Consider the following 56,394-nt stretch of genomic DNA (forward strand, 5'->3'; position numbering starts at 1 on the left):
TTGTGCGAGTGGGGAGCGAGCAGTGCGTACGACAGCACCCAGCGCCGCAGTTCCGTCTCGCCGGCAGCAGGGCCCTTCCATGCCGTGAGCGCGCCGGCGGGCAGCGCCTCGGAACAACCGCCGGCCGCGGCCAGCACCACACCGCCGCCGGCGATGCGAAGGAAGTTGCGTCGATCCATGCCGTTCTCCTTGCGTGAGGGAATGGCGCCATTGTGGCCAGCGGCCTGGTCTCGCACAATTGCATGGACTTCTACACCAGCTATGCAGCAATGAATACCCGCTTCGACTGGAACCTGGTCCGTTCCTTCCTCGCGGCCCTGGACCACGGCAGCCTGCTCGCGGCGGCACGCGCCCTGGGCGCCGCGCAGCCCACGATCGGTCGCCACATCTCGGAGCTGGAGCGCCAATGGGGCACGGTGCTGTTCGAGCGCACCGGCCGGGGGCTTGTACCCACCGAGGCCGCGCTGCGGGTCGCGCAGGCGGCGCGTGCCATGGAGGGCGGGGCCGAGGCCGTGTCTCGCCAGCTGGCCGCGCGCGACGCGACGGAGGCGGGCAGCGTGCGCATCAGCGCCAGCCAGCCGATCGCGTGCTTCGTCATGCCGCCGCTGCTTGCGCGCATGCGGCTCGCACTTCCGCAGGTCCAGGTGGAACTGGTCGTGAGCAATGCGGTGAGCAACCTGCTTCGGCGCGAAGCCGACATCGCGCTGCGCATGGTGCAGCCGCAGCAGCAAAGCCTCGTGGCGCGCCGCATTGGCCGCGTCGCGTTGTCGGCCTGCGCGCATCGCGACTACCTGGCACGGCGAGGCACGCCAAGCCAGCCGGCGGAGTTGGTGCAGCACGCGCTGGTTGCGGGCGACCGCGACGAGACCGTGCAGGAAGGATTCCGGGCGGCGGGCTTGCCCGTCGCGCAGGAGCAACTCGTGCTGCGGACCGACGACCTGATCGCGCAGTGGCAGGCGGTGCGTGCGGGAATCGGCATCGGCTTCGTCGCCGACTACCTGTCGCGGGCGGACCCGCAGGTCACGAGGCTGCTTCCGGGGCTGAAGATCCCCAGCCTGCCGCTCTGGCTGGTCGTGCACCGGGAAATCCGCTCGAACCGGCGCATCCGCTCGGTGTACGAGTTCCTGGTTCGCGAGCTGCCGGGGGCGCTGTAGGAGGCTTCAGTCCTGCTGCGCGGGCGACAGGGGCGTCCCAGTCGTAGTTCCTGAATTGACCAGATATGTCGAGGCCTGAAACCTCCGCACGTCTGCTTGGGGTCGGAAGCAGCCGTCAGGAGCGGCGATGGCGAGGAAATCTACTTCTGCGTGTGTGCAAGCGCGCGCGCGAAGAATTCGAAGATGCGTTTGGCGGAGTCCTCGGTCGTATCAGCGCTGTATCGGTAGACAACGGAGTTGCCTTGAAAGTCTGTTTTCCTGAAGTTGTCCATGCTCGAACAATCCCAGCAATGCGTTGTGTTCGGATAAACGTGCCATTCCACGGGAGCTGACTTAGCCTTCAGGGCTTCCAGCTGGGGCGTGCAGAATTTCACAGGAGCTTCCGTGTCGTCCTCTCCTAAAAGCAGGAGCAATGGCGTGTCGACGTCGTGTCTCAGGAAATCGAAGTCGTTGGGGAACGTCTTTGACGCCGGGAGATGGCAAATGGGATAGGCAGACGCAACAGCCGCGAACCGGGGTCCAGCCGAGAGAATCGATGCAACTTCGGCGCTGGATGCGAGTTCTCCAACCATGGCGCCCCACGAAAAACCGAGATGTACGACCCGCTTCGGGTCGACCGCCGGGAGCTTCTGCAAGTGCTCCAGTGCCTGGAACGCATCCTTCACCCCGCGCTGTATTGAAACTGCTGTCGGCGGCGTGCAGTTGAGCTTGACGCCGCGCGGGCCGAGGCTATCGAGCACCATCACGACGTACCCCTCTCTTACCGCGCGGCTCGCCCAGTCCCATATCTCGGCGCGGATGCCGCCGCAGCTGTGATGAATGACAACCGCGGGGAAGGGCCCGCTGCCAGCGGGCCTCCAGATAACATTGCTGGTTCGAGCAAAGAGCGACGGCTCACGCGGCTCGGATGGAAACGTGAGGTCTTTGTTCCGGTCCGCCATAGCGCGGGTCGCGTCGGGGTCGAGAGTCTGCGCCCCAGTCGACGCAGCCCAGAGCGTCAGCAGCAATAGGACGGCGAGAAGAACGCGGCGGGTCCGCATCGGGGAGTTCATGACGGGCTCCTCAAATTCCGTTTTTCGGTTTCGCGCCAGGTGGTGACGAGGGTACCCCCGCCGGGGAGGGTAGAGGATCGTCCAAGCGGCGGAAGCGTTTCGACAGCTGCTTCGACGACCATCACACACTTTCCTAATCGACTGCGCTGCGGCCCGCCGTGAGTCCCTTTGAGTTGCCCGTGACCGGCCGCGATCGGTGGGAGTGGTGGCGGCGCCCCATGCGAGAGATGGCCGTCATCTACCTCCTGCTCGCTCGAGGTCGGGCGCGAGTTGCAGCCAGAATCTCCTTCATACCGCCGCAGGCGCGCTGCGCCGTCTCGGAACAGGACTGAAGGCTACAGCGAGGGAAACAGCGCGCGCGGTTCGCGAGGCACCAACCTGCTGCGCAGTGCTCAGGGGCTGGTCGCGTGGCGGCGAGAGCTGGAACGCAGTCCAGGCCCGGCCACGTGGCTCGATGCGATTGCCCGAACCCCCTGATGCGGCGCACAGTGCCCGCTCGGCGCCAGGCCCACGCGCTTGGCGAGGTGAACGCTACGCATTCGGATGTCCGGAACCGGCGAGCGGCCCCCGCTGCGCGCGGGGCATGATCCCGGGCATGAAGAACCACGCGTTCAGGCTGCTCGCGGCAGCCAACCTCTGCGCGCAGTCGGCGGAGCAATTGAGCCTGGCGGCGGTGCCGCTGGTGGCCGTGCTCGCGCTCGGATCCGGAGCCGGCGAGATCGGGCTGCTGGGGGCCATGCAGACGCTGCCTTTTCTACTCCTGTCCATTCCGGTGGGCCTGCTCACCGACCGCGTGCCGCGCCGCCACGTGATGCTGGCGTCCGAAACCTTGCGCGCCATCTCGCTGTTCCTGCTGCTCCTGATGGTCGCCACGTCCAGCATCAGCTTCATCCCGCTCGCGGGGCTCGGGTTCATCGGCGCGCTGGGGACCGTTGGCTTCACCGTCGCCGCCCCGGCCATCGTGCCTGCGCTGGTCCCGCCGTCGCAGCATGCGCACGCCAATGGCCGGCTGGAACTCGCGCGCAGTGCCGCATACGCGGGCGGACCCGCGCTGGCGGGGGCGTTGGTGGCCTGGGCGGGTGCGTCGTGGGCCTTCGTGTTGGCCGTCATGCTCTCGGTCGCGGCAGTGCTCCTCCTGTGGCGCCTCGCGGAGCCGCCGCGCGCGCGGCCGCCTGCGCGGCACGCGCTGCTCGAGATCCGCGAGGGCGCGCAGTTCGTGTGGAGCGATACCTTGCTGCGGCCCATCCTCCTGACCGGGATGGCATGGAACATTGCGTGGTTCGTGCTGCAGGCCGCTTACGTGCCTTATGCGGTGCGCTTCCTCGGCCTCTCTGCGCAGGCAGTCGGCGTGACCCTCGGCTGCTATGGGGCCGGCATGGTGCTGGGCGCGCTGCTGGCGCGGCGCGTGATCGCGGTCATGCCTTTTGGCCGCGCCATCCAGCTCGGGCCGGCCGTCTCGGTGCTGGCCATCGCAGCGATGCTGGGCACGCTGGTCGTACCGAGCGGCGTGCTCGCGGCTCTTTCGTTCTTCCTGTTCGGCGCCGGCCCCATCGTGTGGACGATCAGCACCACGACGCTGCGCCAGGCGATCACGCCGGGCGCCATGCTCGGACGGGTGGGTTCGGTGTTCCTGACGGTGAATGCCGGCGCCCGCCCGGTGGGTGCGGGGATCGGGGCGGTCATCGGCAGCCTGTGGGGCGAGCCGGCGTGCCTGTGGATGGCTGCGGCCGGCTTCGTGCTGCAGGCGGCCATCATCCTGGTTTCGAGCATGAACGGATTGCAGCGCCTGCCGGCGCTCCGGGCGGGGTGAACGGCGGCAGTCGCGCGCGCCGCGGCAGCGCGATCGGATCGCTCACCGCCTTGCCGCCGGCGGCCACCGTGATCTTGCTCGCGCCCTGGAAGGTGGCAAAGCCTGCCTTGCCGCCTTGCACGCCGACATGGGCGCGACCGATCTTCAGCGGGCGGTCGCTGTATGCGTTGCTGATCACGAGCCGGATCTGGTCGCCGCCCAGGCTGACGCGCAGGTTCTGGCGCAGCGTGACGTTCTCCAGCTGCAGGGGCATGCCCACCGGTAGCGCGAAATCCGGTCCCCACGTGGGCTCCGGGGCCGCGATCCACGTGGGCGTCCAGGTACCAGCGCCGGGTGTGGGCATGGCAGGCGCGGCATGTGCGCAGGAGAGGGCCGCCGCGGCGGCAATCAGGGAGGCGCTGGCGAATCGCGCCGCGTGGTGATGCATGGAAAGCAGTCGTTGGTAGTTCATGGCCTTCACTTTGGGTCATTCAGGAGGCGACGAGAACCCGCCAGAATCGAAGAAGTCCTCTTCAAGAATGGAATGAGTCGTGGATCGCCTGAAGCCATGAATGCGTTCGTACGTGCCGCCGAACTGGGCAGTCTTTCTGCTGCCGCGCGCGAGCTGCACACCACACAGCCGACGGTGAGCAAGCTGGTGGCTGCGCTGGAGCATTCCTTGGGCGTGCGCCTGCTGGAGCGAAGCACCTCGCGCGTGGTGCCCACGGAGGAGGGGAGCCGCTTCCTGGTGAGCGCCAGGGAACTGCTGGCAGGCTATGAGGAGGCGGTGGCCGACCTCGCCTCGCGATCGCATCAGCCCAAGGGCCTGGTGCGGATTTCCGCGCCGGTGGCGATCGGCATGCTGCGCCTCAACGCGCTGATGCTGCGGGCGCTGGACACCTTTCCCCTGCTCGAGATCGACCTCATGCTGGAGGACCGCTTCGTCGACCCGGTCGAAGAGCGCATCGACCTCGCCTTGCGCATAGGCGGATCACTGCCTCCCGACATGGTCGCCCGCCCGCTGGCCGTGTGGCCTCGCTACGTGGTCGCCGCGCCGGAGTACGTGGCGCGCAGCGGCCGGCCGCAGGAGCCGAAGGACCTGCAGTCACACAACTACCTGCGCTATGCGGGAGGCGACGATGTGGTGGTCCTCAGCGGACCTGCCGGCAACGTGAATGTGGGGTTGCCCGCGCGCTACCGCGTGAACAGCGCCGTCGCCATGCTCGAAGCCGTGCGTGCCGGGGCGGGAATCGCCTTGCAGCCGTCGTGGATGGTGGATGAGCTCCTGCAGCAGCGCAAGCTGGTGCGCCTGCTGCCGCAATGGGTAGGGCCGTCCCAGGTCGCGCACCTGCTCCATGCACCCATGCGCAGGCAGCCCATGCGGGTCAAGGCGGCGGCGGATTTCCTGGTGGCGCAGGTGGCGAAATCGTGAGGGCGACGTTCTCGATTCTGGCGAGGCAAGCGGGATTCGCACGACCGTGCTAATATAATTCTCATGGATGCGAAGACGCAGAAGAGTGAGCTCACGCGGGCGGCGATCGTCGGCGCGGCGCTGGACTTCGCTGCCGACGAGGGGCTGGAAGCGATCACGCTGCAGGCGGTGGCAGACCGTATCGGCTTGTCCAAGAGCGGCGTCTTCTCCCGCGTCGGATCGCGCGAGGCCCTGCAAAAGGCGGTGCTCGAGGAATTCGGCCGCCGCTTCATCGCGGACGTGTTCGCTCCCGCCATGCAGCAGCCCAAGGGCCTGCCGCGCCTCGACGCCACCGTTCGCCGGTGGATCGCGCGCACCCGCGACGTCGACGCCCACAAGGGCTGCATCTTCATGGCCGGCGCGTTCGAACTGGATGACCGTGACGGTGCGTTGCGCGACCACTTGCTGGCCGAGGTCACCCGGTGGCGGGCGGCATTGCGCCGCACGGTGCAGCAGGCGGTCGACGCCGGCCAGCTGAAACCAGAGACCGATCCGGAACAGGTCGTGTCGGAGATCTACGGCTTGATTGTGGGTCTCCTTCACGACACCCGGTTCCTGCGAGACCCCCGGGCTGCCGATCGCGCGCTTCGAACCTGGGACCGCCTCCTGTTGACTTACCGCAGCTGAGGGCCGGCTGGCGCCGAGCGGATTGTTCTTTCGCCCATGTTTCGCACAATCGTGCGATAAAAGGAGAGTTCTGTGATCTGCGTCTTGCTGCTTGTGCTTCTCGGCATCCTGGCCGCATCGGCCATCGCCTCGGTCGTTCGCGCGCTTCCGCGCACGAACGAAGACTTCGTCCTGTTCTGACAAGTCACGCCAGGGCTGCTGCGAGGCCAGCAACCTCGCCGTCCCGGCGCCCGCGACGCGCGCCCAGTCCGCCTTGTTGCCACGCCAAAAGTACTTCAACCCCCAGGAGAAAAAGAATGGACGCCTATCTCGTCGACTTCGCCCGCAGCCCGTACCACTTCGCGCGCAAGGGCAGACTCGCTTCGCTGCGCCCCGACGACCTCGCCGCCCAGGTGGTGCGGGACCTCGTTCGGCGCCAACCCTTCGATCCGGCCCTGATCGACGACGTGATGCTCGGGTGCGCCTACCCGGAAGGAGAGCAGGGCGACAACCTCGCCCGCATCGTCAGCTTGCTCGCGGGGCTGCCCGAAAGCGTCAGCGGCATCACGATGAACCGCTTCTGCGGCTCCTCCATGTCGGCGATCCACACGGCCGCGGGCGCCATCGCCCTGGGCGCGGGAGACGTCTTCCTCTGCGTAGGCGTCGAGTCGATGTCGCGTGTGCCGCAAGGCGGCCTGAGCCCTGCGCCCAATCCGTGGCTGAAGGAGCACTACCCGACGGCCTACGTGTCGATGGGGATCACCGCGGAGAACCTCGCGCGTCGGTACGAGATCTCGCGCGAAGAGCAGGACGCGTTCGCGGCGCGAAGCCAGCGCAAGGCCGGCGCCGCACTCGTGCGGGGCGCTTTCGAGCCGGAGGTCGTCGCCGTACGCACGGCCGAGGGCACGGTCGATACCGACGGCTGCCTGCGGCCTGCAACGACCGTCGAAGTCCTCGCGGGCCTCAAGCCCGCCTTTCTCCCGGATGGCAGCGTCACCGCCGGGACTTCGTCTCCGCTCACCGACGGGGCGACGGCGGTGCTGGTCGCAAGCGAGGCGTTCGTGCGGACGCATGCGCTTGTACCGATGGCCCGCATTGTCTCCGTCGCCACCGCTGGATGCCCGCCGGAACTCATGGGCATCGGCCCGGTTCCCGCCACCCGGAAGGCGCTCGCTCGCGCCGGCTTGCGGCTGGAGCAGATCGACGTCGTGGAGCTCAACGAAGCATTCGCGGCGCAGGCGCTCGCCTGCCTGCGCGAGCTGGACCTGGACGAGGGGCGCGTGAACCTGGACGGCGGCGCCATTGCCATCGGTCATCCGCTGGGCGCGACGGGGGCCAGGATCACCGCGAAAGCGGCCCAGCTGCTGCAGCGCGGGCACGGCTGCTATGCAATTGCGACCCAGTGCATAGGCGGAGGTCAGGGAATCGCCACCGTGCTGGAACGTGCCTGAGCGTGCGCGGCACGCAGGGAGGGTCAGCATCCGAGGAGTACGTGGCGGAGGCGTTCGCGCGAACGCGCGACGGCGTGCTCCCGCATATGTTGCGACGGACCTCAGGCACCACACGGCGCACCGTGATTCAGCCGGCGCCCCGCGCCTCGGAGAGATGATGGTCGTCCGAACTGGGCAGCAGCTGCGCCACGCTAGTCACTCTCCGCGCACCGCCGTCGTCAGATCCGGGTACTCCCATGACTCTGGGCTCGCCGCGGCGGAGTTTCAGAAGGATGGCTGCTTCGGGTCGATTCTGTGAAAACTCGGTCGCCGGCGAGCGCGGGGGCTCAGAAGCGTCAGCCCTCGCCGAACGCCTTCGCCGATGCAATAACTCTTGCATATCGCGCCAGCAGTCGTCGGCATGAGAACACCGCGATCGACCCGCAGCACCAGCCCGCCGTCCGCAGGCGCCGAGATCGTTGCCTACGCAGCCAGCGTCCACCGCAACGCGCTGTAGCCTGAAAAGGCTAAGTGAAGCGCCTCACGTGGCGGCAGGCAATTGACTTGTCACAAAGCGAAACAGGCAGACTCTAATCGCGGTCGAGGACATCGCGATGAATCTGTTGCACAAGCTTTTCCGCCCGCAAAGGACTGGCCGTCGAGCGCCGGAAGCGCGCCGATCCGTGAACGAGCGGCGCCGGCAGGTGCTCTCGACGGCGGTGGCCGACACCCTGAAGTCGCATGGAATTCCTGAGTACTGGATCGGCGCGGAAACGCTGCCGTCCCAGGGCATGGAAGGGCGCGGTTTGCACCTGCGCCTGATCGTCAGGAACACGAGTCCCAAGCTTCTCGCCAATCTGTTCGCCCTCCAAAGAGCGATCCAGCATCGCTTGTCGCAGGTGGATGCGCTCTCGGCAGCCTGGTTGGCCGGAACTTCCTGGCGCATCGAGGTCCCGTTCGGAATCGACCAGACCGAGCTGCCGGGTCCGGAGTTCTGGCGATCAGCCGCGCAGCACGTCGGCGTGCACCGACGGTCGACAGCCAGAAGCGACAGGCCGACGCTCAAGGCGGCGGTGAACGAGCGCGGATCCACAAGAGCAGCATTGGACATGCACGAATTCAGTCCTACGCAACCGATGCTTCGCCACGGCTGATGCACCCCTGCGTCGGATGCGACGCAATTCCTTCTGCGCGGCAGACGTCGCAACGCAATGCCGGCCCAGCGCGCACAAACGAGAGTGCGGTCGTGTCTGGTCATGGGTCATGCACGATAGTCAGGGTCAGCAGGCGGGAGTGGCGGTGAGAAGCCGGGCGATCCTGCGCCACCAGAAGGGTCACGACGCGTGGCCCAGCGCAATTGCACCCGGCTCCCGCAAGCCGCTGGGTCGGCTACAGCTTGACCAGGCCCTTGCGCACGGCGTACATCGTGAGGCTTGGCAAATCGCGAACATTCAGGCGGTCCATGATCCGGGCGCGGTGAACGTCCACCGTCTTCGGGCTGAGCCCGAGCTCGAACGCGATTTCCTTGGACGATCGTCCCTGGGCCAAAAGCTTGAGGATCTGGATTTGCCTCTCCGTGAGCTCATCTTCGGCTTTCGGCTCTCCCGGCTCCATCAGGGTCTTGGCGATGTCCGCACTGATGTAGCTGCCAATCATCATCACGCTGCGGATCGCCGAGCCAAGCTCGAAGTCACCAGCGTCCTTGCGAAGGTAGGCAACTGCACCCGCGCCAATCGCCCGTCGCACGACTTCCGGTGAATCGTGCATCGACAGTACGATCACGCGCACCTCGGGATGGTCCGATCGGATGCGGGCGAGGGCCTCCAGGCCGTCGACGCCCGGCATGGAAATGTCCGTGATGACGATGTCGGGGCGCAGGGAGTCGAGAACCCGCAGCAACTCGGCGCCGTCGCCAAGTTCGGCGACGATGCGCACCTCCGGGATCGTGTTCAACAGCGAGCGGATCCCGGAGCGCACCAGGGGGTGATCGTCGGCAATGACAACGGTGACGGTTTCGGGGAGGCGTTGCATCTCGTTGTTGCGTCAGGCCTGAGGGTTCTGCGTGCCGGATGCCGGAGGTGATGGACTGCTTCCGGGCCTCCGCAAGGCCGCTCGCAGGGGGCCTTCCGATGCATCACATGCGGCAGCAGAAGCGCGCGATTATGTGCGTCCAACGCACATCGGTCGCGGGCAAAGTGCACGGATTGGTAAGTTACGAATCAGCGGGAGTTCGCGTCGCGCGTCCGCGTTCTTTCTGGTTACGTGCTGCACCGTACTCGCCCGTACTCGCGCCACGTCAGCAGGGCGCGCCTGCTAGCGTCTTGTCTTGCGCCGGGCTGGCAGGCTTGCGCGTTCGGGAGTCCGTGCAGCGGTTCGGCTGCGTTCTGCCTGCAGCCGTACGGCAGCCTCGAAAGCCGACACGCTCTCTTTCTGCAGCGTCGCGCACTCCTGCACCAGAAGTGCGGCACCTTCGGTGCCTCCTGCCTTCACCGCGGCCTGAAGCTGGAGCAGCCGCTTCATCAGCATCTCCGCCCCCACGACCCCGCACATTCCGGCGTACTCGTGCACGATGGAGCGGATCTTCGCGACGTCATCCGCTTCCGCCGCTGCGCTCAGGCGGGATTGCAATTCGGCCGAGACGCTGGCGAAATCCCGGCTCAATTCCTTCAGGAAGGCACCCGACGGATCGCCGTCGATGTGGCAGCGCAAATGGTCCGCCGACAGCGTGTTCGAGGCGGGAGGCAGCCCCACCGGATCAGTGTCCACCGGGCGTCTGACGGAGACATCGAGGGCGGCCCGCAGCTCCGACGGGGCGAAGGGCTTCGCTATGTACTGGTCGGCGCCCGCGGCCAGCGCCGCATCGACATGCTCGCGCATCACGTTCGCACTCATCGCCACGATGCGTGGGCGCCGCGGCGCAGGAATGTTCCTGACGATGTATTTGGTCGCCTCCAGGCCGTCCACCTCAGGCATCTCGATGTCCATCAGCACCAGGTCGTAGCTGCGCTCCTGCACGGCGGCGATGACCTGGGCGCCGTTGTGGGCCACATCGGCCTCGTACCCGAAACCCGCGAGCATTCTCAAGGCCACCTTGCGATTGATCTCGTTGTCCTCGGCCACCAGGATGCGAAGCGGGGCGACCTGGCCGAGCGTGCTGTCGAATTGCGGTTTCGGCTGGAGCGGCGCGAAACGGTCCTCGCTGTTCGACTGGATGGCGTCGACGAGCGTGTCATAGAGAGCGGCCTCCGTCGAGGAGCGGGCCAGCATCCAGGCACCCAGGCCCGGATCCCCCGAAACGGCAGCCTTGGTCCGGGACAGCAAGACCGCTGGAACCGCCACGCCCCGGCCTCGCTGGTCGCGAACGAAGCCCAGCCACTTCGATTCCGTCATGTGCATGGCGGCGAGCAGGAGGTCGAAGTATTCCCCGCCGGCCAGACGCTCGTTCGCGTCCGCCATGTGGGCACAGAGCTGGACGTCCATTCCCCAGCGGCGCAGCTGCATCATCAACACTCCGACGTCTGCCCGGCGTTCCGTCACCAGCAGCACACGCTTGTTCCACAGCGGAGGCTCGTCGCTGGTCACCGCCCGTCCGCTGGGAACTGCCGCTTCCGCCAGGAAGCTGAAGCACACCATCGTGCCCTTTCCCAGCTCGCTCTCCACCGAAATCTGCCCACCCATCGCCTGCACGAGTCGTTTGGCGATGGCAAGGCCCAGCCCGGTCCCGCCGAATCGGCGCGCGGTGCTGGAGTCCGCCTGCACGAAGGGGTCGAAGATCGCCTGGAGTTTGTCCGAGGGGATGCCGATCCCGTTGTCGCGGATGCAAGCCCTGATCTCACAGACGTCTCCCGTGTCACCCGACGGTCGTGCGCCCGAAGCGCCGGAGGCATTGGTGAGCGTGACCCTCACTTGCCCGCCCTCGGTGAACTTCACGGCGTTCGAGACGAGATTCATGAGGACCTGCTGCAGCCGGATGCGGTCCCCCAGGATCAGGGACGGGATCGTCGGATCCACCTCGACCGACATTTCCACGCCTCTCTCGCCTGCCTTCTGGCTCATGAGACGCAGGCAGTTGTCTACGAGTTCTCGCAGTCGCAGCGGCAACCACTCCAACTGCATCTGCCCTGATTCGATCTTGGAGTAGTCCAGGATGTCGTTCAGCACCACGAGAAGCGACTCGCCGCTTTGCCGGATCACGTCGACGATCTCGCGTTGATCGCGAGAAAGCTCGGTATCCAGCAGGATGTTGATCATCCCGATGACCCCATTCATCGGGGTCCTGATCTCGTGGCTCATTGCCGCCAGGAACGCGGTCTTGGCCGCGTTCGCCTGCTCGGCGGCCGCCTTCGCCTGCTGCAGCTTTTCAATGCTCTGCTTGTGCTCGGTAATGTCCGTGTAGGTGGTCACAAGACCACCCGTGGGCATCGGCACGTCCCGCACCTCGAGCGCGCGCCCGTCCGGCTGGATCTCCTGGCGCACACGCGGTGGCGACGCCTCTCCGGTCTCTGGTGCCCATCCCCATCCTGTCTCGACGTGGGGCGTCCGCTGCAGCCCTGGATCGAGTGCAAGGGTGCCGAAGTCGGTAATGGCGCCAGAGTCCGGAGTTTCCGGGAGCCTCAGAAGACTTCTCGCCTTCTCGTTGTCCAGGATCAGGCGGCCATCCGCATCGAACACCGTGATCCCGCTTGGAATGTTCTCGAGCACTGCACAAAGCAGCTCGTTGTTCCTGCGCAGCCGGCGCTCAGCGAGGACCTGCTCGGTGTTGTCGACGATGAGTCCGAGATAGCCACTGGATTCCGAGCGCTCCGAAAGGGGCCGCCCGCGGATCCGGATGAAGCGCTGGGACCCATCGGGTCGGAGGACCCTGCAGGGCACGTCCAGCTTGAGCACCGCACGGGTGGCCTTGCGCCACTCCGTCAGCACCCTGCGCCGGTCGGCGGAATGAATGGCTTCCAGCCACCCCAGCCCATGCAGTTGCTCCGGAGCGACTCCCGTGATCTCCCCGCAGGCGGAGTTCGCATACCTTGCGTGCCCGTCGCAATCCGCACAAAGAACTCCGAAAGGAGAGTCGTCGTAGTACTTCTCGAATTCGGACACTTGTCGCTGTATCACTCGTGTTGCTCGTGCTGCAGCCGTCGGCGGCCAACGAGAAAGCGGACACCTTACCGAGCAAAGCTTGTGGTGCGGTAAGAGGCTTCTTCTGCGCATCCTAGGGGAATGGCGCAACGACCATCGGTCAGCAGGGTGGCTTGAGTGACAGAACGCCGCTGTCCCGCGGCGTGGACTTGGTGCTGGTGCTCGGGTGGCCGGACCGTACCGGCGACCTGGTGCATCGCACGATCGGGGCGGCTGCGTTCGTGGTGTGCGCGGCGCCCTCCTATTGGGCCGCGCGGGGCACGCCGCGGCACCCGCTGGAACTCGCGCAGCAGGAGTGCCTCACGATCCGCCCCGCGCGGAATATCACCTTCCCATTGGAGCGGGCGCTGTGGCCGGCGCTCGAGTGAATTCGATCTGGATCGAGGCGCGGACCAGCGACTGCTCCAGCGCGCTGAGATGCTGGCGGCGGCCTCGTCACCTGTCCAAGCCCTGCGCGGATCGTCCGAGCGTCCGATCAGAGTTGCGGTGGCAACAGTTCGTCATAACCTCGGTCCTTGAACTCCAGCAGGTCGAGTCCATGTCCGAACGGGTCCGCCATGCTTGCCATCCGGCCCCAAGCACGATCCGAGATGGGCCGTTCGAGCCGGGCGCCCAAAGTGACCAGTTGCTGCACAACGTCATCGATTCTTTCCACCACGAAGTCCAGGTGGACTGGGGTCCAGTGGCGCGCGTAGTCCCGCCGCTGCGGCTGCCCCTCTCCAAGAGGTGCCGTGCCCGCAGCATTTGCAAGCAGGTCGATGGGGCTGGAGCCGCCGACGAGCTCCGCCCAGTCGTTACCGAGCCGACGCCCCACGCGCAGGCCAAGCCCCAGCGTGTAGAACGCGATGCCGCGTTCCAAGCTATCAACGTCTATGCAGATTCGGATGTCCACCGGTGCAGTCTAGTGGAACGGGATTCGCTGAGATGTCGGCAGGCGCGAGTTCGGAGGGCAGGCGCAACGGGCTGCAACCGCCGCACGATCGCGGGCTCCTCAATGCACCGGGACCAACTGTGTGCGCACCACTTCGTCCGCCACCTTGCGCCCCAGCGCCGCGCCGGCCTCGCCGGAGCTGCGGTAGTGCACGCCTTCGTAGATGCGGCCGTCGATCACTTCAGCCACGTAGTCCGACAGACGCTCGTAGGAGCGGGTGATGCCAGGGGCCGCGGTGCTCGTGAGAGTGACCTTGGGGACCGCGTCGCCATAGAGCACCTGCAGCACGCCCGCCGCGGCACCCTGGAATGTGCAATGCGCGCAAGGGTACTCGGGATGCATGGGCGTGTTGATCAGCGGTTCCCATGTGGCGTCGCGCTCCGTGGCGTCGTTGCCGTCGATGTCGCCGTTGCGGATGGCGGTGATCGGGCGCCAGAAGTTGTACGCGTACTTCGCATCGAAGATGGCGATGGCGGCGTCCGCCGTGGCCATGGAAGAGAGCGCGAACAGCCGCGCGCTATCCAGCAGGTCGAGCTTGTGCACGACCGCTTCGTGCCGCGTCAGCGGGTTGTACGTCGCCACGCCCGTGAGCTGCCAAAAGTTCGCGATGTCGTTCTGGTCCGCGCTGCGTGCCGAGCCGATCTTCGCACCCATGTGCTTGACCTCGTTGTAGTCCGCGGCCCACCGGGCACTCGAGAGCGCAATGGGCGGGGGCGGCCGGAACTGGTCGCTCGACTTGAGAGCGAAGGGCTTGACCCCCATCCACGTCGAGGACTGCGGCAGCGTCGTCGGCACGTAGCGTCCGGGCTGCGTGAAAGGCCGGTAGGTGATGGGCGCGGTCGCTCCATCGTGCTCACGCTCTGCGAGCATTGCCGCGGCGGCGCGTTGGCCGAGACGGGTGCCTGCCTCCTTCTCGGGCCCGTCCGGCACCTTCGCGAGATCCGCCTGCAGGCCGGCATCGATATCCTTCGCCTGCTCGGGGCACACGAGCACGAGCACGTCGTGGGCCGCAACAGCCGTGGCCGCGGAGGGATCTGCGCGCTCCTCCACCTGCAGCACGGCGCGATAGGGCGCATAGCGAGGCTGCAGCGAATTCAGCGCCTCGAACATCGCAATGTGCATCATCGCCATGGTGCGGGCCTGCATGTCGGGCGTCATGCGCGCCGCGTAGACGGCGCTGACGGCCCGCTCGTTCCAGTCGGCGACGACGTCGGCACGCGCGGCGGACAGCGGCAGCAGGGCCGCGGCGCACAGCAGGCCGGACAACCAGGGTGATGGGCGGATCTGCTTCATGGCACCTCCTTCAAGGGATGGCAGGCACTCTAGACAGGGCTGTGGGGCAAGGCGATCACGGCCAGCCCGCACGCCGCGAGGGACAGCAGCACGCAGAGGATCGCCAGCCGCCAGGGCAGCCGGGACGGCAGCAGTTCGTCGAGCAGCGTGTACGCGGGCAGCAGGCACGAGGCCAGAACCGCGAGCTCAGCGGAGTGCTCGGCCCAAGCCAGCGCCAGCTCGGTGGGCGAGAAGAATCCCAGAAGGCCGGGGCTGGCCAGCGTGCCGACGGAGAGCAGGAACGCGGTGAGAACCGCGGCAGCCACGCGCGGCCACTCCAGTGCGCGCAGCATGCGCGCCGCGAAGCGGTCGGGCTGATGCGTCCAACGCGAGTGGCTGAGCACGCTACCTCCGCACGGGGCCGGAGGGTCATTGTCGGCCGGGGAGGCGGAGCACGCTAGTGCGCTGGGGATGAATCCCGGTTGGGAAGGGATGAAACGGGCTCTTGGATGATGGCCAAGGTGGGCGCGCGATCTGGACGTACCCGGGACGACGCGGGCGCGTCCTGGTGTCGGGTGGCCAGCACATCTTTTTTCCCCCGGCGGTTTCCGGGGCGCCGGTTGTATCTCCCGACGCGCTGCATGTCGGCAGGATGGGGATGCGGGCGCGTCGGATGTGGATGCCACGTACTGGCGGCACGTCTCGGTTGGCTTACGCTCAGCAGCGTCATGTCAGCTTCAGATCAGAAATCGCTCCCGACGTCCGAAGGGTTCTCATTGACGCTGCATCACGGGGCGTATCTCCTCGTCGTAGCCAGAGGCGCGGCCACCTTGGGCGATCTGCGTCACCTCCTCGCGCTCACCGGGGCGGTCACAAAGGGTCGGCAGTATCAGCGAGCGCTCGTGGACATGATGAGCGTCGAGTTCGTCCACAGCGACGAGGAGGACCGTCAACTCGGGTGCGAGGCAGCGAAGCATCTTGCGCACCTGAGGCGCGTGAGCTTCGCTGTGTGCGGCACCTTCCGGCAGCACTCAGGCGCAGAACTTGCGCGCCAGAGTGGGCTCGATCTCCGGATTTTCGACAATCTCCCCGAAGCATCGGAGTGGATTTCATTCGGCTGGTAGCCACCGGACCCCTGCCTCAAGACGGCGGTGTGAGAAACCCCCGGCGATTGGTGCTCCGACGGGTTGCGGGCTGGGGGTTGCGGGCTGCGGCCTAGAGCCCGCGCAACTCGCGATCGATCGCCACTGCCGTCCGAACGAGCGGCGGCACGAGCTTGCTCAACACTTCCTCCAGCTTCCAGCGCGGAGTAGGCACGGCGATGTTCACCGCAGCGACGGGGCGGCCATGCAGATCACGCAGCGGCGCAGCCACCGACAGGTCACCCAGGAAGGCTTCCTGGTCGTTTACCGCAAAGCCCTGCGCGTGGACGACCTCGAGCTCACGCCGCAACCCGGCCAGGTCTGTCACCGTGAAGCGCGTCATGGCTGTGCGCCGCGCCGCCTTCAGGCGCGCCAGCGCCTCGGCTGAGTCCATGTGAGCAAGGATGGCACGGCCGGCTGCGGTGCAGTACGCCGGCAGCCGCGAGCCAACGTGCAGGTCCACGCTCACCGCATGCAGGCTCGGATAGCGCAGCACGTAGACGATCTCCTCGCCCTCGAGCTCCATCAGGTTCACGGTCTCGCCGGTGCGGCGGTTCAACGCCTCGAGGTGCGGCTGCGCGCGTTCGCGCACGCGGTCGGTCGCGAGCACCGTGTGGCCGAACTCCAGCATGCGGCCCGACAGCCGGAACGCCTTTGTCGCAGGGTCCTGCCGCAGATACCCGAGCACACGCAGTGTGTGCGTGATGCGCTGGACCCCGCTGCGGTCCAGTCCGGAGAGCTGGGCCAGCTCGGTCAAGCCGACGGGGCGCGCGGCCGTGTTCAGCGCCTCCAGCACCTGGAAGCACTTGGCCAACGAGGCGATGAACAGCGGACTTTCCTGCTCCACCACGGCGCCTGCTGCACCCTGACGCGTGCGCGTGGAAGTACGGGGCTTCGCGGCCGGAGCAGCCATCACGCCGCGTCCACCAATGGCCCGTACAGGTCCGGCCGACGGTCGCGCCACCACGGAAACTTCTTTCGTGCCGCCGAGACTGCGTCCAGATCCACTTCTGTCGTCAACAGCTGCGTCGCCCCCGTGCCGGCTTCCGCAGTGATCATGCCGCGCGGGTCCACGACCATGCTGCGGCCCAGGTGGTGGCGCGCGCCCTCCGTGCCGACGCGGTTGCAAGCTACGACCCAGACGCCGTTCTCGTACGCGCGGGCGCGCAGGGGGATCTCCCAGATGGACGCGCGCTGCGCCGGGTCGGCATACGTGGAGAAGCTGATCGGCATCACGATCATCTCGGCGCCGTGCAGTGCCAGCGCGCGCGAAGCCTCGGGGTAGAGGCGGTCGTTGCAGATCTGGATGCCGATCCGTGTTCCGGCGACGGGATACGTTTCCAGGCGCGCGCCCGGGGCGAAGTAGAACTTCTCGAAGCTGCCCGTGCCGCCGGGCCCGGGGTTCGGGAAGTAGGCAGGGATGTGCGTCTTGCGGTAGCGGCCCACCTCGCGGCCGTCCGTGTCGTACACGAAAGCGCTGTTGAAGTACCCGTCCGCCGCGCGCTCGGCAAAGGGCAATACGAGCGCGATGCCGTGCTGGCGCGCCTTGTCGCGCAATCCGCGCAGGACATCGTCGTTCTCGCGCAGGAAGTAGCGGTCGAAGTCCTCCTCCAGCCGGTTCGCGAAGAAGGGCGTCAGGAAAAGCTCGCAGAACGTGAGCAGGCGCACCTGCTGCCGCGCCGCCTCGTCCAGCATGCAGTGCGCGGCATCGGCGATCGTGCGCAGGTCGCCATCTTCGACGCTGCCGGTCTGGGCGGCAGCCACTGTGAGGACGCGGGGCATAGGGTTTGTCTCCAGTCCGGGTTTATCGCATGCCAATAATCGCATATTGCCATCCGATGCACCAGGCACATAAAGTGCATCCGCCGCAGGGCGGACCGCGCCGCGGTCCACTGAACGGAGAACACCGATGCGACGTCGTACTTTCCTTCTCGCTTCCGCTACCGTGGGCGCCCAGTCGGGGACATGGGCGCAGGCCGCCTGGCCGACGCGGTCCGTGCGCATGCTGATCGGCTACCCTCCTGGAGGCAGTACGGACGTCGCCGGCCGGCTGCTCGCGGACCAGCTCGGGCGCCGGCTTGGTCAGGGCGTGGTGGTGGATAACCGCGCTGGTGCGGGCGGCACGCTGGCGGCCAGCGCGGTCGTCCGCGCCGACCCGGACGGGTACACGCTGCTGCTGGCGGCCTCGCCCGAGGTTTCGATCGCGCCGATCACCATGAAGGCAATGCCGTACGACCCGGTGCGCGACCTGCAGCCGATCACGCTCGTGGGCCAGGTGCCGTTCTTGTTGGTCGTCAACCCCGCCGTGCCGGCGAACTCGTTGCAGGAGTTCATCGCGTACGCAAAAGCCCATCCCGGCAAGCTCAATTACTCATCGTTCGGCAACAACACGTCCAACCACCTGGCTGGCGAGCTGTTCAAGGTCATCACCGGGACCAGCAGCGTGCACGTTCCCTACAAGGGAAGCGGCCCGTCGATCGTGGACCTGATCGCTGGTCAGGTGCAGTACACATTCGACACGCCGCCCGCCGTGCTGGAGCAGGTCCGCGCGGGCAGGCTGCGCGCCCTCGCGGTCGCTGGTCGCCAGCGCCTGCCCGGCGCTCCCGACGTGCCCACCTTCGCGGAGGCGGGGCTGCCTGCCTTTTCCGGCGGCACCTGGTTCGGCCTGTTCGCGCCCGCGAAGACGCCACGCGCCGTGATCGAGCGGGTCAACGCTGACACGGTTGCCGCGCTCAACTCGCCCGAGCTCGCCAAGGCATTCAACGACAAGGGCATCGTGCCCTCGCCGCAGACGCCGGACGAATTCGGCCGCTTCGTGCAGGGCGAGGTGAGCAAGTGGAAGGACCTGGCCGGCAAGGTCGGTATCGTGGCCGAATGAGCCACAAGACGAAACACTGATGAAAACGCTCCTGAAGAATGCGACGCTGATCGACTGCGTCCAGCCCCGGCCGCGGCCGGATACCGCCGTGCTCGTCGAGGATGGCCGCATCCGCGAGATCTTCGACCCCGGTTCGGCGCCCGCCGTCGGCGACGCCGAAGTGCTCGACCTGCGCGGCGCGTACCTCATGCCGGGTCTTTGGGACGTGCACATCCACCCGGACTACCTGTCGCTCAACGAAGTGCCGCTGCCCGACCAGGTCACGCTGTTCGGCCACCGCCTGCAGTCCGCGTTGCTGGATTCCGGCATCGTGGGCTTCCGGTGCGCCGGCGCGCACCACTTCATGGACGTGGCCTGGAAGCGCGCCTTCGAGTCGGGCCAGCACCTCGGCCCGCGCTTGTTCGCGGCCGGCCACTTCCTCACGACCACCGGCGGGCACTTCCTCACATCGGGTCATGCACTTGAAGTGGACGGCCCCTACGGGTTCGTGCACGCGATCCGCGAGCAGATCAAGAACGGCGTCGACCACATCAAGCTCAATCTCTCGGGCGGCATCATGGGGCCGGCATGGGACCTGCACCGGCACTCGTTCCTGCTGGAGGAGGAGCTCAAGGCGGCGTTCGAAATCTGCAAGCTGCGCGAGTTCAAGGTAATGGCGCACGCCACCAACCCGGCAGCGGTGAAGGCGGCGATCCGCCTGGGCGCGCACAGCATCGAGCACGGCTACATCCTGGACGACGAGTGCATCGAGCTGTTCCTGCAGCACGGCACCTGGTACGTGCCGACCTTGTCCATCAGCCACCTGACACCCGGCCAGGCGACGAACGACTGGGAATCGCGCTGGGTGAAGAACCGCAACCTCACGCAGTCGCTGTGCTGCCGCGCCGATGCCGCATCCGACGAACACCGTACCGGCTTCAAGAAGGCGCTGCAGGCCGGCGTGAAGATGGCGCTCGGGTCCGACATCCGCCCGCTCAAGGACGCTGCGCTGCTGGAGCTGGGGCTCTGGGTGCGCGACGGCGCGACGCCGTGGCAGGCCCTGGTCGCCGCCACGCGAAATGGTGCCGCGATCTGCGGCGTGGGCGACGAGCTCGGCACCATCGAGCCGGGCAAGATCGCCGACCTCATCGTCGTCGGCGCGAACCCTCTGGAGGACATCAACAACGTGCGCCGCCTGCAGCTGGTCATGAAGGACGGTCGCATCGTGTCCGACAAGCGCGAGAAGAAGCACGCATGACTTCGTTGGCGAATCCGCGCGTCGCGGTCGTGGGCGCTGGGATCGTCGGCACCAGCATCGCGCTCGCGCTGCGCAAGCGCGGTGCGGATGTCACGCTGGTGGACCGGGGCGAGCCGGGCCACGGCTGCAGTTTCGGCAACTCCGGCGCGATCAGCCCCGGCTCCGTTGCACCGCTGGCCATGCCCGGCGTGCTGGCGTCGGTGCCGGGCATGCTGCTGGATGAGGAGAGCCCGCTCTACTTGCCGCTGCGCTACCTGCCGCAAGCCTTGCCATGGCTGCTGCGCTTCGTTGCGTCTGCGCAGCCCCGGCGCGTGGAGGCGGCAGCACGCAAGTTGGCCGCGATCCACACCGGCGCGATCGAGGCGCACGAAGCGATGACGCGGGAGCTGGGCGTCCCCGAGCTGTTCCTGCGGCGCGGGCACCTGCATCTCTATCCGGACGCGCACTATCTGGGCAAGGACGCGGCGGGGTGGCGCATGCGCGAGGAATATGGGTTTCATGTCGAGCGTCTCGACCGTGCCGGCATCCTCGCCCTCGAGCCGAACGTCTGCGATCGTTACCAGCTCGGGATGTACCTCGCGGACCACGCCACCATCCTCAATCCCTTCCGGTATGTGCAGGCGATGGCGCGCGCGTTCACCGGCGCCGGCGGACGGTTTGAACTCGGGAAGGTGTCCGCGTTGCAGCAGGAGAACGGAGCCTGGGCGCTGAAGGGCAGCGGCTCAGGTCCAGGCACCTTCGATCACGTCGTGGTGGCGGCGGGCGCCTGGTCGAAGCAACTGCTGTCCCCGCTGGGCATCCAGCTCGCGCTGGAGAGCCAGCGCGGCTACCACCTGCAGTTCATTGGCGGCCGCGAGACCGTATCGCGCACCGTGGTGCTCGCGGATCGAAAGGTTTTCGTCACGCCCATGGAGGACGGCCTGCGCGTGGGTGGTACGGTGGAGATCGGCGGCCTGTCGGCGCCCCCCGATGCGCGGCGCGCCGCCCTGCTGGGACGCATCGCGCGCGACACGTTCCGGGGGCTGGATGCCCTCAGCACCCGTGAATGGATGGGGCATCGTCCGTGCATGCCCGACTCGGTGCCGGTGGTCGGTGCGGCGCCCGGGAGCAAGAACCTGTGGATTGCCACCGGACACGGTCACCTGGGGCTCACGGATTCGCTGAACACCGCGCAACACATAGCCTCCGCCATCTTCGGCGAGGTGCCAGCGCATGCTGCAGCGGGCGCGCAGCTTGCCGGGGCCTGAGCCAGTCAACAAGGAGTTCGCATGCTTCCTTCCCTCTCGCGCCGCGGCGCGCTCGCGGCATTGGCCCTCGGGCTTTCCGGCGGGGCCTTCGCGCAGGCGTGGCCCTCCAAGCCGATCCGTCTCGTCATCCCGTTCCCGGCCGGCGGGTCCACGGACATCGTCGGACGATTGATGGGCGAAAAGCTGTCGCAGGGTCTGGGGCAACCGGTCGTGATCGACAACCGAGGCGGTGCGGGCGGCACCACCGGCTCGGACCTCGTCGCCAAGTCCCCTCCGGATGGATACACGATCCTCATGGGCACGAGCAGCACGCATGCGATCGCCGGCAGCCTGTACTCCAAGCTCCCGTACGACCCGGTGCGGGATTTCGCGCCGATCTCGATGATCGGGACGGCGACGATCCTGATGGTGGTCCATCCGTCCGTCCCTGCGAAGAACGTTGCCGAGTTCATCGCGCTGGCGAAGAGCAAGCCGGGCCAGATGATGTTCGGTTCGACCGGCAACGGCAGCATCTCGCACCTGACCGGCGAATACTTCAAGTCGATGGCGGGCGTGGACCTTCAGCACGTCCCCTACAAGGGCGATTCTCCAATGACGATCGACCTCGTCGCCAACCGCGTGCAGGTGGCGTTCGGCACGGCGGTCGCTTTCCTGCCGTACGTGCAGAGCGGCAAGCTCCACGCGCTGGCGGTCACGGACGCCAAGCCTTCCCCGGTCGCGCCGAACCTGCCCACCGTGGCCGCTTCGGGCCTGCCTGGATTCGAGGCGCTCCAATGGTTCGGCCTCTTCGCGCCGGCCGGCACGCCCAAGGACGTGCTCGCGCGGCTGAGCACCGAGACGCACAAGGTGCTGCAAATGCACGACGTGCAGGAAAAGCTGCAAAGCCTGGGCATCCAGATCGCGGGTGGCAGTCCGGACCAGTTCGCCAGTTTCATGCGGTCCGAGTCGATCAAGTGGGGCAAGATCGTGAAGGAGTCGGGCGCAAAGGTGGATTGATTGCGGCAAGCCGCGGCTGTTCACATCGTCGTCCTCCCCCGTCGGTTTTCCACGGGCGGCCTCGGGTAGCTGCAAATTCATGGGGCGCGTGTCGATTCAGCCCGCCCTCGTTCGTCATTGGAGAGGAGAGACTGGACCAGCCCACGCTTTGGTCCGACGCAGACAAGAATCATGCTTTTCAATCCGTTGGATCGAGGTCAACTGGTAACCCAGCTTCATGACATCGGCCTGCACGCGGGCGACCTCGTGATGGTGCACACCTCGTTGCGCGCAATTGGCGCGATCGCAGGCGGTCCGCAGACCTTGCTGGATGCGCTGCTCGAAGTGCTGGGGGCGCATGGCACGCTGGCGGCTTACGTGTCATGGAAACATTCCAGCTACGATGCCACGCTCGACGGGCGCACGCTCTCCGCCCGGGAGCGGGCACGGTGGCCCTTGTTCGACCCATCCGCGGCGGCCCCACACGAGGGCTTCGGTTACTTCAACCAATTCGTCTGCCGTCATCCGGCGGTGCACCGCAGCGCGCATCCCACGGCAAACATCGCGGCGATCGGCTGCCGCGCCGCAGAACTCACAGCCGATCACAGCCTGCTGGACGGATACGCACCGGGGTCGCCCTTGGGTCGCATCGTTGCGGCGCCAGGGCGCGTGCTGATGCTGGGCGCACCGCCTGGCTCCTTGACGGTCCTGCACCTCGCCCAAGCGATCGCGCGCATTCCGGGCAAGCGGCGGGTGCGCTATGAGGTGCCGCTCCTGATCGACGGTGAGCGCTGCTGGCGACAGGCCGAGGAGTTCGACACCAACGGATTGCTGGATCAGTTCGTCGACAACGGCTTCGATGACATTGCCGCCATTGCAACTGACTACGTTCTCGAGGAGCGCGGGCGCCGTGGACGCGTTGGGCGTGCGAACTGCTGGCTGTTCGACGCGCAGGACCTCGTCTCCTTCGGAGTGTCGTGGCTAGAACGTCGGTTCGGATGAGACCCGCGCACGCGCGCGCCAAGGGGTTGGCGCAGTGGGACTGCCACACGCATGCAACCTCACGGCGGGCTGGGCGCTCTGGCACGGGTGGGCGATGCGCTGATCGTCCGCACCGTCAGCCGGTCGGTGGTTCGGCGCGTGGCGTGCGTGTGTTGTCGCTCGCTGGCCAGCGCTCGGGCAGGGCGGGCAACACGGTTTCCTTCCCGGTGATGCGGTCCAGTGCCATTGCAAACACCGTCACCTCACCCAGCCGGGGATAGAACCCGCGCGGCCGGCCGGCGTCGACCGGGTGGTAGCGCTGCATGAAGGTGTCGAAGAAGGCGGACTTGTCGGCCTCGCCGTCGATGACGCGCACGCGCCCGAATGCGATCACGCTGCGGTAGGCGATGCCCGTGTCGCAGGCGAATCTCCCGTAAGCGAAGACTTCACCGGGCTCGTCGATCTCGAAGCAGGCACGATCGTTCTGCGCGAGGTTGCGCCGCAGGTGGCCGGTCGCCGCCGATGTGTGGAACCAGATCTCGCCCGCGCGCCACACGAACAGCAGCGGGCACACATAGGGCTCGCCGTCGGGCGCCACGGTGGCCAGCCGACCGCACCAGCCGGCACGCAGCATCTCGAAGCTGCGCTCGCGCGTGACTTGCTTGTCGGCGCGACGCATCCTGGGGAACTCGCTCATGCGGACCTCCTGCCCGTCATTGTGCCGGCAGCAGGCGGATGGTGCCCGGAACTCTGCGCCCTGCCACATTCCGGGACGGCATGCGAGACCGGCGAAGCGCTGGAATAATCGGCCGTCTTCCCGCATGAGGTGCAAGGATGTCTGTTCCCCTGGTGAGGATGCCTTCGCTGGACCTGGTGAAGGGTTTCGTGGCCGTCGGCCGTCGCATGAGCATCACGCAGGCGGCCGATGACCTGTGCGTCACGCAGTCGGCCATCAGCAAGCAGGTGCGCGCGCTCGAAGAGGCGCTCGGCATGCGCCTGCTGGAGCGCGGCCATCGCAGCGTGTCGTTCACGCAGGAGGGGCTGCGGCTGTTCCGCAGCGCCAACGCCTCGTTGCAGCAGTTGCAGGACGTGTTCGCGCAGCTCACCGCGGCGGGCAAGCGGCCGGTGACGGTCACCACCAGCACCGGCGTCGCCGGCTTGTGGCTGCTGCCGCGGCTCGGCCAGTTCCAGCAGCGCCACCCGCAGGTGGACGTGCGCGTGGCCGCCAGCAATGCCATCGTGGATCTCGCGGCCAACGACATCGACCTCGCGATCCGCTACTGCACGGAGCGGCAGGCGCCGCGGGACGCCGTGAGGCTGTTCGGCGACACCGTGGCGCCGGTCGCCAGTCCCACGCTGCGTATCCGCGGCCCGCTCACCGGGCAGGTGCTGCGCCGGCACGTGCTGCTGGAGTTCGACGATGCCCGCCGCCCGTGGCTGCAATGGGGCGACTGGCTGTCCGCGCGCGGGCTGGCCGTCACGCACGCCCGCGGCGTGCTGCGCTTCAACCAGTACGAGCAGATGATCCAGGCCTGCGTCGCCGGGCAGGGCCTGGCGCTCGGGCGGCTGGAGTTGATCGGCCCGATGCTGGCCGATGCGCGTCTGGCGCTGCTGCAGCGCGACGCCATTCCGGGACCGGACAGCGGCTACGGCTGCTGGCTGCTGCGCGCTGACGCGGCGCCGCGGCCGGAGGTGCAGCAACTCGCGGACTGGATCCTGCGCGAGGCGCAGGCCGCCTGAACATCCCGCGCCTGCGCGGCGGAATGCCGTCGATGGAGCGGCCGGAATGCGAGCGTGGACCAGATGTCAGGCCAGCGGGGCGCGCGCGCTGCTACCTTGGGGGCAGGTCGTTCCTGGAGTCCTGCAAGTGCGCCCCTCATCCCGCATCGCGCCCGCGCTGCTCGCCACGCTGGCCGCAGCCAGCCTCGTGTCCCTGCTGTCCTTCGGCGTGCGCTCGGCCTTCGGGCTGTTCACCGATCCGCTCACGCGCGAACTGCACCTCTCGCGCGAGGTCTACGCCATCGCCATCGCACTGCAGAACCTGGCCTGGGGCGTGGCGCAGCCGGTCGCCGGATGGGTGGCGGACCGGCATGGCGCGCGGCGCGTGATCCTGGGCGGCGCGCTGCTCTATGCGCTGGGCCTGCTCGTGATGGCCTTGGCCACGAGCGCATGGCAGGTGACGCTGGGCGCCGGGGTGCTGGCCGGCCTCGGCATGGGCGGCGCCTCGTACATCACGGTCCTGGCGGCACTGGGCCGCGCCATGCCGGCGGAGCACCGCTCCTGGGCGCTGGGCATCGGCACCGCGGCGGGGTCGCTCGGCCAGTTCGTGATGGTGCCGCTGGCGCAGGCGGCGATCGCATCGGCCGGCTGGCGCACCGGGGCGTGGCTGCTCGTCGCGGCGATGCTGGTCGTGCTCGTCGCAGGTGCGCTGGTGCGCGGCGACCGCGCTGCCGCGGAGCAGGGTGGCGGCAGCGACAGCGCGCTGGCGGTCTTGCGCACCGCGCTGCGGCATCCGAGCTACGTGCTGCTGGTCCTGGGGTTCTTCGTTTGCGGCTTCCAGCTGGCTTTCATCACGGTGCACTTTCCGGCGTGGCTAGCCGATCACGGGCTGGGCGGCAACGTGGCGTCCTGGGGCATCGCCATGGTAGGGCTGTTCAACGTGGTGGGCGCGTACGGCGCCGGCGTCTGGGGCGGCCACGCCAGCCGCAAGAACCTGCTCGCCGGCCTGTACCTGGCGCGCGGCCTGTCCATCCTGCTGCTGATCACGCTGCCGCTGTCGGGCGGCACGGTGCTGCTGTTCGGCGCGAGCATGGGGCTGCTATGGCTGTCGACGGTGCCGCTCACGTCGGGGCTCGTCGCATTGTTCTTCGGCACCCGCTACATGGCCATGCTGTTCGGCGTGGTCTTCTTCAGCCACCAGGTCGGGTCCTTCCTGGGCGTGTACCTCGGCGGCTGGATGTACGAGCGCACGGGTTCGTACGAGCTGGTGTGGTGGTGCTGCATCGGGCTGTCGCTGTTCGCGGCGCTGGTGAACCTGCCGATCCGCGAGCGCGCGTCCCAGCCGTTCGCGCGGCTGCTGGCGCTGTGAGATGCTGAAGCACCTCGTCGCCGTGCTCGTGCTGTTGGCCACGCTCGGCGCCGGCGCGTTCGCAGGCGATGCGCTGCGAGCTCGCGATACGGGGCCGGGGATCGTGTGGGTCCTGCCGCGCGGCACCGATGGCCGGGCGCTGGGCCGTCTGCTGGCCGGCCCGGACCTGCGGCTGCTGGATGTCCGCGCCGGGGGGCACCTGCTGGTGCTGGCGGTTCCTTCGCTGGCGCAGGCACGCTGGCGCGCGGACGCGGCGTGGCTCACCTGGCGGGCGCCGCCTGCCTGGGGGCTGGCGGGCTGCGGATGATGCCTTGACCGGCACGCACGTCAGCGCGTCCGGAAACCATGCTGTCAGCACCCCGAAAACAAGCCAGCGACCATTCAGAATACCGGGCATTTCCAGAGCAACTGTCCTCCGCTGGAAGGTGACCGACAAGTCATTCCTCTTGCCGACGGCCTCGCCACATAGGATCGTATGAAAATTACCTCGTTCGAAGTCCGCTGCGTCAATGTCGAGATGGCCCCGCACCGTACCGCATCGGGTGTGATCACGGTGTCACCCCTCGTGCTGCTTACGCTTGGGACGGACGCCGGCGTCAAGGGCCACAGCATGACGTTCACCTACACCAGCGCGGCGCTGAAACCAACGGCGGACTTGATCAAGAACCTGGAGTCGCTGGTGATCGGCCAGGAGTTGGCCCCGGGCGCACAGACGGATTCGCTGGCAGCGCGCTTCAGGCTGCTTGGCACGCAAGGGCTCGTCGGCATGGCGCTCGCAGGGATCGACATGGCCTTGTGGGACGCCTTTGCGCGGGCGCACGCACTGCCGCTAGTCGCGCTGCTTGGCGGGGCTCCGAGGCCCATCCCTGCGTACGGCGGCGTGGGATACGACGGGGTCGACGGATCTGCGCGTGCGGCAGAGGCGTGGGCGAGAGCAGGGCTTCGGGGCGTCAAGGCCAAGATCGGCTATGCGACGCTCCAGGAGGACCTCGCAGTGGTGCGCGCGATCAAGGCCGCGGTGGGGCCGGGTGTGGCAGTGATGGTCGATTACAACCAGAGCCTCACCCCCACCGAGGCGGCCCGGCGGCTCCGAGCGCTCGACGCCGAGGGGCTCGAATGGATCGAGGAGCCGGTGCTCGCGCACGACTATGCCGCGCTGGCATCGCTAGCGTCCACACTCGACACGCCGCTGCAGGCCGGCGAGAACTGGTGGGGGCCGCTCGATTTCCGGCATGCCTTCGAGTCGGGTGTTCGGGACCATTGCATGCCCGACGTCATGAAAGTGGGCGGCGTGACTGGGTGGATGCGCGTGGCGTCGATGAGCCAGGCGCTCGGAGTGCCGGTGTCGAATCACCTGTGGCCCGAGATCAGCGCGCAGTTGCTCATGGCCACGCCTACAGCCGCCTGGCTGGAATACGCGGACTGGTGGAACCCGATCTTGCTTCGGCCGTTGGAACTGAAAGACGGGCAAGCCCGGGTGGCCGATGACACTGTCGGGACCGGCGTTGAATTCGACGACGCGGCGGTTGCGAAGTACGCGGCGTGATGAAGATGGCGCAGGGAAGGCATGGCTGCTCCCCGAAAGGCGCAGCTGACTGCGCCTTGTCCTCTCATTCGGCCGATGTCTAAGGGCGCCTGGTCCGGATCGGCGAGCCTCCAGAAGGCGTCGGTGTTATCGGAGGCACCGGCTGCGTTGCGTCTCCCGGGATGGCCTGCACGGGGATCTTCGCGCCGGCGCTCGGTTGCACCTTGAGCGGCTGGATCGTGGCGGGCTTGAGGTCCTTCACGCGAATCCGGGCGAACTGCACCTTCGAGCCGCCGTGGTGAGCCTGCAGGCCGATGAAGCCCCGCGGCGACCGGCTGGCGTTCACCAGCTGGCTGACCTGCTGGCCATCCAGGCGGACGGTGATGCGAGCACCGATCGCCTCGATCTCGTAGGTGTGCCATTGCTGGATGCTCGGCAACGAACCGGAAGCAGGGGCCAGCCCGTAGATGGCGCCGGTGCGATGGTAGGGGTCGCCCTGCGAGTTGGTCTGCGGGTTGAAACCCGTGTTGTCGATCTGTACTTCGTAGCCTTGCTGAACCGGAATGTCGGGGTTGCCCGCGGGATCCGGAAAACGGAGGAAGACGCCGGAGTTGTCGGTCGGTGAAGAGAGGCGGAAGTCCACGCGCAGCACGAAGTCCTCGAACTGCTGGCGTGAATACCAGAGGATCCCCGGGCCGCCATCGACCTCGATGATGTTGCCTCCGAGCTCGATGAAGCGTCCCGTGCCAACTTGCTGCCAGCCGACCAGGCCGCCGGTTCCAAGCGCCACGAAATCTGTCTCGGGGACGAGCGACTTGCGCTGGATCGCGCGCGCGGTGCGCCGCGCCAGAGTCAACGCAGTGAGCGATGGATTGGCGGACCCGAGAGTCGGGAACAGCGCGGGTCCGGCGACATAAGTGTTGCTCACGTGATGGAACTTGCCATCGAGGTCCGTCACCGACTTTGCGGGATCAGTCCCCATCCACAGCGTGCCTGCTTCGTGGTGGGTGGTGCCCAGGCCATCGCGCTGTTGTCCGAGGACCTGGATCAACGAGGGATCGTCGTTGGCGAGCTTGTGCGCGAGAGCCAGCGCCGCGTCGTCCATGGCCTGCCAGAGGCGTTTCTCGGCGTTGCCCGCAACCAGGTTCACCCAGGCGCGCTGCAACTGCTCCGCCGGCATCGGGCTGAATGGGGGCAGCGGCTCCGCCTGATCGCTCAGATCCACCCAGCTGGGCGGGGCTCCCGTCACCTTCGGCTTGGTCGGATCGCGATCCCCCTGCATCTCGCCGATACCGCGCAGCGTGATCACGATCCAGTCTTCGCGCTGGCCTTGCAGCATGCGATCGAGCAGGTCGATGTCCGGGACGGCCTGCCACATCGTATCTTCCGAGCCGCCGCGCACCGCGGCCGCCGTGACCTGCAGGTGATAGCGGCCATCCGGCGTGGAGCCGCGCACGAGCAGCGCTGCGGCCTGCAGGGGATCGGTGAGCGCGAGCCCCAGCGCCGATCGGTGGATGCGCACCGTGGTGTTCGTGCGCAAGTGGGCCATCAGGTTGCGTCCCATTAGAGGGGTGGGGAAAGATGCGAGTGCCAGGCGTGTCGCTTCGATGGTGCCGGTGGCAAGCACCACGGCGCATTGCGGCGGGATGGCGAGGAAGCGCTGCTGGTCACCTTCCCAGGCTTCTATGCCGGTCACGGCGGACCCGGTCATTAGCAGGCGCGCCACGTGCACGCGCGGCACGAAGAACAGTCGTCGCTGCCAATTGGAATCCGGCCCGCCCACTGCCATTGCGCGACCTGCGTCCTCGCGCACCGCGTCCACGAAAATCGGCGCGCTGCTCCACTTGTCGAAACTGAACAGACCGGACGCGGGCGGCGCCGCCTGCACGGCGAGAGGCGCATCCTCGATCGCATCGAGGGTCGGCACTGCGCCGCGCACCGCTTCCATCCTGGCGCGCAGCTTCGCCTCGAGTTCCTGGGAGATGTAATCGCCCGAGGGAACCACGCCGGTCTCGCGCTCCGTGCGGCAATACTCGTCGCTGGGCTGTGCTCCCGGGACGGGATTCGGATCGCAAGCCACGCCTGCGGGATTCTGCAGCTGATCACGGATCTCCTGCGGCCACTGCTGGAGGTCCGTCGGCGTGAGGCGCGGCGACCAGCCACCCCAGAAAAGCGAGCGGCCGCCGAGGCAATACGCGAGGCCGGGGAATGCCACCTTGCTGCGCCAGGGCATGCCCCACACGCGTTCGCGCGTGCCGGGGTCGTCGGCATTGGAGGACACGGGGACCGCACCGGCCGCATTCAGGCCGATGCGCGACAGGTTCTGCACATGCTCGGTCACGAGCAGCGGGCCGGCATCCAGCACCAGCACACGCTGGTTCGCGTTCCGGTACAGCTTCTCCGCGCAGTAAGCACCGAACATCCCGGCACCGATAACGACGGCATCGAATGCTACGCCGCCATTGTTGGTGGCCTCGTCCCATGTGCTGCACACATACCGACCGACGACGTCGGTGGTGAACCGGGTGTCCTGCACCTCGACGCGGTCGCTGGAGTTGGAGGTGGAGATCAGGCGAGGCAGGTTGGTCGGCATGTGGCGCTCCTTGGCTCTTGCAGCAACTTCCGTGAAAGACGCTCGCTTCAAATCAACATAGCAGAGCGTTCGCACGGGATCAATGGCGCGTGAGCGGGAGGCGTAACGCGCTGTGCGCGAGCTCAAGTGCAGTGGAGCGACCGCAGGGGCGCCGTCCTGTAGCGTTGATCACCTGCGCTCGCTTGCGGCATGACGCCGCGTCCCCGACCTCCATACAGGAGGAGCGCATCGACAAGCAGTTCACTGAAGTAGAACCACGGCATTAAGGCGCGCGACCTATCCGCCCGCTTTCCTTTGACTTAGTTCCGGGCATCCGTTCAGCGGTCCAATTGAGCCCTTATGCCGGCGGCGTGCACCGCATCGCCGCCGCTTTGCGACATCCCCAGGGTTCACATAAGAGGCGCCATGCGCCCGCACAACGCTTGCCACGCGCCAGGCAGGAATCTGAGAGAGAGAGAGAGAAGAGCATGGGACTGATTGCGCGTCTCCTTGGCAGGAAGGAGAAGGATGATGATCGTGATGATGCCGAACGCGGCGTGTCGAGTCTGCAGGCGGCCACGCGTGATCGCACCAGGCGTGAGTTGATTGCCATGGCCCTGCGGGATACGCTGAAGAAGCATGGCCTCGTCGACGGCTGCATTACCTTGGACGCTCTGCCTGGCTTCACGTCCACAAGACACCGCGGCATGCACATCCAACTGGTGTTCCGGGACTGGCAGCCGAGCCTGTTGGCCTATGTGGTGGCACTGGAATCGGCGGTGAAGGGCAGGCTGAACCGCCTGGATCCCCTGTCGCCCTCCTGGATCACCGGGGTGTCGTGGCGCTTCGAGCCGCGAGACCGAACGGTCTGGCCGAGACTTCCGGTTCCTGGCGAAACGAGCGTCAGTATCACGGCGGCGCGCCACGCGGGCTCTCTTCAGTCGGCGGACACCCAGAAGAAGCTGCTGAAATCAGGCGACGACGCGTTCATGCCGACGGCCCATGGCCAGCTCGTCGCCGCCCCGGATTTCAGCCCGACGCTGCCCATGCGCGGATAGCGGGCGCGCCAACGCGCCGCGCCCTGTCACGGCTTTATCAGGCCTTTGTCCTTCGAGGGCGGCATGAGCGTCCTTTCGCAATGCACACGCGCCGTTTCGGTGTCGCGCGCCTTGATCCAACGCGACTCACCGGTCCAAATTGCAACCAGCCGCCAGCCCTCCAGTGTCAGTTCCATTTGCGGAAATGCTTCTGCTACGCATTTCGGCCACATGACGTAAAGAAACCACTAGTCGCGCCGTGGGCCTCCGATGGCCCACTCCTTTGCGGCACCCGAATGGTGTGCGCGTGTTCGCCAGAAACGGTGCCCACTTAACCCAATTGAATCCAGTACGAGGACAAGCATGAAGACCAAGTTCAACAAGTTCGCCGCCGCGTTCGCCGCCGCCCTGCTGTCGCTGAGCGCCTTCGCCACCGACAGCGGCTCCGGCACGATGGGAGTGACGGCCTCCATCGCCGACGAGTGCTCGGTCGGCAACACCGCGACGCTCGATTTCGGCCAGCTGACCATGCTGAACAACGGCGCTCCCTCCAGTGCCGCAAGCAATTCCGTCTCCGGCGGCACGTTCGATGCCATCTGCACCTCCGGAACCACCACTCCGAAACTGAAATTCTCGTCTGCCAACACGAGCGGATCCGACTTCCGCCTGGTGGGCGCCGACGGCACCACCTACATCGTGTACACGCTGGCCGAATCCGGGGGCACCGCGATCGCCTACGACACACCGGCTTCGTTCACGGGCTTCAGCGCTGACGGCTCCACCAAGAGTCTGGCCATCAAGGGCTCCGTTGCCTCGAGCGAGAAGTCCGGCAAGGCGAAGCAGGCGTACAGCGACACGATCACGATCACCAGCACCTACGGCATCTAAGAAAAGCGGCGAGGGAACCATGAAGTGCATGCCATCGCTGAGTGCCGGGTGCAGGGGGCGCACTTCGTGGTTCGCGCGGTGCGCAGTGCTCGTGTTTGCCTTGTGCGGTGCAGCCGCGGCACCGGCTCAGGCGCTCATCAGCCCCGTGCTCGTGGAGTTCGGACCGAAGCAGAAGATCGCCACGGTCCGGATCACCCTCAGCGACCAGGCCATCAAGCCCATGCGCTTGCAGGCGCAGTTGCTGCAATGGCGTCAGGATCTGCACGGTGCGCCTGTGACGAAACCAAGCGAGGAGCTGATCGTCACGCCGCGCATTGCCGAACTCAAGCCCGGGCAGCAGCAGGTGCTGCGGCTTGCGCTGCGCGGCTCCTTGCCCGCGGAAACCGAGCGGGCTTATCGCCTGGTGCTCGAAGACATCGCGCAGCCGTCGTCGATGGACGTGGGCGGCGGCGCCGCCATCAACTTCCGCATGGCCTATGACCTTCCGGTCATGGTGGCTCCTCGCGGGACGATCGTCAGTGCGCTGCGCTGGCGCGACTGCCCGGCGGACGCGGCACCACGCGCCTCCAAGGGGGTGTGCGTGCGTATCGCGAACGCGGGTAACCGTCGGGTGAAAGTGCAGTCCGTGACCGTCAGCGGGGACGGCTGGCAGCAGGCCCTCAACCTGAAGGAAGCCGACGCTGTGTTGGCGGGTGCCGAGCGCGAGTGGGTTGTGCCCGCGACCGCTATGGGCCCGGTGCGAGGGGTCGAAGTGCGAACAGCCACAGGCCAGGTGCTGCGAGCAGATCCGGCTGGCGGTTGACCCGTCGTGCCGTCATTCCTCACTTACGCCGCTCCTTGAATCAGCGCTGGCTTTGGCGGCGGCGCGTCTGGACCCTTTCGAACCTTGACCAGGGCCCGCCCGTTCTTGCCCCGCTGCCTGCGACCACACGGCGTGCTGGTCGCGACGATTGCGATCACGGCGGCTGCCTGTGCTGCCGCGGCCACGCCGGTGACCGTCAAACTGGTGCAGGAGTCCGGCGGCACGGTGCAGCTTCGCATCGACGTTGCCGCGAGCCAGGAACCTGTCCTGGCCTGGAGCGGCACGGCTGGACCGGGCCCGTACCGGCTCGCGCTGATCTGGTCCGACAGTTCGCTGCACCTGAGCGCGCCGATGCCGGCACTGCCGCACGCGCCCTCCGGGCCGTTGCAATCGATCGCGCTGCGCACCGTGGGAACGAGCGACCGGCTGGAGGTGCTGGTACGCGAGCCGGTGTATCCGAAGTTACGTCGCATCGGCACTACCTGGGTGTTGGACCTCGAGCCCGCTCCGGCGTTGACCGTGCCCGCGCCGACGAATCCAAATCCCCAGGCCACACCGGGCTCCGTATTCCCATCGACGCAGCCTGGCGCGCCTGCGCCACAGTCCGCCGCGAACCTTCTGCCGCAGTCCAGCACACCTGCGGCCGGCGGAACGCAGTCCGAGCACCTCCTGGTGGACCTGACGGTCAACGGGCTGCGCCAGGCGGACATTGCCCATGCGGAGCAGTTGCCTGATGGCCGCGTGCTGGTGGCCAGCGACAACTGGCAGGCTACGCGGCTCGTGGCGCCTGGTGCACCGGTGTCCATGTCGGACGGGACGCCCGCGTTCGTGCTGGACGCGGTGCCGGGGCTGCATTACCGGGTGGACAAGCAGCGAATGAGCATCGATGTGGAGGCGCCGGCCAGTGCCTTCATGGCGTCCACCATGGACACGACGCAGGCACTGGCCGCCGCGCCGCCACGGCCACCGGTGGGTGCGCTGCTCAATTACGACGTCACTGCTACGCGTCCCGCACGTGCTCCGTCGACCGCAGGCGCCACGCTCGAGGCGGTCGGCTTCGGCCCTTTCGGCAGCGCCGTCACGTCCGCTCTGGCCAGCGACGACGGCCAGCAACGCAGGTTGACGCGTCTGGACAGCTACTGGCAGTACGACATGCCCGGATCGATGCAGACCCTGGTGCTCGGAGACACCGTCGGCGTCGCAGGCGGATGGAGCCGGCCCGTGCGGTACGGCGGATTGCGCTGGGGCCGCGACTTCGGCCTGCGTCCGGGCTTCGTGACCATGCCGCTGCCGTCGGTGTCGGGCCAGGCGGCGCTTCCGTCCACCGTGGATCTGTTGGTCAACGACTCGCGCAGACTCAGCCAGTCCGTGCGCCCAGGCCCCTTCGACCTGACCAACGTACCGGTGATCAACGGAGCCGGCGAGCTCAACCTGGTCGTGACCGATCTGCTGGGACGCCAGACCGTGATCCGGCAGAGCTACTACGCCTCACCGCGCCTGTTGGCTCCAGGCCTGAGCGATTTCTCTCTCGAAGCAGGCCGGATGCGCACAGGCTATGGAGTGGACAGCCGGTATGGCCAGGCGTTCGGGGCCGGGACGCTGCGGCGCGGCCTGACGCCGCGGCTGACGGGCGAAGGCAGGCTGGAACTGCAGGGAGATCGCCAGGCCGGAGGCCTTGAAGTCGCCGGTCTGCCCGGAACCTGGGGAGTGGCTCGGCTCGCGACCGCGGCTTCCCGCGACCACATCCAGGCAAGCGCGGAGCAGGGCGCTCTGGTGCAGTTCGGATTCGAGCGCAGCACGCCCCTGGGCGGCGGAGCCATCCAGTACGAATACGCGACGCGCGGCTTCGCTCCGTTTGGCGAATCGCGCGACCCAACTGCGCCCGCGAGCCGCACGCGCGAACAGCTGCTCGCCACGCTCGGTGGGCGCCTGTGGGGGCCGCTCAACGGGGGCGTGAGCTATGTGCGCCGGGTGCAATGGGACGGCGAGCGCACCACTTCCCTGGGCCTGTCGCTGAACGTCCCCGTGGGACAAGTGGGCACGGTCACGATTGCGGCCGCTCGCAGGCTGGACGACAGCCACGCCTGGAGCGGCAGCATCAATCTGAGCGTGCCACTCGGCACCGACCGTTACGCCGGCGCGCGCGTGGAGCGCCAGGAAGACGGACAAACCACGGCTAGCGTACTCGCCGTGCGGAATGCCCCTGCGGGACCCGGTGTGGGATGGAACGTGGAGTCGTCGACCGATGCACGCCAGCGCGCGCGCGGCGGCCTGCAATACAACACCAACCACGGCGATGTGACAGCGGACGTGGTGGCCGATGCAAACGCACGGGTGAGCACCCGTGCCAGCGTGCGCGGCACCTTGGGAATGATGGCGGGTGTGCCCTTCGCCTCGCGGCCGGTGGGGCAGGGCAGTTTCGCTGTAGTCCGGCTCGACGGGATGCCGCGAGTTCCGATCAAGCGCAGCAACCAGGTGGTAGCGACCACCGACGAACGGGGGCTCGCCTTCGTGCCTGGGCTCGTTCCATGGAACAGCAACGCGATCGAAGTCGACCCGGCAGACCTGCCACTGGACGCCGAGGTCCAGGACGTGAGGCAAGAGGTGGTCCCGTATGCGCGCAGCGGCGCGCTGGTCCATTTCGACATTCATCGCACCCGGCAGGCGCTGCTTGTGCTGCACCGGCGGGACGGCCAGCCCGTGCCGGTTGGCACCCGTGTGAAGTTGCTTCCGGCCAACGCTGAGTTCGAGGCGGGTTTGCGCGGCGAAGTGTGGCTCACAGACATCGCCGCCGATCAGCAGCGTGTCCATGTGAGCTGGCCGGGCGGCGGTTGCACGCTCGATCTGCACGTGCCGCGAAGCGCCAATGGCGAGCCAGTCACGCTGGGGCCGCTCGTGTGCGACGCGGCAGCGCAGTGAAAGGAAAACGCATGTTTCGAGCAATCCGAGTCACCGCAGTCGCCTTGCACGCGCTGCTCGTTGCAACGGCCAGCACCGCAGGCGCCTGCAGCGTCAGCGCCACCTCGATGGCTTTTGGCCCGTACGAACCGCTGACATTTGCCGGCAAGCTCGCATCCGCCGATCGCACGGCGGACGCGACCGTTTCAGTCGTGTGCACCGCGATTTCCAGCGGCGGCAGCTATACCATCACCCTGGGTCCCAGCTCGCAGGGCAACAGCATCATTCCGCGCTATCTCACGCATGACGCGGGCGGACCGGGTATGGCGTTCAACGTGTACCTCGATGGCGCCTACAGCATGGTGTGGGGTGATGGTTTCACTGGCGCGGTGATCAGCGGAACCATCCCGGGCGGCGACAGCACGAGCAGCCACACCGTCTTCGGCAAGGTCCCCGCCGGCCAGGGCTCATTGCAGGCCGGGAGCTATTCCGGCTCCCTGACCATGACCGTCACATACAACCCATGAAGCAGCCGGCGATGACAGAGCACGGCACCTCCCGAGAAGCCCGCGCCTGCCAGGCAGGTGCACCCGCACCGGCACGATCCTTCCGTGCGGCTCATTCGTCCCGCAGCCACCGGATCGCTTCGGCTTCGATGGTGAACACCCGCAGGCTGAGGCGCAACTTCCTGGCGACGCCTTCCGACAAGCCCGACCTGGTGCCACTGGCGACCAGCGATGCCACCTTGGTGAGGTGACCGAGACGGCGCGCAGCATGCTCGCCTACCAGCAACTGCTCGGTCATTCCTGGCGGCGCGATGACAGCGGACAGATCCGCCAGCAAGCGGATGCCGGGCCGGCGCACCGTCATGTGATGCAGTTCGTCGATGGCGGCAAGCAGCCAGCGCAGGTCGGCTGTCGCTGGGCAGGAGACCCTCAGGAACCCGGCCGCATCGGCAGTGATCGTGAGCCGCCCTCGATGCGAGGGGCCCACTTCTGTGTCGGGTCGCCACACGTCCATGCCCTCCCTCCTCCGTGGTGGGCCATTTTCCTCCGCCGGCGGCCGGAGCCAAGGAAGTTTGGCACCCCGAGTGTGCGTACGCCACAGGGCGGCCATCCGCCTCAAAGACGCGCTGGCTTCGCGGGCCTTTCTGTACGCCTGGAAGGCTGCTGTCGCGCCAGCGCAGTGGCTCGGCAGCTTCCTTCGTGGCGCGCTCGCCAGAGGTGACGCCGCCTTGTCTACCCCGCTGAGCCGCTCCGCGCTGTCCGGAGAGCCTGGGGTGGTGACTACATGGTGGCTACATGGCCCCAAGAAGTGCCAGGGCAAAAGAAAAGGACTTAGTCGAGTTCATCGACCAAGTCCTTTTCAGGCTTCGGTTGTTGGTGGCTCCCCGACCTGGGCTCGAACCAGGGACCTACGGATTAACAGTCCGGCGCTCTACCGACTGAGCTATCGGGGAACAAGCCTGCGATTATAGCTTGGCTTTTTCGGCTCGACGGCCGCGCTGCCGCGCTTCAGGAAATCGTCAGTCGAAGACCGGCGTCTCCACGCCCAGCACCTTGTGCAGTTTCGGGCTGGTGGTGGTGTACTGCAGGTGGATCTTGCCCTTCTCGGGGAAGATGATGGGGGCAGCGCCGAAGGCCGCCAGCGCGCACTCGTGGAAGCCGGAGAGGATGAGCTTCTTCTTGCCCGGGTAGGTGTTGATGTCGCCCACCGCGAAGATGCCCGGCACGTTGGTCGAGAACTTCTCGGTGTCCACCTTCAGCTGCTTGCGCTCGATGTCCAGGCCCCAGTCGGCGATCGGTCCCAGCTTCGGAGACAGGCCGAAGAACACCAGCACTGTGTCGGTCGGCACGACGCGCGTCACGCCGTCGGAGCCGGTGACCTTCGCACCCGTGAGCTTGCCGTCCTTCTCCTCGTAGCCGGTCACCTGGCCAACCACGAACTGCATCTCCATCTGCTCGCACAGCTCGTGCATGCGCGCCACCGAGGCGGGCGCGGCGCGGAAGCCGTCGCGACGATGCAGCAGGATCACGCTTTCCGCCTTGTGCGGGTTGCCGTCCGCGTTGCCGCCGCAGAAGTTCAGCGACCAGTCCAGCGCGGAGTCGCCGCCACCGACGACCAGCAGGTTCTTGCCCGCGAAGTCCGCCGGGTTCTTCACGCGGTAGAAGAGCTGCGAGCCTTCGAACTTGTCCAGGCCTTCCACCTTCAGAGTGCGCGGCTCGAAGGCCCCGACGCCGGCGGCGATGAAGATGGTCTTGGTGAGGAAGCGCGTGCCCTTGGAGGTCTCGACGAAGAAGCGCCCGTCGTCCTGCTTCTGCACCACGGACACGGTCTGGCCCAGGTGGAAGGTCGCACCGAAGGGCTCGATCTGCTTCAGCAGGGCGTCCGTGAGCTCCTTGCCCGTGCAGACCGGGACGGCCGGGATGTCGTAGATCGGCTTGTCCGGATACAGCTCGATCGGCTGGCCGCCGGGATAAGCAAGCGAGTCGATGACGTGCGCCTTGATCTCCAGCAGTCCCAGCTCGAAGACCTGGAACAGGCCCACGGGACCCGCACCGACGATGACCGCGTCGGTCTCGATCGGGCCGTCATGGGCGGCGGCGGTCTTCATCACTTCTTCGTTCAGTTGTGGTTCCATGCGAATACTTGCTTGAGCGCTTCCCCTTGCCGCGCGAGAGCGCCGGGGCGGGAGCGCGTTACTTCACCAGCTCGGACAGCTTGTCCGGCTTGTCCTTCCATTCCTCGGCGTCCGGCAGGGCCGGCTTGCGCTTGGTGATGCTCTTCCAGCCGGACGCGTGCGACAGCTCCACGTTCAGCTTGATGAAGGCGACCTGGTTCGCGGGCACGTCCTCTTCCGCGTAGATCGCGTTGACCGGGCATTCGGGGATGCATACCGCGCAGTCGATGCACTCGTCCGGGTCGATCACGAGCATGTTCGGGCCCTCGCGGAAGCAGTCCACCGGGCACACGTCGACGCAGTCGGTGTACTTGCAGCGGATACATTGTTCGGTGACGACGTGGGTCATTGCTGTGCGGGGCTGGGGGAAAACCGACTATTTTATTTGGTTTTGGATGCACCTATCCCCGTGAGGCCCTCAGGTCGCGGGTCTTTGCTCCAGGTCAACGAACCAGCACCGCCCCCGAGGTCTTGTGCGTGGCCGTGTCCACCAGCACCAGCGCACCCAGCGCGCGCGACCGCGCATGAGGCAGGGTCGCCAGGGACTCCTGCAGCGCGAGTTCCACGTGCCCGATCGCGTTGGGCTCCAGGTGGTCGGCATCCTGTTCGGCCAGCGTGTTCACGTCCAGCTTGTGCACGATGCGCTGCACCTTCGCCTTGACCCAGCGGTGCCCGTGCAGAGCCCAGTACACGCGGCCGGCCACCAGCGGCTCGTCGTCGAGCCAGGCGACCGTGGCCGACACGTTCCGGGACGGCGCGAAGGCGCCCGGCGCCAGCAACCAGTCGCCGCGCGATATATCGACTTCGCGGTCCAGGACGATCCCGGCGCTGTGGCGCGCCGGGACGCTCGTCGGCTGGCGCGCGTGATCGAGGACCTGGACCACCTTCGCGACCTGCCCGCCGGGCAGGATGGTGACCTGCTGGCCCGGCTGCACGAGTCCCGTGGCGACGCGGCCCCAGAACACGCGGCGGCCCTGGGAGGTGTCGGAGGACGAAGAGAACTTCTCCACCCATTGCACGGGGAAGGAGAAGGCCTCGTCGGTTTCCGCCGGCGTGACGTCCAGTTGCTCCAGCAGAGACAGCAGCGAGGGGCCGCTGTAGCCGCACCAGCCGGCACGGGCGTCCACGACGTTCCAGCCTTCCAGCGCCGAAACGGGGACGATGCCGCGCGCTTGCACGCCGGCGGCCCGCGTGAACTGCTCCAGGGCACCGCGGATGTTGGCGAAGGCGACGGTGGCGTCCTCCACGGCGTCGAGCTTGTTCACCGCGAACACGATCGCGGGCACGCGCAGCAGGTTGGCCAGCAGCGTGTGGCGGCGCGTCTGCGGCAGCAGTTCGAGGCCGGGGTTCTGCCACTTCAGCTTGGTGGCGTCGACCAGCACCACGGCGGCGTCCGCGCTGGACGCGGCGGTCACCATGTTGCGCGTGTACTGCTCGTGGCCCGGTGCGTCGCCGATGATGAACTTGCGCGCCGGCGTCGTGAAATAGCGGTACGCGACGTCGATGGTGATGCCTTGCTCGCGCTCGGCGGACAGTCCGTCGGTCAGCAGCGCCAGGTCGGTCGCGCCCGAGCGCGAGACGGAGGCGAGCTGGTCCTGCAGGACGGCGCGGCTGTCCACCAGCAGGCGGCCGATCAGGGTGCTCTTGCCGTCGTCGACCGACCCGCAGGTGATGAAGCGCAGCGCCGCTGCGTGGTCACCGTGGGGCGAACCAGCCGGCTCGCCGCCCGTGCGGCCGCCGATCGCGGCGTTCGTGATGTTGCCGGCATCCATCAGAAATATCCGTCCTTCTTGCGCTTCTCCATGGAAGCATCCGATGTCTTGTCGTCCATGCGCGTAGCGCCGCGCTCGCTCACGTCCACCAGCAGGGTCTCGGCCACCACTTCGCTCGCATTGGAAGCGGGGCTCGCCACCGGGCAGGTGCAGGTGATGTCGCCGACGGTGCGGAAGCGCACCGTGCGGTTCACCACCTGTTCGCCCTCGCGCGGCGGCGTCAGTTCGGTCACCGGGACCAGCAGGCCGCGGCGTTCCACCACCGGGCGCTGGTGCGCGTAATACAGCGAGGGCAGGGCGATCTCTTCGCGCTCGATGTACTGCCAGACGTCCAGCTCGGTCCAGTTCGAGATCGGGAACACGCGGAAGTGCTCACCGGGCGCGAGCCGCGTGTTGAACAGCGTCCACAGCTCCGGGCGTTGCGCCTTGGGCTGCCACTGGCCGAAGCTGTCGCGGTGCGAAAAGATGCGCTCCTTGGCGCGCGCCTTCTCCTCGTCGCGGCGTGCGCCGCCGATCAGCGCGTCGAAGCGGAACTCCTCGATCGCCTCCAGCAGCGTGACGGACTGGTGCGCATTGCGGCTCTCGTCCGGCCGCGCCAGGCGCACGGTGCCGCGCTTCATGGAGTCCTCGACACTGCGCACGATCAGCTCGGCGCCCAGCTGCTTCGCCCGCAGGTCACGGAACTGCGTCACCTCGGGAAAGTTGTGGCCCGTGTCGATCATCAGCAGCGGGTAGGGAATGCGTCCGGCGCCGAAGGCCTTCTCGGCGCACTTCAGCAGCACCAGCGAGTCCTTGCCGCCGGAGAACAGCAGCGTCGGCCGTTCGAAGGCCCCGGCCACTTCGCGCAGGACGAAGATCGCTTCTTCCTCGAGCGCGTCGAGGTGGCGGTTGCTGATGCGGGACAGCAGTTGCGGTTCGGTGCGGGCGTTCATGCGGCAGCCTTTTCTTCGTTCTTCACGTGCAGGCCGCATTCCTTTGCGGCTTCCTGCTCCCACCACCAGCGCCCTGCGCGGAAGTCCTCGCCCAGGCTGATCGCGCGCGTGCACGGCGCGCAGCCGATGCTGGGGAAGAACTGGTCGTGCAGCGGGTTGTAGTCGACGTCGTTGGCCTGGATGTAGTGCCAGACGTCGCCCCAGCTCCAGTTCGCCAGGGGATTGATCTTGGCGCGCGCCTCGGAGGTGTCGACCTGCGGCACCTCGGCGCGTGCGTTCGACTGTTCGCGGCGCAGCCCCGTGATCCAGGCCTTCTGGCCGGCGAGGGCGCGCTCGAGCGGCTCCATCTTGCGGATGCCGCAGCAGGCCTTGCGCAGCTCGATGCTGCGGTACATCGCGTCCTTGCCCTCGCGGCCTACGAACTGGATGACCGACTCCTGCACCGGCCGATAGACCTCCACCGGCGCCCGCGAGCCGGACCGCGTGCGGTCCAGCAGGTCCAGCGTTTCCTGGTGCAGCGCGCCGGTCTCCAGCACGAACACGGGGATGTCCAGCTCCAGGCTGTTGATCAGGTGCGTGATGACCACGTCTTCGGCGCCGAGGCTCGAGGCCTGCTTCAGCGGCGCGAAGCTGGAGGCCGCCTGGATCAGCAGCTTCTGCGTGGCGGCGAGCTTGTCCTCGTAGTCCTGCGAGGCCCGCGCGTGCAATGCGATCGCGCCCATCTCAGGACCTCGCGAACAGCGGCTCTCGCACGACGGCGTCGGCCTGGTAGAAGTCGGCGAAGCGGGCGAACTGCCGGTCGGCCTCCGCCGGATCCTTGCCTTCCTTGAGCACCGCGCTGGAGAAGCCGGTGCGCTGCATCTGCACGAGCTGGTCGATCAGCACGTCGCCGGTGGCGCGAATGTCGCCCCTGAACTTGCGGCGGCGGCGCAGCAGGTAGGCCTGGCTGTAGGCACGTCCATCGGTGAACTTGGGGAACTGCAGCTCGATGCGGTCCACGCCGTCCAGGGCGAGCTCCGCCACGTCGGCGTCGTTCGCCACCACCAGCACGTTCACGTTCGCCTCGGGCTGGAGTTCGCCGGGCTGCAGGATCTCGATCAGTCGGCGGGTCATGCCGTTTCCCTTTCCACGAAGCGGGCGGCGTTGGCGGCGGCCTTGAACGGGTCGTGGCCGACGCGGCGCAGGGTGGCGATGAAGGTCTCGGACTTGCCGTCGCCGGCGGGCTGGCGCAGCTGGCGGTAGGTGTCGATCAAGGCCTCGATCACGCCGGGCACTTCCTCCTTGGCGAACGACGGGCCGACGATCTTGCCGGGCGTGGCGGGACCGGACAGGTCGGAGCCGTTGGAGCCGCCCAGCGTGATCTGGTACCACTCCTTGCCGTCCTTGTCGACGCCGAGGATGCCGATGTGGCCGGCGTGGTGGTGGCCGCAGGAGTTGATGCAACCCGAGAAGTTCAGGTCGATGTCGCCGATGTCGTATTCCTCGTCCAGGTCCTGGAAGCGCTCGGTGATGGCCTCGGCGATCGGCAGCGAACGTGCATTCGCCAGCGAGCAGAAGTCGCCGCCCGGGCAGGCGATCATGTCGGTGATCAGGCCGATGTTCGGGCGCGCGAGGCCCAGCTTGCGGGCGGCGGCCCACAGCTCCGGCAGGTCGTCCTGGTGCACCCAGGGCAGCAGCAGGTTCTGCTGGTGCGTCACGCGGGCTTCGCCGGCGGAGAAGCGCTCGGCCAGTTCGGCGCAGGCGTCGAACTGGTCCGCCGTGCAGTCGCCCGGGTTCTGGCCCAGGCGCTTGAAGGAGAGCACCACCGCGCGCAGTTCGGGGTTGCGGTGCGGCAGCACGTTGCGCTGCAGCCAGCGGTCGTACAGCGGGTCGGCTTCGGCGTCGGCGCGGATGATCTCGTGCACATGGGCGGCGGCGGGGTCGCGGCGCTGCCGCTTCAGCTCCGGAGCGACGAACTGGGCCGCGACCCGGTCCAGCTCTTCCTGCTTGATCGTGTGCGGCGCGCCGTCGATCTCGACGATCTGGCGGAATTCCTCTTCGACCTTGTCGATGTAGCGCTGGCCCTCGGACTTCACGAGGATCTTGATGCGCGCCTTCCAGACGTTGTCGCGGCGGCCGTACTGGTTGTAGACGCGGATGCAGGCCTCGAGATAGCTCAGGAGGTGCTGCCAGGGCAGGAACTCGCGCACCACCGTCCCGATGATCGGCGTGCGGCCCATGCCGCCGCCGACGAGCACCTTGAAGCCCAGTTCGCCGGCTTCGTTGCGCAGCGCCTGCAGGCTGATGTCGTACCAGCCCAACGCCGCGCGGTCTTCCTGCGCACCATTGAGCGCAATCTTGAACTTGCGCGGCAGGAAGACGAATTCGGGGTGCAGCGCCGCCCACTGGCGGATGATTTCGGCGAACGGCCGCGGATCGGCGATCTCGTCGACCGCGATGCCGGCGAGCGCCTCGGTGGTGATGTTGCGGATCGCGTTGCCGCTGGTCTGGATGCCGTGCATGTTGGCGCTGGCCAGCAGTTCCATCACGTCGGCGGCCTTCGTGATCGGGATCCAGTTGAACTGCACGTTCGTGCGCGTCGTGAAGTGGCCGTAGCCGTAGTTCAGCTTGGTGACGACCTGGCGATCGGTGCCGGGCACGGGCACGGGCCCCAGCGCGAGCTGCTTCTGCTGCGCTTCCTGCAGCAGCGCGGGCTCGGGCCGGTCGTATTCGCGCGCCACCTTGCCCAGGGTGCGCAACTGCGTGCTGGAGAGCTCGCCATAGGGCACGGAGATGCGGGCCATGGGCGCGTAGCGCTGGATGTACCAGCCGTTCTGCAGGCGCAGCGGCCGCAGCTCTTCGTCGCTGAGCGTGCCCTCCTGCCAGCGCTGCAGCTGGTCGCGGAACTGGGCGGCGCGGGCGCGGACGAACTGGCGGTCGAATTCTGAGTATTGATACATGGAGCGGAACGTGGTGCCCCCAGGGAAGGGAGGCGAAGCCGGGACTTTAGGGAGGGTCCCTTCCGATCCAAACTATTTTTTAGTCCGGCGCTTATGCGGATAAGCTTATGCACGAGGCGCCAAGCGCCTTTCCGGCCGGTAAGCGCTGCCCGCCGGATAACGAGCTGCAGGGGTGGGGCGGCCCGGGTGGACCGGGCCTTCGACGGGAGTCCATGGCACAGAGGATCTACATCAAGGTCGTCGGTTTCTCCGACGAGGAGCGGCACGCGCTGAACACGGTGTTCCGGCTTTCAGAGCAGTGCCGGACCATGTACCAGCTGTGGACGCCCCAGGCCGCCGAGCCGCCACGCGTCGCGCTGCTGGACGGGCAGAGCTGGGAAGCCCGCGTGGAAGCCGAGTCCCGCTCGCCTCGCGACCTGCGCCTGCTCTGGGTGGGCGCCCATGCGCCGGCGAGTATCTGGCGCAGCTTCGAGCGGCCGATCGCCTGGCACGAGGTCATCGGCAGCCTGGACCTCGTTTTCGAACCCCAGCCACTCGACCTCGACCCCGACGGGCCGGACTCGATCATGTCGCACAAGCAGGCGCTGATCGTCAGCGCCGATAGGGCTGAACGCCTCTACTTGCGCGCGCGGCTCGCGCTGGCGCGGCTCACGCTCGCCGACGAAGCGGAAACCGCCACCGAAGCGGTGCAACTCGCGCGCGGCAAGCAATACGACCTGGCGCTCGTCGACGCGGCCGTGCACGACATGGACGCGTGGGCGCTGGTGTCGCACCTGCGCGGCGGCCGCTGGCCGATCCCCCATCTCGCGTTGACCAAAGCCGCACGCTCCGTGCCGGACCGGCTGCGGGCGTGGCGCGGCCGCACCGCCTTGCTGGCGCACCCGCCCGATCCGGAACGGCTGGACGCGTGGCTCAGCCGGATCGAGCTGGGGCCAGCCGGCTGACGTCCAGCGCGTGCGCCAGCCGTGCCTCGATCGGCAAGGGTTCGCGGTGCAGCCGCGCCGCGATCAGTTCCGCGCAGAGAGCGGCAAAGCTCAGTCCGCGTGAACCCATGGCGGTGCTGACCCACAAGCCCGGTTCCACTTCGCCCACTAGCGGGCGGCGATCGCTCGCGGCGCAGCGCACGCCTGCCCAGTGGCGCAGCTGCCCGCGCCCAGCCGCTGCCTGGAGCACCGCGCCCGCTTGCGGCAGCATTTCGGCGACGCGCTGCACGTTGGCTGCGTCGTCTTCGTCGCGCGGCGTCGCGTCGGTGTCGCCGCGACCATAGGTCGATCCGGTGATCCAGGCGCCGCGGTCCACCAGCGGCACGCGCGGCAGGAAGTGGCCGTGCCCGTTGACCGGGAAGGGCGGCAGCGAGGACGCGTCCTCCTCTTCGAGCGGCGCCCAGCTCACCTGCCCGCGGACGGCATGCACTTGCCCGGCCCAGGGCAGCAGCGGCGCGCTTCCCAATGCAGCCGCCACCACCACCAGCGGTGCCTGCGCCAGGGTCGCACCCTGGGCGTCCTGCACCAACCAGTGCCCGTCCCCGCGCGCGATGCGCGCCACCGCGGACGATCCCTGGAACTGCACGCCGCTCGTGCGCAACCAGCTGCGCACGAGCGCCGCAGGGACGATCCACGCCGCCTGCTCGTGCCACCACGCGGCCTGTTCCGACGCCAGGCCGGCAGTGCGTTGCTGCGCCGGCGTGGCTGCGCGCGTCCATGGCGCCAGCGCTTCGTCTGCGGGCGGCGAGCGCAGGTCGTCGCCTCGCCATTCCAGGACGCCCGTGGCTTGCCACTCGAGACCGGCAGCCAGGCGCTGCCGTGCCTCCTGCAAGGTCGTGCGCACGCCGGCACGGGACAGCCGGGAGAGCAGGTTGTCATCCGGCGATTGATGCGCCGCCAGCAGCCCGACGGGCAGCGCGGACGCGCCCGCTGCCGGAGCGCGCGCGGCATCGAGCACGCGCACCATCCAGCCGCGGCGCGCGAGGCTCGCGGCGACCGCGGCGCCGGAGAGCCCGGCACCGATCACGACGGCGTGCGAGGGCTGCGGCCGGACCGCATCGTCGCGGCCCTTCGCTTCCCAGGGCGGGTCGTAGCGGCCGGCCAGGCATTCGCGCTTGGGCGGCAGGCCGGGGCGCTTGGCCAGCTGCCAGCCGCAGGCGTGGAGGTCGCGCCGCAACTGGCCGGCGACCGTCCAGGTCGCGAGTTGGGCGCCGTGGCGGCTCAGTCGCGTGACGGCCTTCAGCGTGTGCAGGTCCCACATGGCCGGATTGCGCGCCGGGTCGAAGCCATCCAGAAACACCGCGTCGGCGTGGAACTGCTGTTCGCGCAGCATCGCATGCACGTCGCCCACGCACAGCGTCAGCAGCACGTGGCCTTGCTCGAAGGACAAGCGATGCACGCCCGGCGTCAGCCCCAGCCACTGCGCGGCGAGGGCTTCGGCCAGCGGCTGCAGGGCAGGGTAGCTGGCCACCCCGCGCAGCAAGTCCTCGGCCGCGACCGGCCAGGCTTCGACGGAAGCGAAGTGCAGCAGCGCCGGGCGCTGGGGGTCGCTGCGCCAGGCATGCCAGCAGGCGAGGAAGTTCAGGCCCAGGCCGAAGCCGGTCTCCAGCACACGCCATTGCGGCTGCCCGGCCCAACCCTCGGGAAGTCCGCAGCCTTCCAGGAACACGTGCTGCGCCTGTGCCAGGCCGCCGGTGGCGGAGCGGTAGATGTCGTCGAAGCGCGGACTGCGCGGCGTGCCGTCGTCGTCCCAGGCGACGGCTTCGCTCATTCCTTCGTGGCGGGTGTTAGCGTTACGCCGTCGGCGGGACGCAGCCCGCGGCAGTGTCTGCGCCACCGCCGAAAAAGTGGTTCTGGCTCCGGCACGCGGCTACGCCGCTTCACATCGCAAAGCGATGTGAGCCTGCGCCGAAACCTCTTTCCCACGGCTACGCCGTGGGCGGGACGTAGCCCGCGGCGGTGTCTGCGCCACCGCCAAAAAAGTGGTTTTCCATCTGGCGCTTGAGGTACTCGCGGGCGCGCTGGTCCGCGAGGTTCAGCCGGTTCTCGTTCACCAGCATGGTCTGCTGCTTGAGCCATTGCTGCCAGGCTTCCTTGCTGACGTTCTCGTAGAGGCGCTTGCCCAGCTCGCCGGGATAAGGGGGGAAGTCGAGGCCTTCGGCGTCCTTGCCGAGCTTGATGCAGTGAACCGTGCGTGGCATTCACGCTCTCCTGGTGAATTTGCTTATGGGGATATGGAACTGAGATCTCTGTCGTTCGCGTTCCGCAGGCCGGCTTCCAGAATGCGCCTCAACAAAGGAAATCATCCATGGGCCTTCGCCGCGACTTTATCAAGATTCCCCTGACCCTCGCCGCGGCTGCGGTGCTCGCGACCTCCGCCCTGCCCGCGATCGCGCAGCCCGTGCAGTTGCTGAACGTCTCCTACGATCCGACGCGCGAGCTCTACGCCGAGTTCAACCAGGCGTTCGTGAAGTACTGGAAGGCGAAGACCGGCCAGGACGTCGCGATCCGGCAATCGCACGGTGGCTCGGGCAAGCAGGCGCGCTCGGTCATCGACGGCCTCGATGCCGACGTGGTCACGCTGGCGCTCGCGGCGGACACCGACGCTCTCGTCACGCACGGCGGGTGGATCGCGGCCGACTGGCAGCAGCGGCTGCCGCACAACGCGTCACCCTATGCGTCGACGATCGTGCTGGTGGTGCGCAAGGGCAATCCCAAGGGCATCAAGGACTGGGACGACCTGGCCCGGCCCGGCATCGGCGTCATCACGCCCAATCCCAAGACCTCGGGCGGCGCGCGCTGGAACTACCTCGCGGCCTGGGAATACGGCCGGCGCAAGTACGGCGGCGATGGGAAGGCCCGTGACTTCATGGCGCGGCTCTTCGCCAACGTCCCCGTGCTCGACACCGGCGCGCGGGGATCCACCATCACGTTCGCGCAGCGCGGCCAGGGCGACGTGCTGGTCGCGTGGGAGAACGAGGCTTTCCTGCTGCAGAAGGAATTCGGCGGGCAGTTCGACATCGTGATTCCCTCCTTGAGCATCCTGGCCGAACCGGCCGTGGCCGTCGTCGACCGCAATGTCGACCGCAATGTCGACCGCAAGCATACGCGGGCCGTGGCCGAGGAGTACCTGAAGTACCTGTACAGCGAGGAAGGCCAGGACATCATCGCCAGGAATCACTACCGCCCGACCGTCTCGCAGAAGGCGCAGGCGAAATATGCGGCGCAGTTCGCGAAGCTGAACCTGTTCACCGTCGACCAGGCCTTCGGTGGCTGGACCCGTGCCGGCAAGGAGCACTTCGCCGACGGTGGCAGCTTCGACCAGGTCTATTCGCGCAAATAGCACGCCGACTACAGCGGCCCGCGCGCATGCGGCGCACGATGTGCACCGCAAACAGGAGAACCCCCATGAGCTATCGCATCGCCGTGATCGTCGGCAGCCTGCGGCACGATTCGTACAACCGCCAGCTGGCCGAGGCGCTCGCCAGGCTGGCCCCGCGCGAACTGGAGTTCGTGCCCGTGCGCATCGATGACCTGCCGCTCTACGACCAGGATGACGACAGCCACCAGTCCGAGCCGGTGCGGCGCCTGAAGACCGAGGTCGCCGACGCGCAAGGGCTGCTGTTCGTCACGCCGGAGTACAACCGCTCGATCCCCGGCGTGCTGAAGAACGCGATCGACCACGGCTCGCGTCCCTACGGGCAGAGCGCGTGGGCCGACAAGCCGGCGGGCATCGTCGGCATCTCGGTGGGCGCGATCGGCACCGCGGTCGCGCAGCAGCACCTGCGCACCATCCTCGCCTACCTCGACGTGCCGACGCTCGGCCAGCCCGAAGTGTTCCTGCAGCACAAGACCGGCTTCTTCGCGCCGGACGGCGGCATCGCCAGCGAGGGCACGAAGCAGTTCCTGCAGAAGTTCATGGACCGCTACGCGGAGTGGGTCAAGCACCACGCGGATCGCATCGCGAATCGCTGATGCGGCAAGGCCCGCGCGAGGCGGGCCCTGGTTCGTGCGCGATCGCGGCTCAGGCGCGCAGTTGGGCCTGGGCCTGGTTCGCCGGTTCGGCGGCGTGCGCCTGGATCTGCGCGTCGGCGCTCGCCAGCGCCTGTGCCTTTGCCGCATCTCCCATCGCCACGCCTTCGGCGCGCACGAAGCGCACGTCGGTCACGCCCAGGAATCCGAACACCGCCTGCAGGTAGCTCTCCTGGTGGTCCAGGAACGCGAGTGCCGGATTCGCGGAGTACGCGCCGCCGCGCGTGGACGCAACGATCACCGTCTTGCCGCCGGCGAGACCGACCGGACCTTGCTCGGTGTACTTGAACGTGCGGCCGGCCTGGGCAATGCGGTCGATCCAGGCCTTCAGCTGGCTGGGCACGGAGAAGTTGTACATCGGCGCGCCGACCACGACCACGTCCGCGGCGAGGAACTGGCTCACGAGCTGTTCGGAGATGGCGTTCTCTCGCCTCTGCACGTCGGTCAGGCCCTCGGCATTCACGCCGAGGCGGAAGCCGAGCGAGTCGATGCCGAGGTGGCTCGGCGCATCGGCGGCGAGGTCCAGGTGTTCCACGGTCGTGCCGGGATGGCTGGCTTGCCACTGGGCGACGATGCGGCGGGTGAGCTCGCGCGAGACGGACTGGGTTCCCAGCGGGCTGGAATCGATGTGCAGCAGTTTCAAGGTCTTCTCTCCTGTCGGGTGCCCGGTGTGGGCGACAGCAATCATTGTGCGGGCGAGCCAATGGCTTGATAAGGTAGCAACTTCGAGATAGATTGTTCTACCCATGGGACGATCATGCAGGACCTGAACGACATGCTCTTCTTCGCCGAGGTCGTGGACCGCGGCGGTTTCGCCGCGGCCGGGCGAGCGTTGAACCTGCCCAAGTCGCGCCTGTCGCGTCGGGTCGCGGAGCTGGAAGACCGGCTGGGCGTGCGCCTGCTCCAGCGGACCACGCGCAAGCTCTCGCTCACCCAGGCCGGCGAGGTCTACCACCGCCACTGCGTGGCCATGCGCGAGCAGGCCGAGGCCGCCGACGAGGCAGTGGCACGCGTGCACGACGAGCCGCGCGGCACCGTGCGCATCGCCTGTCCGGTCACGCTGGCGCAGACGACCATCGGCCCCTTGCTGCCGCGATTCCTTGCCGAGCATCCGCAGGTGCGCGTGGACATGCAGGTGAGCAACCGGGTCGTGGACCTGGTGCAGGAGGGCGTGGACGTCGCCATCCGGGTGCGCGCCAATCTCGACGACAGCGGCACGCTCGTCATCAAGAACCTCGGACCCACGCACGGTGCGCTGGTCGCCAGCCCGCAACTGCTGCAGCGCTTCGGCCAGCCGCGCGATCCCGAGGGCCTGCACCACCTGCCGACGGTGGCCATGTCCGCTGCGGACGGTCGCGCGAGCTGGCACCTGCACGGGCCGCGCGATGCGCGCTTCGAACTGCAGCACCACCCGGTCTACACCGCCGACGACCTGCTCACGCTGCGGTTCGCCGTGCTGCAGGGCACCGGCATGGCGGTGCTGCCCGACTACCTCTGCGCCGAGGAACTGCGGCGGGGCGAGCTCGCGCTCGTGCTGCCCGGGTGGGAGCCTCCGGAGGCGAAGGTGCTCGCGGTCTTCCCCTCGCGCCGCGGCATGGTCCCGGCGGTGCGCCGCTTCCTCGACTTCCTCGGCGAGAACGTGGTCGGCGAGCGCATCGTCGCCGCCAGGCCCGCCACCGCCCGCTAGGCTGCGGGCGCGTTGGAGGTCGAGGCGCTGGCGGCGGCCGAGGCGCGCGAGTCGGTGGAGGCGGGGCCTCGCAGGTCCTGCAGCGCCCGCGCGTACACCTGCACGTACTGCTTCGCGCTGTCTTCCCAGCCGAACTGGCGGGCCATGCCGTTGGCCTGGATGCGGCGCCAGCGCTGCGGCTCGCGCCACAGCCGCATCGCACGGCCGATCGCGTCGTCCAGTCCTTCGGAGTCGACGCCGGTCATGACGAAGCCGGTGCCGCGCGCCGGGTCCGCGCTCGCGTCGGTGACGGAATCGAGCAGGCCGCCCACCGGCGCCACGATCGGCGGCGTGCCGTACGCCTGGCTGTACATCTGGTTCAGCCCGCAGGGCTCGAAGCGCGAGGGCATCAGGAACACATCGGAGCCCGCCTCGACCAGGTGGGCCAGGCCCTCGTCGAAGCCGATGGTGACGGCGACCTGCTTCGGGTGCTTGCGTTGCGCTTCCTGCAGGGCCTGCTGCAGGTCCGGCTCGCCCTGGCCCAGCACCACGAGCTGCGCGCCGGTGGCGACCAGGCGGGGCAGGGCGCCGAGCACGAGGTCGATGCCTTTCTGCGGGGTCAGCCGGCTCACCACGGAGAAGAGCATGGCGCCCTTGTCGGCCGGCAGGCCGAGGCGTGCCTGCAACGCGGCCTTGCACTGCGCCTTGCCCTGCATCTTCTGCGCGCTGTACCGGTGGGGCAGCAGCGTGTCGGACTGCGGGTTCCACACCCGCGTGTCGATCCCGTTGAGGATGCCGCGCAGGCGCGAGGCCCGGGCGCGCAGGATGCCGTCGAAGCCGACGCCGTGCGCGGGTGTCTGGATCTCGCGCGCGTAGGTCGGGCTGACGGTGGTGATCGCATCCGCGAACTGCAGGCCTGCCTTGAGCATGGACAGCTGGCCCCAGAACTCCACGCCATCCATGCCGCGCCAATGGTGCGGCACGCCCAGCAGGTCGGCACTCTCCATGGGGAACACGCCCTGGAACGCCAGGTTGTGGATCGTGAGCACGCTCGCAGCGGTCGGCTCGTGCGGAGAGATCATGCGCGACTGGCCGAGGTACAGCGGCGCCAGGCCCGTGGGCCAGTCGTTGGCATGCACGATGTCGGCCGTCCAGCCACGCAGCGGGCTGTGCACCGTCCCGAGCTCCGCCGCGACGCGGGCGAGCAGCCCGAAGCGCAGCGCGTTGTCGTGGTAGCCGCGACCGCTCGCGTCCACGTAGGGTCCGCCCGGCCGCTGGTACAGCCCGGGGCAGGCCAGCAGCAGCAGCGTGACGCCACCGGCGACCTTCACCGGCACGAGTTGCGCCGCCGGCCATGGCCCCCAGGCCGGCAGGTCGACCCCGTCGCCGATCTCGCCGCTCACTTTCATGCCCTTGTAAGCTGGCAGCAGGATGTGCACGTCGTGGCCGAGTGCTGCGAGCGTCGCGGGGAGCGCGCCGCTCACGTCGCCCAGTCCACCGGTCTTCACGTAGGGAGCGCACTCGGGCGTGGCAAACAGGATCTTCATGCGGCTTGCTCCGCTTCGGCGACCAGCACCACGAAGGGCAGTCCACCCGCGCCGGCGAAGAGCGCCTGCAGGTCGATGGTGGCGTCGTCCTCGCCGGCGAGCTGCGTCTCGGCGCCCGTGAGCCAGTTGCGCCAGCGGCGGAACCGGCGCACTCCCGCGCCCTCGGCCCCGCACGCCACGCGCGTTCCCCGCCAGAGCGCGGGCGTGCACGCTTCTTCGTCGCCGCGGCACAGCGTCCACAGCAGGCGCGTGGTGACGACCACGATGGCCTCCCGATCGTGCAGGCGCGCGAAGGCGAGCGCATGGTCCTCGGCGGGACCCTCGACCGCGAGCGGCACGTAGTTGCCGTTGCGGAACAGCGCCTGGTGCTGCCGCCGCAGGTGCAGGAGGCGCCAGGTGACCAGCTGCTTGATGCGGCCGTCCGCGGCCTGCCCATTCAGCTCATCCCAGTGCCTGCGTGCGGGCCAGCCTTTGCGGTAGAGCGCTTGCGCGCCTTCCAGTGCGTGCGCGAGCGCGACGTAGTCCACGGGCCGCCGGTTGTCCGGATCCACCAGGCTGAAGTTCCACTGCTCGCAGCCCTGGTAGAGATCGGGCACGCCGGGTGCCGTGAACTTCAGCGCGACCTGCGCCAGGCTGTTGCGGAAGCCGAAGGGAGCGATCCGCGCCGTGAACTTCTGCAGTTCGTCCGCGAAGGGATTGGCGCCCGCGCGCAGCACGCCATCCACATAGCGCTCCACCGCATCCTCGTAATCGCTGTCGGGACACACCCACGTGGTATTGAGCTTCGCCTCGCGCACCGCCTTGCGCATGTAGGCCTGCACCCGCTGGCGCAGGTCTTCGCGCGCCGCGTCGTCCGGCGTCCCGGCGGGCCAGAGCCCCACCAGCGTCTGGAACAGCAGCCAGATGTCGTTGGTGCTCGGCCACGTCGCGTCCGGCGCCTGCGTGAGGTACAGGTGCGCCCAGCCCGAGAGGCGCAGCAGGCAGTCCTCCCACAGCGCGGGCATCTCGGACAGCACGTTGAGGCGGGCCCGCAGGTCCTCGCCGCGCTTGGTGTCGTGCGTGGACGTGCCCAGCATGCAATGCGGCCGATGCCGCTGCCGCGTCTGGTTGGCGAAATGGAAGGCCGGCACCGACACGCCGAAGCTGCGCGGATCGCCGCCCACCTCGTTGAGCGAGAGCAGCGGTATGTAGCGGTAGAACGCCGTGTCCTCCATCGCCTTGGCCGTCACCGGTGCGGTGAACTGTTGCCAGCGCGCGAGGAAGCGCTGCCGCGCTGGCAGCGGCAGGCTGGCCGCCTCGCCTTCGCCGAGCAACACCTCGCGCAGGTGCTGCAGCACCGTCGCTTCCGACGGGCCCAGGCGGCGTTCCGCCGCGGCGATCGCCCAGTCGATGTGGCGCCGGTCCATGGGGCTCGCCGGCTCGCCGGCGCGCAGGTAGGTGCGGTACACGGGAAAGGCCGCAGCCACTTCCGCCATCGCCCAGCGCAGGCGGTTGCGCGTGAAGTCGCAGCGCCGCCGGTTGCTGCGCGTGAGCCGGTGCAGGGCATGCGCCAGCCAGTTCAGCTCCGAGTAGAGCGAAGTCTCGATGATCAGCTTCTTGCACTGGTACAGCACCTCGTCGAACGGCGTGGTCTGGCCCGTGAAGGCCTGGTACGCCGCGAGGAGGGCCTCCTCGTTGCCGGGGTCCACGAAGACGCCGTTCACGAGGGTGCCGAAGCGGTAGCCGGTATCGCCGTGCACGGGCCAGTCGTCCGGCAGCGACTCGTGCTCGGCCAGGATCTTCTCCACGACCAGGTACAGCGCGCGGGGCTCGTGCCCGACCACCTCGGCCTGCGCGGCGTAGCGCGCCTGCAGCAAGTCGAAGTAGGCCTGCGGATCGCTGAGGCCGTCCGGGTGGTCGATGCGCAGCCCCGACAACAGCCCGTCCTGCAGCCAGTGCAGGACCTTGCGGTGCGTCGCGTCGAACACCTCGGTGCGCTCCATGCGCAGGCCGGCCAGCGTGTTCACGTCGAAGAAGCGGCGGTAGTTCACGTCGTCGCTCGCCACGCGCCAGTCGGCGAGCCGGTAGGCCTGGGCCGCGACCAGCTGCTCCAGCGCGTCGAAGCTGGCCGGTTCCCCGGCCTGGCCGTTGAAGCGCTGCACACAGGCGGCGATCCAGCGCGCGAGCCAGTCGTGTCCCGACGCGAGCCGGGCCAGCTGCCGCTTGTAGACCGCGGCATCGCGCACCCGCGTGCGCCGCGCTTCGGCGTCCGGATCGTCGCGCGAGGGCAGTCGGCGGAACGCATCCAGCAGCGCGCCGACCACGGCGTGGCTGTCGCCTTCGCTGTCGTCGCGCGCCGGTGGCGCCGGCAGCGCCGCCAGGATGTCCGGATAGGTCGCCGGGTCGATGGGGAAGCGGTGGTCCCAGTACTTCAGCCCGAACTCGCCGGACCCGGGGTCGAAGTGCAGCTGGATCTCGCCTGCTTCGAGCACCTTGCCGAAATGGTCGCCGAGCACCGGCAGCAGCACCCGCCCGGCCATTTCCGGCTGGGCCGGCTGCCATTCGATGTCGAAGGTCTCGGCATGCGAGGAGGCGCGTCCGTGTTCCAGCACGTCCAGCCACCAGGCGTTGTCGGCCTCGAGCACGCCCATGTGGTTGGGAACGATGTCCAGGATCTGTCCCATGCCGTTGCGCCGCAAGGCCTGGCACATCCTCGAATGCGCGAGCGCGTCGCCCACTTCCGGGTTGAGCTGCGCGTGGTCGATGATGTCGTAGCCGTGCGTGCTGCCCGGGCGCGCGCGCAGGTAGGGCGAGCTGTACAGGTGGCTGACGCCCAGTGCCTTGAGATAGGGAATGACCTGCGTGACCTGCTCGAAGGTGAAGCCCTTGTGGAACTGCACGCGGTAGGTTCCGCAGGGGACGCTCGCCGTCTCCATCGGCGGCAATTCCAGCGCCGTCGCCTCCAGCGCCGTGGGCCCTTTGCGTTCGCTGCGCAGCACGGCGGCCAGCGAAGCCCAGCGCGCGTCGCTGGCCAGCAGGTCGACGCTGACCGACAGCTTGCGCCGCCAGTTGGGGAAGCGGTCTTCGGTGGTGCCGGGAACGTTCACCTGCAGCAGCTGGCCCGTGACGTCCTCCAGCTGCACGCCCAGCAGCCAGCATGGCGTGCGCGCCAGGAAGGCATAGACCGCATCGACGAAGGCCTGGCCGGGCTCGGGCATGGACGTGGGCTGGACCGTGATGCCCGCGGGCAGCAGGTCCTCGCGCTGCAGCGCCAGCAGCAGGCGGGCGCGGTCCTGCGCGCGGGCGAGCACCTGCGTCTCGTGGGCGCTCGGCTCGGGGTACAGCTGCAGGCGCGCCGACAGCTCGATGTCCTCGCCCACCCAGAACCCGCGCAGGGTCGGCAGGTCGTGCGTGCTGACGACCGCGAGCGCCTGCGCCTGCCATTGCGCCGGACGCCGGAAATTCCCGTCGTCGTCGCGCTCGAACAGCAGCGGCTTGTACGACAGCAGGTTGCCTTCGCGCATGGCCTCGCGCATGCGCGGCGCCACGTTGCCCAGGTCCTCGCCGATCACCATGCACTCATGGCGATGGCTTTCCAGCGCCAGCACGGCGAGCAGGTCTTCCAGCGGGTATTCGACGTACGTCCCGCCATCCGGGCCGGTCCAGAACAGGCGCATCAACGCCATCACGTGGTCCAGCCGCAGTGCGCCGCAATGCCGCATGTTGGCGCGCAGGGTGTCGATGAAGGGCTGGTAG

Annotated in this window: 51 protein-coding genes, 1 tRNA gene and 1 pseudogene (2 of these 53 only partly in view); 25 read left to right on the plus strand and 28 right to left on the minus strand. The window is 67.9% G+C overall.

Features of this window, described 5'->3' with window-relative positions; all coding sequences use genetic code 11:
• Positions 1-179, minus strand: the beginning of a protein-coding gene (locus JJB11_RS10800) for an Acg family FMN-binding oxidoreductase (protein WP_201170254.1). Its footprint begins 967 nt before the window's first position; the window shows 179 of its 1,146 coding nt (coding positions 1-179); the start codon lies at positions 177-179; the stop codon falls past the left edge of the window.
• Positions 180-242: 63 nt separating this feature from the next.
• Between JJB11_RS10800 and JJB11_RS10805 the strand changes: the two genes are divergently transcribed.
• Positions 243-1,154: a LysR family transcriptional regulator gene (locus JJB11_RS10805; RefSeq protein ID WP_201964760.1), complete on the plus strand. Its 912-nt coding sequence runs from the start codon at positions 243-245 to the stop codon at positions 1,152-1,154.
• A gap of 140 nt (positions 1,155-1,294) precedes the next feature.
• Here JJB11_RS10805 and JJB11_RS10810 read toward each other — a convergent pair whose 3' ends face one another.
• Positions 1,295-2,206 carry a dienelactone hydrolase family protein gene (locus tag JJB11_RS10810; protein ID WP_201170256.1) on the minus strand — a complete coding sequence of 304 codons (912 nt, stop codon included), beginning with the start codon at positions 2,204-2,206 and terminating at the stop codon, positions 1,295-1,297.
• A 595-nt stretch (positions 2,207-2,801) separates the two neighbouring features.
• On the opposite strand from JJB11_RS10810, the gene JJB11_RS10815 reads away from it, so the two are divergent.
• On the plus strand, positions 2,802-4,016 hold the full coding sequence (locus tag JJB11_RS10815) for an MFS transporter (protein ID WP_201170259.1): 1,215 nt from the start codon (positions 2,802-2,804) through the stop codon (positions 4,014-4,016).
• Here the strand turns inward: JJB11_RS10815 and JJB11_RS10820 are convergent.
• Positions 3,958-4,467, minus strand: coding sequence for a hypothetical protein (locus tag JJB11_RS10820; RefSeq protein WP_201170262.1), 510 nt, complete (start codon positions 4,465-4,467; stop codon positions 3,958-3,960). The two genes, JJB11_RS10815 and JJB11_RS10820, sit on opposite strands and share 59 nt — an antisense overlap.
• 96 nt (positions 4,468-4,563) lie before the next feature.
• Here JJB11_RS10820 and JJB11_RS10825 point away from each other — a divergent pair, with 96 nt between their 5' ends.
• The 4 genes from JJB11_RS10825 to JJB11_RS10840 all read left to right on the plus strand — a co-directional run bounded on the left by JJB11_RS10825 (position 4,564) and on the right by JJB11_RS10840 (position 8,656).
• Entirely contained in the window at positions 4,564-5,427 is an 864-nt protein-coding gene (locus JJB11_RS10825) for a LysR family transcriptional regulator (protein WP_201964761.1), read from the plus strand.
• A gap of 63 nt (positions 5,428-5,490) precedes the next feature.
• Positions 5,491-6,093, plus strand: a complete 603-nt coding sequence (locus tag JJB11_RS10830) for a TetR/AcrR family transcriptional regulator (protein ID WP_201170276.1) — start codon at positions 5,491-5,493, stop codon at positions 6,091-6,093.
• A gap of 296 nt (positions 6,094-6,389) precedes the next feature.
• Positions 6,390-7,523 carry a thiolase family protein gene (locus JJB11_RS10835; protein ID WP_201170278.1) on the plus strand — a complete coding sequence of 378 codons (1,134 nt, stop codon included), beginning with the start codon at positions 6,390-6,392 and terminating at the stop codon, positions 7,521-7,523.
• 593 nt (positions 7,524-8,116) lie between these two features.
• Positions 8,117-8,656 carry a hypothetical protein gene (locus JJB11_RS10840; RefSeq protein WP_201170280.1) on the plus strand — a complete coding sequence of 180 codons (540 nt, stop codon included), beginning with the start codon at positions 8,117-8,119 and terminating at the stop codon, positions 8,654-8,656.
• Positions 8,657-8,891: 235 nt separating this feature from the next.
• On the opposite strand, the gene JJB11_RS10845 is transcribed toward JJB11_RS10840, so the two are convergent.
• Positions 8,892-9,533: a response regulator transcription factor gene (locus JJB11_RS10845; RefSeq protein WP_201170282.1), complete on the minus strand. Its 642-nt coding sequence runs from the start codon at positions 9,531-9,533 to the stop codon at positions 8,892-8,894.
• 282 nt (positions 9,534-9,815) lie between these two features.
• On the minus strand, positions 9,816-12,596 hold the full coding sequence (locus JJB11_RS10850) for an ATP-binding protein (RefSeq protein ID WP_201170284.1): 2,781 nt from the start codon (positions 12,594-12,596) through the stop codon (positions 9,816-9,818).
• Positions 12,597-12,748: 152 nt separating this feature from the next.
• On the opposite strand from JJB11_RS10850, the gene JJB11_RS10855 reads away from it, so the two are divergent.
• Positions 12,749-13,003 (plus strand): LysR substrate-binding domain-containing protein, encoded by a 255-nt coding sequence (locus tag JJB11_RS10855; RefSeq protein WP_201170286.1) that lies wholly within the window; start codon positions 12,749-12,751, stop codon positions 13,001-13,003.
• A gap of 107 nt (positions 13,004-13,110) precedes the next feature.
• On the opposite strand, the gene JJB11_RS10860 is transcribed toward JJB11_RS10855, so the two are convergent.
• The 6 genes from JJB11_RS10860 to JJB11_RS10885 form a co-directional block, all read right to left on the minus strand.
• A complete protein-coding gene (locus tag JJB11_RS10860) occupies positions 13,111-13,527 on the minus strand; it encodes a VOC family protein (protein ID WP_201170299.1) in 417 nt (138 codons plus the stop codon).
• Positions 13,528-13,626: 99 nt separating this feature from the next.
• Positions 13,627-14,859, minus strand: coding sequence for a vanadium-dependent haloperoxidase (locus JJB11_RS10865; RefSeq protein ID WP_201170301.1), 1,233 nt, complete (start codon positions 14,857-14,859; stop codon positions 13,627-13,629).
• A gap of 29 nt (positions 14,860-14,888) precedes the next feature.
• Positions 14,889-15,242: a hypothetical protein gene (locus JJB11_RS10870; RefSeq protein WP_201170303.1), complete on the minus strand. Its 354-nt coding sequence runs from the start codon at positions 15,240-15,242 to the stop codon at positions 14,889-14,891.
• Positions 15,243-15,611: 369 nt separating this feature from the next.
• Entirely contained in the window at positions 15,612-15,770 is a 159-nt protein-coding gene (locus JJB11_RS10875; protein ID WP_207189970.1) for a hypothetical protein, read from the minus strand.
• 283 nt (positions 15,771-16,053) lie between these two features.
• Entirely contained in the window at positions 16,054-16,893 is an 840-nt protein-coding gene (locus JJB11_RS10880; RefSeq protein ID WP_207189971.1) for an IclR family transcriptional regulator, read from the minus strand.
• Positions 16,893-17,762 carry a carbon-nitrogen hydrolase family protein gene (locus tag JJB11_RS10885; protein WP_201170309.1) on the minus strand — a complete coding sequence of 290 codons (870 nt, stop codon included), beginning with the start codon at positions 17,760-17,762 and terminating at the stop codon, positions 16,893-16,895. The genes JJB11_RS10880 and JJB11_RS10885 overlap by 1 nt, the downstream gene beginning before the upstream one ends.
• A gap of 127 nt (positions 17,763-17,889) precedes the next feature.
• Between JJB11_RS10885 and JJB11_RS10890 the strand changes: the two genes are divergently transcribed.
• The 5 genes and pseudogenes from JJB11_RS10890 (at position 17,890) to aac(3) (ending at position 23,319) form a co-directional block, all read left to right on the plus strand.
• Complete coding sequence (locus tag JJB11_RS10890; protein WP_201170311.1) at positions 17,890-18,858, plus strand: Bug family tripartite tricarboxylate transporter substrate binding protein; 969 nt, start codon at positions 17,890-17,892, stop codon at positions 18,856-18,858.
• 187 nt (positions 18,859-19,045) lie between these two features.
• Positions 19,046-20,005 (plus strand): annotated as a pseudogene (locus JJB11_RS10895) (amidohydrolase family protein); the annotation flags it as partial.
• Positions 19,888-21,342, plus strand: a complete 1,455-nt coding sequence (locus tag JJB11_RS10900) for an NAD(P)/FAD-dependent oxidoreductase (protein ID WP_422917839.1) — start codon at positions 19,888-19,890, stop codon at positions 21,340-21,342. The pseudogene JJB11_RS10895 and the gene JJB11_RS10900, both read left to right, overlap by 118 nt.
• 21 nt (positions 21,343-21,363) lie before the next feature.
• Positions 21,364-22,338, plus strand: coding sequence for a Bug family tripartite tricarboxylate transporter substrate binding protein (locus JJB11_RS10905; RefSeq protein ID WP_201170318.1), 975 nt, complete (start codon positions 21,364-21,366; stop codon positions 22,336-22,338).
• A gap of 171 nt (positions 22,339-22,509) precedes the next feature.
• The gene (gene aac(3) / locus JJB11_RS10910; protein WP_201170319.1) at positions 22,510-23,319 is read left to right on the plus strand and encodes an aminoglycoside 3-N-acetyltransferase; all 810 of its coding nucleotides are present in this window, start codon (positions 22,510-22,512) and stop codon (positions 23,317-23,319) included.
• A 115-nt stretch (positions 23,320-23,434) separates the two neighbouring features.
• Here aac(3) and JJB11_RS10915 read toward each other — a convergent pair whose 3' ends face one another.
• Positions 23,435-23,995 (minus strand): pyridoxamine 5'-phosphate oxidase family protein, encoded by a 561-nt coding sequence (locus tag JJB11_RS10915; protein WP_201170321.1) that lies wholly within the window; start codon positions 23,993-23,995, stop codon positions 23,435-23,437.
• A gap of 137 nt (positions 23,996-24,132) precedes the next feature.
• Between JJB11_RS10915 and JJB11_RS10920 the strand changes: the two genes are divergently transcribed.
• The 4 genes from JJB11_RS10920 (at position 24,133) to JJB11_RS10935 (ending at position 27,932) form a co-directional block, all read left to right on the plus strand.
• Positions 24,133-25,038 carry a LysR substrate-binding domain-containing protein gene (locus JJB11_RS10920; RefSeq protein ID WP_201170323.1) on the plus strand — a complete coding sequence of 302 codons (906 nt, stop codon included), beginning with the start codon at positions 24,133-24,135 and terminating at the stop codon, positions 25,036-25,038.
• 127 nt (positions 25,039-25,165) lie between these two features.
• Entirely contained in the window at positions 25,166-26,386 is a 1,221-nt protein-coding gene (locus JJB11_RS10925) for an MFS transporter (RefSeq protein ID WP_201170325.1), read from the plus strand.
• A gap of 1 nt (position 26,387) precedes the next feature.
• Entirely contained in the window at positions 26,388-26,693 is a 306-nt protein-coding gene (locus JJB11_RS10930; RefSeq protein WP_201170336.1) for a hypothetical protein, read from the plus strand.
• A 168-nt stretch (positions 26,694-26,861) separates the two neighbouring features.
• Complete coding sequence (locus JJB11_RS10935; RefSeq protein ID WP_201170338.1) at positions 26,862-27,932, plus strand: enolase C-terminal domain-like protein; 1,071 nt, start codon at positions 26,862-26,864, stop codon at positions 27,930-27,932.
• A 79-nt stretch (positions 27,933-28,011) separates the two neighbouring features.
• On the opposite strand, the gene JJB11_RS10940 is transcribed toward JJB11_RS10935, so the two are convergent.
• Positions 28,012-30,504, minus strand: coding sequence for a 3-keto-alpha-glucoside-1,2-lyase-like domain-containing protein (locus tag JJB11_RS10940; protein ID WP_201170347.1), 2,493 nt, complete (start codon positions 30,502-30,504; stop codon positions 28,012-28,014).
• Positions 30,505-30,971: 467 nt separating this feature from the next.
• Between JJB11_RS10940 and JJB11_RS10945 the strand changes: the two genes are divergently transcribed.
• The gene (locus tag JJB11_RS10945; RefSeq protein WP_201170350.1) at positions 30,972-31,541 is read left to right on the plus strand and encodes a hypothetical protein; all 570 of its coding nucleotides are present in this window, start codon (positions 30,972-30,974) and stop codon (positions 31,539-31,541) included.
• A gap of 26 nt (positions 31,542-31,567) precedes the next feature.
• Here the strand turns inward: JJB11_RS10945 and JJB11_RS10950 are convergent, their stop codons facing one another.
• Positions 31,568-31,717, minus strand: coding sequence for a hypothetical protein (locus JJB11_RS10950; protein WP_201170352.1), 150 nt, complete (start codon positions 31,715-31,717; stop codon positions 31,568-31,570).
• Positions 31,718-31,883: 166 nt separating this feature from the next.
• On the opposite strand from JJB11_RS10950, the gene JJB11_RS10955 reads away from it, so the two are divergent.
• From JJB11_RS10955 to JJB11_RS10970, 4 genes are all read left to right on the plus strand, one after another.
• The gene (locus JJB11_RS10955) at positions 31,884-32,408 is read left to right on the plus strand and encodes a spore coat protein U domain-containing protein (protein ID WP_201170365.1); all 525 of its coding nucleotides are present in this window, start codon (positions 31,884-31,886) and stop codon (positions 32,406-32,408) included.
• Between the two features lie 145 nt (positions 32,409-32,553).
• The gene (locus JJB11_RS10960) at positions 32,554-33,210 is read left to right on the plus strand and encodes a fimbria/pilus periplasmic chaperone (protein WP_201170368.1); all 657 of its coding nucleotides are present in this window, start codon (positions 32,554-32,556) and stop codon (positions 33,208-33,210) included.
• Positions 33,211-33,342: 132 nt separating this feature from the next.
• Positions 33,343-36,129, plus strand: coding sequence for a fimbria/pilus outer membrane usher protein (locus JJB11_RS10965; protein WP_201170379.1), 2,787 nt, complete (start codon positions 33,343-33,345; stop codon positions 36,127-36,129).
• 11 nt (positions 36,130-36,140) lie between these two features.
• Positions 36,141-36,635: a Csu type fimbrial protein gene (locus tag JJB11_RS10970; protein WP_201170382.1), complete on the plus strand. Its 495-nt coding sequence runs from the start codon at positions 36,141-36,143 to the stop codon at positions 36,633-36,635.
• A gap of 91 nt (positions 36,636-36,726) precedes the next feature.
• Here the strand turns inward: JJB11_RS10970 and JJB11_RS10975 are convergent, their stop codons facing one another.
• From JJB11_RS10975 to JJB11_RS11015, 9 genes are all read right to left on the minus strand, one after another.
• Positions 36,727-37,128: a hypothetical protein gene (locus JJB11_RS10975; protein WP_201170384.1), complete on the minus strand. Its 402-nt coding sequence runs from the start codon at positions 37,126-37,128 to the stop codon at positions 36,727-36,729.
• Positions 37,129-37,491: 363 nt separating this feature from the next.
• Positions 37,492-37,567, minus strand: a tRNA-Asn gene (locus tag JJB11_RS10980).
• A 66-nt stretch (positions 37,568-37,633) separates the two neighbouring features.
• Complete coding sequence (locus tag JJB11_RS10985) at positions 37,634-38,749, minus strand: NAD(P)/FAD-dependent oxidoreductase (RefSeq protein WP_201170387.1); 1,116 nt, start codon at positions 38,747-38,749, stop codon at positions 37,634-37,636.
• 58 nt (positions 38,750-38,807) lie between these two features.
• A complete protein-coding gene (fdxA, locus tag JJB11_RS10990; RefSeq protein ID WP_201170390.1) occupies positions 38,808-39,137 on the minus strand; it encodes a ferredoxin FdxA in 330 nt (109 codons plus the stop codon).
• 94 nt (positions 39,138-39,231) lie between these two features.
• On the minus strand, positions 39,232-40,560 hold the full coding sequence (locus tag JJB11_RS10995) for a sulfate adenylyltransferase subunit 1 (RefSeq protein ID WP_201170401.1): 1,329 nt from the start codon (positions 40,558-40,560) through the stop codon (positions 39,232-39,234).
• Complete coding sequence (gene cysD / locus JJB11_RS11000) at positions 40,560-41,492, minus strand: sulfate adenylyltransferase subunit CysD (RefSeq protein ID WP_201170404.1); 933 nt, start codon at positions 41,490-41,492, stop codon at positions 40,560-40,562. The genes JJB11_RS10995 and cysD overlap by 1 nt, the downstream gene beginning before the upstream one ends.
• Positions 41,489-42,214, minus strand: a complete 726-nt coding sequence (locus tag JJB11_RS11005; protein ID WP_201170406.1) for a phosphoadenylyl-sulfate reductase — start codon at positions 42,212-42,214, stop codon at positions 41,489-41,491. The genes cysD and JJB11_RS11005 overlap by 4 nt, the downstream gene beginning before the upstream one ends.
• 1 nt (position 42,215) lies before the next feature.
• Positions 42,216-42,605, minus strand: coding sequence for a DUF934 domain-containing protein (locus JJB11_RS11010; RefSeq protein ID WP_201170416.1), 390 nt, complete (start codon positions 42,603-42,605; stop codon positions 42,216-42,218).
• Entirely contained in the window at positions 42,602-44,431 is a 1,830-nt protein-coding gene (locus JJB11_RS11015) for a nitrite/sulfite reductase (protein WP_201170418.1), read from the minus strand. The genes JJB11_RS11010 and JJB11_RS11015 overlap by 4 nt, the downstream gene beginning before the upstream one ends.
• A gap of 212 nt (positions 44,432-44,643) precedes the next feature.
• On the opposite strand from JJB11_RS11015, the gene JJB11_RS11020 reads away from it, so the two are divergent.
• Positions 44,644-45,375, plus strand: a complete 732-nt coding sequence (locus JJB11_RS11020) for a response regulator (protein WP_201170420.1) — start codon at positions 44,644-44,646, stop codon at positions 45,373-45,375.
• Here the strand turns inward: JJB11_RS11020 and mnmC are convergent.
• Both mnmC and JJB11_RS11030 read right to left on the minus strand, forming a co-directional pair.
• On the minus strand, positions 45,344-47,185 hold the full coding sequence (gene mnmC, locus JJB11_RS11025; protein WP_201170433.1) for a bifunctional tRNA (5-methylaminomethyl-2-thiouridine)(34)-methyltransferase MnmC2/FAD-dependent 5-carboxymethylaminomethyl-2-thiouridine(34) oxidoreductase MnmC1: 1,842 nt from the start codon (positions 47,183-47,185) through the stop codon (positions 45,344-45,346). The two genes, JJB11_RS11020 and mnmC, sit on opposite strands and share 32 nt — an antisense overlap.
• 157 nt (positions 47,186-47,342) lie before the next feature.
• On the minus strand, positions 47,343-47,615 hold the full coding sequence (locus JJB11_RS11030; RefSeq protein ID WP_201170436.1) for an oxidative damage protection protein: 273 nt from the start codon (positions 47,613-47,615) through the stop codon (positions 47,343-47,345).
• A gap of 107 nt (positions 47,616-47,722) precedes the next feature.
• Between JJB11_RS11030 and JJB11_RS11035 the strand changes: the two genes are divergently transcribed.
• Together JJB11_RS11035 and JJB11_RS11040 are read left to right on the plus strand one after the other, a co-directional pair.
• A complete protein-coding gene (locus JJB11_RS11035) occupies positions 47,723-48,757 on the plus strand; it encodes a sulfate ABC transporter substrate-binding protein (RefSeq protein ID WP_201170439.1) in 1,035 nt (344 codons plus the stop codon).
• 65 nt (positions 48,758-48,822) lie between these two features.
• Positions 48,823-49,389: an NADPH-dependent FMN reductase gene (locus JJB11_RS11040; RefSeq protein WP_201170441.1), complete on the plus strand. Its 567-nt coding sequence runs from the start codon at positions 48,823-48,825 to the stop codon at positions 49,387-49,389.
• Positions 49,390-49,438: 49 nt separating this feature from the next.
• Here the strand turns inward: JJB11_RS11040 and JJB11_RS11045 are convergent, their stop codons facing one another.
• Complete coding sequence (locus tag JJB11_RS11045) at positions 49,439-50,089, minus strand: FMN-dependent NADH-azoreductase (protein ID WP_201170444.1); 651 nt, start codon at positions 50,087-50,089, stop codon at positions 49,439-49,441.
• A 114-nt stretch (positions 50,090-50,203) separates the two neighbouring features.
• On the opposite strand from JJB11_RS11045, the gene JJB11_RS11050 reads away from it, so the two are divergent.
• Entirely contained in the window at positions 50,204-51,133 is a 930-nt protein-coding gene (locus tag JJB11_RS11050; RefSeq protein ID WP_201170446.1) for a LysR substrate-binding domain-containing protein, read from the plus strand.
• Here the strand turns inward: JJB11_RS11050 and glgA are convergent.
• Both glgA and JJB11_RS11060 read right to left on the minus strand, forming a co-directional pair.
• Positions 51,130-52,659: a glycogen synthase GlgA gene (glgA, locus tag JJB11_RS11055; RefSeq protein ID WP_201170448.1), complete on the minus strand. Its 1,530-nt coding sequence runs from the start codon at positions 52,657-52,659 to the stop codon at positions 51,130-51,132. The two genes, JJB11_RS11050 and glgA, sit on opposite strands and share 4 nt — an antisense overlap.
• On the minus strand, positions 52,656-56,394 hold the 3' portion of the coding sequence (locus JJB11_RS11060) for a malto-oligosyltrehalose synthase (protein ID WP_201170450.1). Its footprint extends 1,334 nt past the window's final position; the window shows 3,739 of its 5,073 coding nt (coding positions 1,335-5,073); its start codon lies off the right edge, out of view; it ends in the stop codon at positions 52,656-52,658. The genes glgA and JJB11_RS11060 overlap by 4 nt, the downstream gene beginning before the upstream one ends.

The organism is Ramlibacter ginsenosidimutans (assembly GCF_016654015.1).
GTDB classification, from domain to species: Bacteria; Pseudomonadota; Gammaproteobacteria; order Burkholderiales; family Burkholderiaceae_C; genus Ramlibacter; species Ramlibacter ginsenosidimutans.

Coding starts and splice junctions, on each gene's coding strand:
- JJB11_RS10905 (WP_201170318.1), top strand. CDS start 21,364: ATGCTTCCTTCCCTCTCGCGCCGCGGCGCGCTCGCGGCATTGGCCCTC.
- JJB11_RS11050 (WP_201170446.1), top strand. CDS start 50,204: ATGCAGGACCTGAACGACATGCTCTTCTTCGCCGAGGTCGTGGACCGC.
- JJB11_RS10935 (WP_201170338.1), top strand. CDS start 26,862: ATGAAAATTACCTCGTTCGAAGTCCGCTGCGTCAATGTCGAGATGGCC.
- glgA (WP_201170448.1), bottom strand. CDS start 52,659: ATGAAGATCCTGTTTGCCACGCCCGAGTGCGCTCCCTACGTGAAGACC.
- JJB11_RS10825 (WP_201964761.1), top strand. CDS start 4,564: ATGAATGCGTTCGTACGTGCCGCCGAACTGGGCAGTCTTTCTGCTGCC.
- JJB11_RS11015 (WP_201170418.1), bottom strand. CDS start 44,431: ATGTATCAATACTCAGAATTCGACCGCCAGTTCGTCCGCGCCCGCGCC.
- JJB11_RS11040 (WP_201170441.1), top strand. CDS start 48,823: ATGAGCTATCGCATCGCCGTGATCGTCGGCAGCCTGCGGCACGATTCG.
- JJB11_RS11005 (WP_201170406.1), bottom strand. CDS start 42,214: ATGGGCGCGATCGCATTGCACGCGCGGGCCTCGCAGGACTACGAGGAC.
- JJB11_RS10930 (WP_201170336.1), top strand. CDS start 26,388: ATGCTGAAGCACCTCGTCGCCGTGCTCGTGCTGTTGGCCACGCTCGGC.
- cysD (WP_201170404.1), bottom strand. CDS start 41,492: ATGAACGCCCGCACCGAACCGCAACTGCTGTCCCGCATCAGCAACCGC.
- JJB11_RS10890 (WP_201170311.1), top strand. CDS start 17,890: ATGCGACGTCGTACTTTCCTTCTCGCTTCCGCTACCGTGGGCGCCCAG.
- JJB11_RS11035 (WP_201170439.1), top strand. CDS start 47,723: ATGGGCCTTCGCCGCGACTTTATCAAGATTCCCCTGACCCTCGCCGCG.
- JJB11_RS10885 (WP_201170309.1), bottom strand. CDS start 17,762: ATGCCCCGCGTCCTCACAGTGGCTGCCGCCCAGACCGGCAGCGTCGAA.
- JJB11_RS10920 (WP_201170323.1), top strand. CDS start 24,133: ATGTCTGTTCCCCTGGTGAGGATGCCTTCGCTGGACCTGGTGAAGGGT.
- JJB11_RS10820 (WP_201170262.1), bottom strand. CDS start 4,467: ATGAACTACCAACGACTGCTTTCCATGCATCACCACGCGGCGCGATTC.
- JJB11_RS10950 (WP_201170352.1), bottom strand. CDS start 31,717: ATGGAACTGACACTGGAGGGCTGGCGGCTGGTTGCAATTTGGACCGGT.
- JJB11_RS10970 (WP_201170382.1), top strand. CDS start 36,141: ATGTTTCGAGCAATCCGAGTCACCGCAGTCGCCTTGCACGCGCTGCTC.
- JJB11_RS10945 (WP_201170350.1), top strand. CDS start 30,972: ATGGGACTGATTGCGCGTCTCCTTGGCAGGAAGGAGAAGGATGATGAT.
- JJB11_RS10975 (WP_201170384.1), bottom strand. CDS start 37,128: ATGGACGTGTGGCGACCCGACACAGAAGTGGGCCCCTCGCATCGAGGG.
- JJB11_RS10840 (WP_201170280.1), top strand. CDS start 8,117: ATGAATCTGTTGCACAAGCTTTTCCGCCCGCAAAGGACTGGCCGTCGA.
- JJB11_RS10845 (WP_201170282.1), bottom strand. CDS start 9,533: ATGCAACGCCTCCCCGAAACCGTCACCGTTGTCATTGCCGACGATCAC.
- JJB11_RS10805 (WP_201964760.1), top strand. CDS start 243: ATGGACTTCTACACCAGCTATGCAGCAATGAATACCCGCTTCGACTGG.
- fdxA (WP_201170390.1), bottom strand. CDS start 39,137: ATGACCCACGTCGTCACCGAACAATGTATCCGCTGCAAGTACACCGAC.
- JJB11_RS10955 (WP_201170365.1), top strand. CDS start 31,884: ATGAAGACCAAGTTCAACAAGTTCGCCGCCGCGTTCGCCGCCGCCCTG.
- JJB11_RS10880 (WP_207189971.1), bottom strand. CDS start 16,893: ATGGCTGCTCCGGCCGCGAAGCCCCGTACTTCCACGCGCACGCGTCAG.
- JJB11_RS11030 (WP_201170436.1), bottom strand. CDS start 47,615: ATGCCACGCACGGTTCACTGCATCAAGCTCGGCAAGGACGCCGAAGGC.
- JJB11_RS10940 (WP_201170347.1), bottom strand. CDS start 30,504: ATGCCGACCAACCTGCCTCGCCTGATCTCCACCTCCAACTCCAGCGAC.
- mnmC (WP_201170433.1), bottom strand. CDS start 47,185: ATGAGCGAAGCCGTCGCCTGGGACGACGACGGCACGCCGCGCAGTCCG.
- JJB11_RS10810 (WP_201170256.1), bottom strand. CDS start 2,206: ATGAACTCCCCGATGCGGACCCGCCGCGTTCTTCTCGCCGTCCTATTG.
- JJB11_RS10830 (WP_201170276.1), top strand. CDS start 5,491: ATGGATGCGAAGACGCAGAAGAGTGAGCTCACGCGGGCGGCGATCGTC.
- JJB11_RS10815 (WP_201170259.1), top strand. CDS start 2,802: ATGAAGAACCACGCGTTCAGGCTGCTCGCGGCAGCCAACCTCTGCGCG.
- JJB11_RS10995 (WP_201170401.1), bottom strand. CDS start 40,560: ATGGATGCCGGCAACATCACGAACGCCGCGATCGGCGGCCGCACGGGC.
- JJB11_RS11010 (WP_201170416.1), bottom strand. CDS start 42,605: ATGACCCGCCGACTGATCGAGATCCTGCAGCCCGGCGAACTCCAGCCC.
- JJB11_RS10835 (WP_201170278.1), top strand. CDS start 6,390: ATGGACGCCTATCTCGTCGACTTCGCCCGCAGCCCGTACCACTTCGCG.
- JJB11_RS10865 (WP_201170301.1), bottom strand. CDS start 14,859: ATGAAGCAGATCCGCCCATCACCCTGGTTGTCCGGCCTGCTGTGCGCC.
- JJB11_RS11020 (WP_201170420.1), top strand. CDS start 44,644: ATGGCACAGAGGATCTACATCAAGGTCGTCGGTTTCTCCGACGAGGAG.
- JJB11_RS10915 (WP_201170321.1), bottom strand. CDS start 23,995: ATGAGCGAGTTCCCCAGGATGCGTCGCGCCGACAAGCAAGTCACGCGC.
- JJB11_RS10985 (WP_201170387.1), bottom strand. CDS start 38,749: ATGGAACCACAACTGAACGAAGAAGTGATGAAGACCGCCGCCGCCCAT.